Origin of the sequence: Kitasatospora sp. NPDC048239, from assembly GCF_043202015.1 — a bacterium.
Lineage (GTDB): Bacteria > Actinomycetota > Actinomycetes > Streptomycetales > Streptomycetaceae > Kitasatospora.
In genome coordinates this window covers 1-55596 of the sequence record NZ_JBICZP010000016.1, presented here as the reverse complement: position 1 = coordinate 55596, position 55596 = coordinate 1, and the positions used below count along the sequence as shown (strand labels likewise).

At 73.7% G+C, this 55596-nt stretch carries 48 protein-coding genes and 2 pseudogenes; 25 read left to right on the top strand and 25 right to left on the bottom strand.

Annotated features, from left to right (window positions below; all coding sequences use genetic code 11):
- Positions 1–70 precede the first annotated feature (70 nt).
- The 3 genes from ACGFZP_RS32170 to deoC are packed head-to-tail and all read right to left on the bottom strand — an operon-like array spanning position 71 to position 3466.
- Positions 71–997, bottom strand: a complete 927-nt coding sequence (locus ACGFZP_RS32170) for an aldehyde dehydrogenase family protein (protein ID WP_392939708.1) — start codon at positions 995–997, stop codon at positions 71–73.
- Positions 990–2474 carry an aldehyde dehydrogenase family protein gene (locus ACGFZP_RS32165; protein WP_392939707.1) on the bottom strand — a complete coding sequence of 495 codons (1485 nt, stop codon included), beginning with the start codon at positions 2472–2474 and terminating at the stop codon, positions 990–992. Before ACGFZP_RS32165 ends, ACGFZP_RS32170 begins: the two co-directional genes overlap by 8 nt.
- Before the next feature lie 5 nt (positions 2475–2479).
- A complete protein-coding gene (gene deoC, locus ACGFZP_RS32160) occupies positions 2480–3466 on the bottom strand; it encodes a deoxyribose-phosphate aldolase (protein WP_392939705.1) in 987 nt (328 codons plus the stop codon).
- A 140-nt stretch (positions 3467–3606) separates the two neighbouring features.
- On the opposite strand from deoC, the gene ACGFZP_RS32155 reads away from it, so the two are divergent.
- Positions 3607–4284 (top strand): PH domain-containing protein, encoded by a 678-nt coding sequence (locus tag ACGFZP_RS32155; RefSeq protein WP_392939703.1) that lies wholly within the window; start codon positions 3607–3609, stop codon positions 4282–4284.
- A gap of 143 nt (positions 4285–4427) precedes the next feature.
- Here the strand turns inward: ACGFZP_RS32155 and ACGFZP_RS32150 are convergent, their stop codons facing one another.
- The 6 genes from ACGFZP_RS32150 to ACGFZP_RS32125 form a co-directional block, all read right to left on the bottom strand.
- The gene (locus tag ACGFZP_RS32150) at positions 4428–6149 is read right to left on the bottom strand and encodes a phospho-sugar mutase (protein ID WP_392939702.1); all 1722 of its coding nucleotides are present in this window, start codon (positions 6147–6149) and stop codon (positions 4428–4430) included.
- A gap of 205 nt (positions 6150–6354) precedes the next feature.
- Complete coding sequence (locus tag ACGFZP_RS32145) at positions 6355–7176, bottom strand: purine-nucleoside phosphorylase (protein WP_392939700.1); 822 nt, start codon at positions 7174–7176, stop codon at positions 6355–6357.
- A 172-nt stretch (positions 7177–7348) separates the two neighbouring features.
- Positions 7349–8446, bottom strand: a complete 1098-nt coding sequence (locus tag ACGFZP_RS32140; protein WP_392939698.1) for an NlpC/P60 family protein — start codon at positions 8444–8446, stop codon at positions 7349–7351.
- A 57-nt stretch (positions 8447–8503) separates the two neighbouring features.
- Positions 8504–8986: a poly-gamma-glutamate biosynthesis protein PgsC/CapC gene (locus ACGFZP_RS32135; protein ID WP_392939696.1), complete on the bottom strand. Its 483-nt coding sequence runs from the start codon at positions 8984–8986 to the stop codon at positions 8504–8506.
- Positions 8983–10410 (bottom strand): poly-gamma-glutamate synthase PgsB, encoded by a 1428-nt coding sequence (pgsB, locus tag ACGFZP_RS32130; RefSeq protein WP_392939694.1) that lies wholly within the window; start codon positions 10408–10410, stop codon positions 8983–8985. Before pgsB ends, ACGFZP_RS32135 begins: the two co-directional genes overlap by 4 nt.
- Before the next feature lie 17 nt (positions 10411–10427).
- Positions 10428–12641 (bottom strand): HAMP domain-containing protein, encoded by a 2214-nt coding sequence (locus ACGFZP_RS32125; RefSeq protein WP_392939693.1) that lies wholly within the window; start codon positions 12639–12641, stop codon positions 10428–10430.
- Between the two features lie 196 nt (positions 12642–12837).
- Here ACGFZP_RS32125 and ACGFZP_RS32120 point away from each other — a divergent pair, with 196 nt between their 5' ends.
- Entirely contained in the window at positions 12838–13830 is a 993-nt protein-coding gene (locus ACGFZP_RS32120; protein ID WP_392939691.1) for a hypothetical protein, read from the top strand.
- Positions 13831–13837: 7 nt separating this feature from the next.
- Here the strand turns inward: ACGFZP_RS32120 and ACGFZP_RS32115 are convergent, their stop codons facing one another.
- On the bottom strand, positions 13838–14275 hold the full coding sequence (locus ACGFZP_RS32115; protein WP_329487974.1) for a gamma-glutamylcyclotransferase: 438 nt from the start codon (positions 14273–14275) through the stop codon (positions 13838–13840).
- A 99-nt stretch (positions 14276–14374) separates the two neighbouring features.
- Here ACGFZP_RS32115 and ACGFZP_RS32110 point away from each other — a divergent pair, with 99 nt between their 5' ends.
- Together ACGFZP_RS32110 and ACGFZP_RS32105 are read left to right on the top strand one after the other, a co-directional pair.
- Positions 14375–15829 (top strand): NAD(P)H-quinone dehydrogenase, encoded by a 1455-nt coding sequence (locus ACGFZP_RS32110; protein ID WP_392939689.1) that lies wholly within the window; start codon positions 14375–14377, stop codon positions 15827–15829.
- 236 nt (positions 15830–16065) lie between these two features.
- On the top strand, positions 16066–17016 hold the full coding sequence (locus tag ACGFZP_RS32105) for a DeoR/GlpR family DNA-binding transcription regulator (protein WP_392939877.1): 951 nt from the start codon (positions 16066–16068) through the stop codon (positions 17014–17016).
- Positions 17017–17126: 110 nt separating this feature from the next.
- Here the strand turns inward: ACGFZP_RS32105 and ACGFZP_RS32100 are convergent, their stop codons facing one another.
- The 6 genes from ACGFZP_RS32100 to ACGFZP_RS32075 all read right to left on the bottom strand — a co-directional run bounded on the left by ACGFZP_RS32100 (position 17127) and on the right by ACGFZP_RS32075 (position 22800).
- Positions 17127–18902: an acetyl/propionyl/methylcrotonyl-CoA carboxylase subunit alpha gene (locus ACGFZP_RS32100; RefSeq protein WP_392939688.1), complete on the bottom strand. Its 1776-nt coding sequence runs from the start codon at positions 18900–18902 to the stop codon at positions 17127–17129.
- Positions 18903–19129: 227 nt separating this feature from the next.
- Positions 19130–19888 (bottom strand): hypothetical protein, encoded by a 759-nt coding sequence (locus ACGFZP_RS32095; protein ID WP_392939686.1) that lies wholly within the window; start codon positions 19886–19888, stop codon positions 19130–19132.
- Positions 19889–20030: 142 nt separating this feature from the next.
- Positions 20031–20630, bottom strand: a complete 600-nt coding sequence (locus ACGFZP_RS32090; RefSeq protein ID WP_392939684.1) for a nucleoside triphosphate pyrophosphatase — start codon at positions 20628–20630, stop codon at positions 20031–20033.
- Positions 20631–20664: 34 nt separating this feature from the next.
- A complete protein-coding gene (gene mmpB / locus ACGFZP_RS32085; protein WP_387948499.1) occupies positions 20665–20790 on the bottom strand; it encodes a morphogenic membrane protein MmpB in 126 nt (41 codons plus the stop codon).
- Between the two features lie 151 nt (positions 20791–20941).
- Positions 20942–21163 (bottom strand): acyl-CoA carboxylase epsilon subunit, encoded by a 222-nt coding sequence (locus tag ACGFZP_RS32080; protein ID WP_392939682.1) that lies wholly within the window; start codon positions 21161–21163, stop codon positions 20942–20944.
- A 44-nt stretch (positions 21164–21207) separates the two neighbouring features.
- A complete protein-coding gene (locus ACGFZP_RS32075) occupies positions 21208–22800 on the bottom strand; it encodes an acyl-CoA carboxylase subunit beta (RefSeq protein WP_392939681.1) in 1593 nt (530 codons plus the stop codon).
- Positions 22801–23092: 292 nt separating this feature from the next.
- On the opposite strand from ACGFZP_RS32075, the gene ACGFZP_RS32070 reads away from it, so the two are divergent.
- The 4 genes and pseudogenes from ACGFZP_RS32070 (at position 23093) to ACGFZP_RS32055 (ending at position 27971) form a co-directional block, all read left to right on the top strand.
- On the top strand, positions 23093–24007 hold the full coding sequence (locus ACGFZP_RS32070) for a biotin--[acetyl-CoA-carboxylase] ligase (protein ID WP_392939679.1): 915 nt from the start codon (positions 23093–23095) through the stop codon (positions 24005–24007).
- Positions 24008–24176: 169 nt separating this feature from the next.
- Complete coding sequence (locus tag ACGFZP_RS32065; protein WP_392939677.1) at positions 24177–25301, top strand: adenylate/guanylate cyclase domain-containing protein; 1125 nt, start codon at positions 24177–24179, stop codon at positions 25299–25301.
- 386 nt (positions 25302–25687) lie between these two features.
- Positions 25688–26821: pseudogene (locus tag ACGFZP_RS32060) on the top strand (diguanylate cyclase domain-containing protein); the annotation flags it as partial.
- A gap of 781 nt (positions 26822–27602) precedes the next feature.
- Positions 27603–27971, top strand: a complete 369-nt coding sequence (locus ACGFZP_RS32055; protein WP_392939675.1) for a hypothetical protein — start codon at positions 27603–27605, stop codon at positions 27969–27971.
- Positions 27972–28009: 38 nt separating this feature from the next.
- Here ACGFZP_RS32055 and ACGFZP_RS32050 read toward each other — a convergent pair whose 3' ends face one another.
- Complete coding sequence (locus ACGFZP_RS32050) at positions 28010–28618, bottom strand: TetR/AcrR family transcriptional regulator (RefSeq protein ID WP_392939674.1); 609 nt, start codon at positions 28616–28618, stop codon at positions 28010–28012.
- Between the two features lie 156 nt (positions 28619–28774).
- Between ACGFZP_RS32050 and ACGFZP_RS32045 the strand changes: the two genes are divergently transcribed.
- A complete protein-coding gene (locus ACGFZP_RS32045; RefSeq protein ID WP_392939672.1) occupies positions 28775–29971 on the top strand; it encodes a macrolide family glycosyltransferase in 1197 nt (398 codons plus the stop codon).
- Here ACGFZP_RS32045 and ACGFZP_RS32040 read toward each other — a convergent pair.
- Positions 29959–30804, bottom strand: a complete 846-nt coding sequence (locus tag ACGFZP_RS32040; protein ID WP_392939670.1) for an alpha/beta fold hydrolase — start codon at positions 30802–30804, stop codon at positions 29959–29961. The two genes, ACGFZP_RS32045 and ACGFZP_RS32040, sit on opposite strands and share 13 nt — an antisense overlap.
- Before the next feature lie 122 nt (positions 30805–30926).
- Between ACGFZP_RS32040 and ACGFZP_RS32035 the strand changes: the two genes are divergently transcribed.
- On the top strand, positions 30927–31427 hold the full coding sequence (locus tag ACGFZP_RS32035; RefSeq protein ID WP_392939668.1) for a MarR family winged helix-turn-helix transcriptional regulator: 501 nt from the start codon (positions 30927–30929) through the stop codon (positions 31425–31427).
- A 19-nt stretch (positions 31428–31446) separates the two neighbouring features.
- On the opposite strand, the gene fdhD is transcribed toward ACGFZP_RS32035, so the two are convergent.
- The gene (gene fdhD, locus ACGFZP_RS32030; RefSeq protein WP_392939667.1) at positions 31447–32271 is read right to left on the bottom strand and encodes a formate dehydrogenase accessory sulfurtransferase FdhD; all 825 of its coding nucleotides are present in this window, start codon (positions 32269–32271) and stop codon (positions 31447–31449) included.
- A gap of 143 nt (positions 32272–32414) precedes the next feature.
- Here fdhD and hutH point away from each other — a divergent pair, with 143 nt between their 5' ends.
- On the top strand, positions 32415–33998 hold the full coding sequence (gene hutH, locus ACGFZP_RS32025) for a histidine ammonia-lyase (protein ID WP_392939665.1): 1584 nt from the start codon (positions 32415–32417) through the stop codon (positions 33996–33998).
- A gap of 27 nt (positions 33999–34025) precedes the next feature.
- Here the strand turns inward: hutH and ACGFZP_RS32020 are convergent, their stop codons facing one another.
- On the bottom strand, positions 34026–34436 hold the full coding sequence (locus tag ACGFZP_RS32020) for a hypothetical protein (protein WP_392939664.1): 411 nt from the start codon (positions 34434–34436) through the stop codon (positions 34026–34028).
- 200 nt (positions 34437–34636) lie between these two features.
- On the opposite strand from ACGFZP_RS32020, the gene ACGFZP_RS32015 reads away from it, so the two are divergent.
- Positions 34637–35521, top strand: coding sequence for a MurR/RpiR family transcriptional regulator (locus tag ACGFZP_RS32015; protein WP_392939663.1), 885 nt, complete (start codon positions 34637–34639; stop codon positions 35519–35521).
- Between the two features lie 50 nt (positions 35522–35571).
- Here ACGFZP_RS32015 and ACGFZP_RS32010 read toward each other — a convergent pair whose 3' ends face one another.
- Positions 35572–36051 carry an SRPBCC family protein gene (locus ACGFZP_RS32010; RefSeq protein WP_392939661.1) on the bottom strand — a complete coding sequence of 160 codons (480 nt, stop codon included), beginning with the start codon at positions 36049–36051 and terminating at the stop codon, positions 35572–35574.
- A gap of 124 nt (positions 36052–36175) precedes the next feature.
- Between ACGFZP_RS32010 and ACGFZP_RS32005 the strand changes: the two genes are divergently transcribed.
- The 5 genes from ACGFZP_RS32005 (at position 36176) to hutI (ending at position 42181) form a co-directional block, all read left to right on the top strand.
- Positions 36176–36505: a hypothetical protein gene (locus ACGFZP_RS32005; protein WP_392939659.1), complete on the top strand. Its 330-nt coding sequence runs from the start codon at positions 36176–36178 to the stop codon at positions 36503–36505.
- Between the two features lie 191 nt (positions 36506–36696).
- Positions 36697–38367, top strand: coding sequence for a urocanate hydratase (hutU, locus tag ACGFZP_RS32000; protein WP_392939657.1), 1671 nt, complete (start codon positions 36697–36699; stop codon positions 38365–38367).
- 11 nt (positions 38368–38378) lie between these two features.
- Positions 38379–39563 (top strand): allantoate amidohydrolase, encoded by a 1185-nt coding sequence (locus ACGFZP_RS31995; RefSeq protein WP_392939875.1) that lies wholly within the window; start codon positions 38379–38381, stop codon positions 39561–39563.
- Positions 39554–40903: a formimidoylglutamate deiminase gene (locus ACGFZP_RS31990; RefSeq protein WP_392939655.1), complete on the top strand. Its 1350-nt coding sequence runs from the start codon at positions 39554–39556 to the stop codon at positions 40901–40903. Before ACGFZP_RS31995 ends, ACGFZP_RS31990 begins: the two co-directional genes overlap by 10 nt.
- 108 nt (positions 40904–41011) lie before the next feature.
- Entirely contained in the window at positions 41012–42181 is a 1170-nt protein-coding gene (hutI, locus tag ACGFZP_RS31985; RefSeq protein ID WP_392939874.1) for an imidazolonepropionase, read from the top strand.
- A gap of 26 nt (positions 42182–42207) precedes the next feature.
- Here hutI and ACGFZP_RS31980 read toward each other — a convergent pair whose 3' ends face one another.
- Positions 42208–44292 (bottom strand): prolyl oligopeptidase family serine peptidase, encoded by a 2085-nt coding sequence (locus ACGFZP_RS31980; RefSeq protein WP_392939653.1) that lies wholly within the window; start codon positions 44290–44292, stop codon positions 42208–42210.
- A 144-nt stretch (positions 44293–44436) separates the two neighbouring features.
- Positions 44437–45945: a peptide MFS transporter gene (locus ACGFZP_RS31975; RefSeq protein WP_392939652.1), complete on the bottom strand. Its 1509-nt coding sequence runs from the start codon at positions 45943–45945 to the stop codon at positions 44437–44439.
- A gap of 329 nt (positions 45946–46274) precedes the next feature.
- On the opposite strand from ACGFZP_RS31975, the gene ACGFZP_RS31970 reads away from it, so the two are divergent.
- Entirely contained in the window at positions 46275–46949 is a 675-nt protein-coding gene (locus ACGFZP_RS31970) for a response regulator transcription factor (RefSeq protein WP_030290974.1), read from the top strand.
- 91 nt (positions 46950–47040) lie between these two features.
- The gene (locus ACGFZP_RS31965) at positions 47041–48288 is read left to right on the top strand and encodes an ATP-binding protein (protein WP_392939650.1); all 1248 of its coding nucleotides are present in this window, start codon (positions 47041–47043) and stop codon (positions 48286–48288) included.
- A gap of 52 nt (positions 48289–48340) precedes the next feature.
- Here ACGFZP_RS31965 and ACGFZP_RS31960 read toward each other — a convergent pair whose 3' ends face one another.
- On the bottom strand, positions 48341–48868 hold the full coding sequence (locus tag ACGFZP_RS31960; RefSeq protein ID WP_392939648.1) for a GtrA family protein: 528 nt from the start codon (positions 48866–48868) through the stop codon (positions 48341–48343).
- A 266-nt stretch (positions 48869–49134) separates the two neighbouring features.
- Between ACGFZP_RS31960 and ACGFZP_RS31955 the strand changes: the two genes are divergently transcribed.
- From ACGFZP_RS31955 to ACGFZP_RS31940, 4 genes are all read left to right on the top strand, one after another.
- Entirely contained in the window at positions 49135–50253 is a 1119-nt protein-coding gene (locus ACGFZP_RS31955; protein ID WP_392939647.1) for a 5-(carboxyamino)imidazole ribonucleotide synthase, read from the top strand.
- On the top strand, positions 50250–50783 hold the full coding sequence (gene purE / locus ACGFZP_RS31950; protein WP_387948521.1) for a 5-(carboxyamino)imidazole ribonucleotide mutase: 534 nt from the start codon (positions 50250–50252) through the stop codon (positions 50781–50783). Before ACGFZP_RS31955 ends, purE begins: the two co-directional genes overlap by 4 nt.
- Positions 50784–50806: 23 nt before the next feature.
- On the top strand, positions 50807–52021 hold the full coding sequence (locus ACGFZP_RS31945; RefSeq protein ID WP_392939645.1) for a dipeptidase: 1215 nt from the start codon (positions 50807–50809) through the stop codon (positions 52019–52021).
- Between the two features lie 106 nt (positions 52022–52127).
- Positions 52128–52535, top strand: a complete 408-nt coding sequence (locus tag ACGFZP_RS31940; RefSeq protein ID WP_392939644.1) for a CoA-binding protein — start codon at positions 52128–52130, stop codon at positions 52533–52535.
- 81 nt (positions 52536–52616) lie between these two features.
- On the opposite strand, the gene ACGFZP_RS31935 is transcribed toward ACGFZP_RS31940, so the two are convergent.
- Entirely contained in the window at positions 52617–53954 is a 1338-nt protein-coding gene (locus tag ACGFZP_RS31935) for a UDP-glucose dehydrogenase family protein (protein WP_392939642.1), read from the bottom strand.
- A 206-nt stretch (positions 53955–54160) separates the two neighbouring features.
- Here ACGFZP_RS31935 and ACGFZP_RS31930 point away from each other — a divergent pair, with 206 nt between their 5' ends.
- Both ACGFZP_RS31930 and ACGFZP_RS31925 read left to right on the top strand, forming a co-directional pair.
- Positions 54161–55369 (top strand): LCP family protein, encoded by a 1209-nt coding sequence (locus ACGFZP_RS31930; protein ID WP_392939641.1) that lies wholly within the window; start codon positions 54161–54163, stop codon positions 55367–55369.
- A gap of 109 nt (positions 55370–55478) precedes the next feature.
- A pseudogene (locus ACGFZP_RS31925) lies at positions 55479–55596 on the top strand (acyl-CoA dehydrogenase); the annotation flags it as partial.

The following is a 55596-nucleotide window of genomic DNA, read 5'->3' as shown; positions in this document are numbered from 1 at the left end:
GGGAGAGGGCACTGGGGACGGCCAGTCTGTGGAGTTGTAACGCGGTCACGCGGTACTGCGGAGGGGACGGTCAGATCCCCATCGGGTGCCAGACCGTCTTCGTCTCCAGGAACGAGAGTAGCCGGTCCGTACCGGGCGCATTGGTCCAGTCCTGGGCGAACGGGTCCAGCTCCGGACGGACCACCCTCTTCAGGGTATCCGCGGCAGCGGCTTCCAGCGCAGCCGCCGCGCCGGGACCGTCGGCCGCAATGGCGCCGGTGAGGTCCACCGCGTTGACGTCCTGGTGGGAGGCCAGGGTCGGGGCGATGTCCGCGGTGCGGCCGGAGATGATGTTGACGACGCCGCCGGGGACGTCCGAGGTGGCCAGCACCTCGCCCAGCGACAGGGCCGGCAGCGGGGCGTCGGCGGCCGCCGCGACCACCACGGTGTTGCCGGTGGCGATGGCGGGCGCGATCACCGAGACCAGGCCGAGCAGCGAGTGCCCGTACCCGGCCTGCGGGGCGACGATCCCGACCACGCCGGTCGGCTCCGGGGTGGAGAGGTTGAAGAACGGCCCGGCGACGGGGTTGGCGCCGCCCGCGATCTGGGCGACCTTGTCCGTCCAGCCCGCGTACCAGACCCAGCGGTCGATCGCGGCGTCCACCAGGGCGGCGGCCTTCTTCGGGCCGATGCCCTCGGAGACGGCCACCTCGGCGGTGAACTGCTCGCGCCGGCCCTGCAGCATCTCGGCGACCCGGTACAGCACCTGGCCGCGGTTGTATGCGGTGGTGCCGGCCCAGCCCTTGACGGCCGCGCGGGCGGCCAGCACGGCGTCGCGGGTGTCCTTGCGGGTGCCGAGCGGGGCGTTGGCGAGCCACTCGCGCTTGCCCGCCGCGTCAGCGGCTGATGTCGCCTTGGTCACCTCGTACACCCGCCCGCTCTCGGAGCGGGGGAACTTCCCGCCGACGTACAGCTTGTAGGTCTTGAAGACGTCAAGACGCGTGGTGGTGTCAGACATCGAGGTAGGCCTCCAGACCGTGGCGGCCACCCTCGCGGCCGTAACCCGACTCCTTGTAGCCGCCGAACGGCGAGGTCGGGTCGAACTTGTTGAAGGTGTTGGCCCAGACCACGCCCGCCTTGAGCCGGTTCGCGGTCCACAGGATCCGCGAGCCCTTCTCCGTCCAGATGCCGGCGGAGAGGCCGTACGGGGTGTTGTTGGCCTTGTCGACCGCCTCGGCGGGGGTGCGGAAGGTCAGCACCGACAGGACCGGGCCGAAGATCTCCTCCTGGGCGATCCGGTGGGCCTGGCTGACGCCGGTGAAGATGGTCGGCTTGAACCAGAAGCCGGTGCCGGGCAGCTCGCAGGAGGGCGACCAGCGCTCGGCGCCCTCGGCCTCGCCGGCGTCGGTCAGCGCGGTGATCCGGGCCAGCTGGGCGGCCGAGTTGATGGCGCCGATGTCGGTGTTCTTGTCCAGCGGGTCGCCGACCCGCAGGGTGCCCATCCGGCGCTTGAGGGCGTCCAGCAGCTCGTCCTGGATCGACTCCTGGACCAGCAGGCGGGAGCCCGCGCAGCAGACGTGGCCCTGGTTGAAGAAGATGCCGTTGACGATGCCCTCGACCGCCTGGTCGATCGGCGCGTCGTCGAAGACGATGTTCGCGGCCTTGCCGCCGAGCTCCAGCGAGAGCTTCTTGCGAGTGCCGGCGATCTGCTTGGCGATCGCCCGGCCGACCGGGGTGGAGCCGGTGAAGGCGACCTTGTTGACGTCCGGGTGCGCGGTGAGCGCGGCGCCGGTGCGGCCGTCACCGGTGACGATGTTGACGACGCCCTTCGGCAGACCCGCCTGGCGGCAGATCTCGGCGAAGCGCAGCGCGGTCAGCGGGGTGGTCTCGGCCGGCTTCAGCACCACGGTGTTGCCGGTGGCCAGCGCCGGGGCGATCTTCCACGCCAGCATCAGCAGCGGGAAGTTCCACGGGATGACCTGGCCGGCCACGCCCAGCGGGCGGGGGTTCGCGCCGTAGCCGGCGAAGTCCAGCTTGTCGGCCCAGCCCGCGTAGTAGAAGAAGTGCGCGGCGACCAGCGGCAGGTCGACGTCGCGGGTCTCGCGGATCGGCTTGCCGTTGTCGATCGACTCCAGCACGGCCAGCTCGCGGCTGCGCTCCTGGATGATCCGGGCGATCCGGAACAGGTACTTGGCGCGCTCGCTGCCCGGCAGCGCCGACCAGTCGGTGAAGGCCTTGCGGGCGGCGGCGACGGCGCGGTCGACGTCCTCCTCGGTGCCCTGGGCGAACTCGGCGAGCACCTGCTCGGTGGCCGGGTTGACCGTCTTCAGGGCCTCGCTGCCGGAGGAGTCGACGAACTCGCCGCCGATGAAGTGGCCGTAGGAGGTGGCGATGTCGCCCGCGGCGGCGGGGGACTCGGGGGCGGGGGCGTAGCTGAACAGGCCGCCGCCGGGCTGCACGGGCTCTTCGGTCTTCGCGTTCTTGTTCTTGGCCATGATTCTCAGTCCACCGTCACGTAGTCGGGACCGGAGTACCGTCCGGTGGTCAGCTTCTGACGCTGCATCAGCAGGTCGTTGAGCAGGCTGGAGGCGCCGAAGCGGAACCAGTGCGGGGTCAGCCAGTCGTCGCCGAGGGTCTCGTTGACCATCACCAGGTACTTCATGGCGTCCTTGGTGGTCTTGATGCCACCGGCGGGCTTCACGCCGACCTGGACGCCGGTCTGCGCCTTGAAGTCGCGGACGGCCTCCAGCATCAGCAGGGTGACCGGCGGGGTCGCGTTGACGGCGACCTTGCCGGTGGAGGTCTTGATGAAGTCGGCGCCGGCCAGCATCGCCAGCCAGGAGGCGCGGCGCACGTTGTCGTACGTCTGCAGCTCGCCGGTCTCGAAGATCACCTTGAGGTGGGCGGCGGTGCCGTCGGGGCGCCTGCACGCCTCCTTGACCGCGACGATCTCCTGGAAGACGTCGAGGTAGCGGCCGGAGAGGAAGGCGCCCCGGTCGATCACCATGTCGATCTCGTCGGCGCCCGCGGCGACCGCGTCGGCGGTGTCGGCGAGCTTCACCGGGAGCGCGGCGCGCCCGGCGGGGAAGGCGGTGGCGACGGACGCGACCTGGATGTCGGTGCCCCGCAGTGCCTCCTTGGCGGTGGCGACCATGTCCGGGTAGACACAGATGGCGGCCACCCGCGGAGTGGTCGGGTCGGTCGGGTCGGGGGTCCTGCCCTTGGTGCACAGGCCGCGCACCTTGCCGACCGTGTCCGCGCCCTCCAGCGTGGTCAGGTCGATCATCGAGATGGCCAGGTCGATGGCGTACGCCTTGGCCGCGGTCTTGATCGAGCGGGTGCCGAGAGTGGCGGCGCGAGCCTCCAGGCCGACCTGGTCGACGCCGGGCAGGCCGTGCAGGAAGCGGCGGAGCGAGGCCTCGGACGCCGCAACGTCCTGGAGACCGCTGCCCGCAACGCCGGGGGCATTGGCTGCAAGAGTGGACATAGTCACCAGACCAGCATATCTACGCGCGTAGTCGACCGCTAGGCCCACGGCCTTTCGATGCCGGACCGATATCTCGGCCTCCCACCCGCCCCGCTCGTCACCTCTGTAGATCGTGGGGGGCATGGGGCAGAATCGTCGGCATGACCGAATCCGACGGCAAGCCCCACCAGGGCCCGGCCGCCCCCGATGGTGAGCCCGTGTACGCGGACCGCGTGTACCGCTCCATTCCCGGCGTCATCTCCGGTGTGCTGTTGTTGGCCGTGGCCGGGTGGCTGATCGGGGACGCCGTGCTGAACGGGACGGGCAAGACGCCCTACGTCTCGCTCGCGGCCGTCCCGGTGTTCGCCTTCCCGGTGATCGCCTACACGCTGCGGCCGGCCGTGCTGGCCAACAGCCGGCGGCTGGTGGTGCGCAACCCGCTGCGGACCATCACGGCGCCCTGGGCGGCCGTGGACGCGCTGCGGGCCGGGTACTCGGTCGAGCTGCTGGCGGAGGGCCGGAAGTTCCAGGTGTGGGCGGTGCCGGTGTCGCTGCGCCAGCGCAAGCGGGCCGCCCGGGTCGAGCGGCGCGGCGGCGTCGAGCGGCACGCGTCCCGGCTGGGGACGGCCTTCGCCCGGCCGACGCCGACGGTGGTGGAGGGGGCGCCGGATCCGAACCGGGCCTGGTCCGACCAGGTGGTCGGGGTGCTGCAGGAGCTGGCCGAGCGCAACGCCGCGCGGCCGGACGCGGCCGGGCCGGTGGTCGTGCGGTGGTGCTGGTGGATCATCGCGCCGACGCTGCTCGGGCTGGTCGCGCTGATCGTCGCGATCGCGGTCTGAGCACGGTGGCCAGCGGCTGACCTTCCGGCGGACTGACCGGCGTTCCGCCGGTGCAGAGCCGGCACAGGTACGGAAGCAGAGCAGCGAAGGGGCCCGCCGAGACGGCGGGCCCCTTCGTCGTGCGGGTTGTCGTGGACCGCGGGTCAGGCGTCGATGCCCGCGGCCACGGCCAGGTCGCGCTTGATCGCGGCGAGCAGCTCGGCCGCCCGGGTGCGGGCGTCGGCCAGGTCGGCGGCGGTGGCGACCGGGAGGACGACCTCCAGGTAGCACTTCAGCTTGGGCTCGGTGCCGGACGGGCGGACCACGATCCGGGCCGAGCGGACGGCCTCGCCGGCCAGGTAGTAGCGCAGGCCGTCGGTGGGCGGCAGGTCGGCCGAGCCGGCCGTCAGGTCGTCCGCCTGGGTGACCCGCAGTCCGGCCAGCACGGTCGGCGGCTGGTCGCGCAGGCGCTGCATGGCGTCGGCGATCAGCGAGAGGTCCTGGACCCGGACGGAGAGCTGGTCGGTGGCGTGCAGGCCGTGCTCCAGCGCCAGGTCGTCCAGCAGGTCGGCGAGGGTGCGGCCGGACCGCTTGAGGGTGGCGGCCAGCTCGGCGACCAGCAGGGCGGCGGTGATGCCGTCCTTGTCGCGCACGCCCTGCGGGTCGACGCAGTAGCCGAGCGCCTCCTCGTAGCCGTAGCGCAGGCCGTCGGCGCGGGCGATCCACTTGAAGCCGGTCAGCGTCTCGGCGTAGCCGAGGCCGGCGGCCTCGGCGATCCGGCCCAGCAGGGTGGAGGAGACGATGGTGGTCGCGAAGGTCCCGGAGGCCTTCTTGGCGACCAGCGCCGCGCCGAGCAGCGCGCCCACGTCGTCGCCGCGCAGCATCCGCCAGCCGGTGCCGTCGCCGGAGCCGACCGCGTTGCCGTTGGCCGGGACGGCCACCGCGCAGCGGTCGGCGTCCGGGTCGTTGGCGATGACGATGTCCGGGCCGACCGAGGCGGCGGTGCGGAAGGCGAGGTCCATCGCCCCCGGCTCCTCCGGGTTGGGGAAGGCCACGGTCGGGAAGTCCGGGTCCGGCTCGGCCTGCTCGGCGACCACGGTGGGCGCCGGGAAGCCGGCCCGGCGGAAGGCGGCGACCAGGGTGTCGCGGCCGACGCCGTGCATCGGGGTGTAGACGACGTCCAGGTCGCGCGGGCTGTGCTCGTCCACGATCGAGACGGCGCGGTCGAGGTAGGCCTCGATCACGTCCTCGCCGAGCACCTCCCAGCCGTCGGCGGCGAGCGGGACCTCGGCGAGCGCGCCGACGGCGTCGATCTCGGCGGCGATCCCGGCGTCGGCCGGCGGCACGATCTGCGAGCCGTCGCCCAGGTAGACCTTGTAGCCGTTGTCCTGCGGCGGGTTGTGGCTGGCGGTGACGGTGACGCCGGCGGCCGCGCCGAGGTGGCGGACGGCGAAGGCCAGCACCGGGGTCGGCAGCGGGCGGGGCAGCAGCGCGGCGCGCAGGCCGGCGCCGACCACCACGGCGGCGGTGTCGCGGGCGAAGTCGAACGACTTGTGGCGGGCGTCGTAGCCGATCACCACGAGGTCGCCGAGGTTCTCCTTCTTGACGTACGCGACCAGGCCGGCGGCGGCCCGGATCACCACGGCGCGGTTCATCCGCATCGGGCCCGCGCCCAGCTCGCCGCGCAGGCCGGCGGTGCCGAACTGGAGCCGGTCGGAGAACCGCTCGGCCAGTCGGGACCAGGCGATCTTGCTGTCCGACTCGGGCTCGGGGCCCTCGGCCTCGGCCAGCAGCGCCGCCAGCTCCTCGCGGGTCTGCGGGTCGGGGTCCTCGGCGAGCCAGGCCCGGGCCCGGGCCAGGAGGTCGGTGGTGGTTGCCTGCGTCATGGCTGCAGCTCCATCGGGAAGTGCGTCGGTTGGGTGGCCGGAGGGTTCCGCAAGAAGGGGTGCCCATGCGGACGGGGCCCGCAGGCGCTGTGATCAGCGGATCACAGCAGCCCGCGGACCCCGTCGCTCACGATCGTGCGCCGGGCGGGTCCGACGATTACCGTCGCACGCGCGGGGCGGAAATCGTCGGACACGCCCCGGGTGGTCAGATCCGCTCGAGGACCTTCGCCAGCAGCGCGCCCATGCGCTCGGCGGAGGCCTTGCCGGCCTCCAGCACCTCGGCGTGGTTGAGCGGCTCGCCGGTGATGCCGGCGGCCAGGTTGGTGACCAGCGAGATGCCGAGCACCTCGGAGCCGGCCTCACGGGCGGCGATGGCCTCCAGGGTGGTGGACATGCCGACCAGCTCGCCGCCGATCACCCGGGCCATGTGGACCTCGGCCGGGGTCTCGTAGTGCGGGCCGCGGAACTGCACGTAGACGGCCTCGTCGAGGGTGGAGTCCACCTCGCGGCAGAGGTCGCGCAGGCGCTTGGAGTAGAGGTCCGTCAGGTCGACGAAGTTGGCGCCGACGATCGGGGAGTCCGCGGTCAGGTTGATGTGGTCGCTGATCAGGACCGGCTGGCCGGGGACCCAGCCCTCGCGCAGACCGCCGCAGCCGTTGGTCAGCACGATGATCCCGCAGCCCGCGGCGGCGGCCGTGCGCACGCCGTGGACGACGGTGGCCACGCCGTGGCCCTCGTAGTAGTGGTTGCGGCCCAGGAAGATCAGGGCGCGCTTCTCGCCGATCTTCACCGAGCGGATCGTGCCGGCGTGGCCGGCGACGGCGGGGGCGGGGAAGCCCGGCAGGTCGGTGACGGGGAACTCCGCCACGGTCTCGCCCAGGGCGTCGGCGGCCGGCACCCAGCCGGAGCCCATCACCAGGGCGACGTCGTGGCGCTCGGCACCGGTCAGCTCGCGCAGGCGCGCGGCGGCGGCCTGGGCGGCGGCGTAGGGGTCGGCGGAGACGACCGACTGAGGAGATGCGTTCACACGTCCGAGGATAGACGGGAATCGACTACGCGCGTAGAAAATCCCGGTACGACGTGCCGGATCGTTACCCGGATGGCGTGAATGTACAGCTCCGGGGCCCCTTTCGGGCCGGGTGGCCCGTAGCTGTCTACAGGCCGTACCCGGTTCGGCGGCAGCCCGGCCGCACCCGGCTCTAGAGCCGCTTCGCGCTGCGCAGTCCCTTGGCGTACAGACCGTTGTCGTCCAGCCGGGCGGTGCCGCCCTTGTCGCCGAAGGTCGGGCCGTCCGCCTCCTCGCGGCTGGAGATGTACCGGGGGTGGCCGTCGGTGTCCAGGCCCAGGTAGATGCCGGTGTGGTCCAGCCGGGTGCCGGTGCGGGCGTCGATCTCGAAGAAGACCAGGTCACCGGGTTGCAGCGGATCGATCGAGGCCGGCCGCAGGGTGGTGTCCGAGCCCGGCGCGGTGGTCAGCGGCAGCACCGGGACACCGGGGGCGAGCCGGGCCAGGCCGTTGGCGGTGCGCGGCAGGCCGGGGCCGGCCACGTCCCTGCTGAGCATCGGGTAGCCGGACCGGTAGCCGTAGACCATGCGGACGAAGCCGGAGCAGTCGAAGGCGCCGTAGCGGGTCCGGTCGGGCTGCCTGGTGACCTTGTCGGCGAAGGTGTACGCGGTGCCGAGGTAGTCGACGAAGTCGGTCTGCTCCAGGCGGAGGTCCTGGCCGACGGCGCCGTTGGGGTTGAGCGGGCCGAAGGAGGCGTCGCCCCGGACCCGGACGCCCTTGGCGTCCTGGCCGGCCGGTGCCCCCGCGAGGTACTGCAGGGCGATCGCGAGCACGTCGTCCGCGGTGCTGCCGAGCGACTGCTGGAACCAGCCGCGGAACCAGGCCTCGTTCTCGGCGCCGGCCCTCCAGGGCTGCGGCATCAACCGCACCCAGCTGTCGTTGACCAGCGTGGCCGTGGTGGTGCCCGGCTCGGCGAAGGTGCGGCTCGGGCCGGCCAGGACGGCGGTGCGGGCTCCGTCGGTCAGGGTGGCCAGCACGCCGCCGCGGGCGTCGCGGACCACCGTGCGGTCCGGGCCGGCCAGCCGCTCGTAGCGGTAGCCCGCGGCGGCCCTGTCGACGGCGACCGACGGGGCGGCCGGGCCCGGGACGGCGGCGGCCGCGATCAGCGGGGCGGTGGAGCCCGTGGCGGCCGGCTGGTCGCGGTCCCGCAGCCGGACGGTGAGATAGCCGCTGGTGGCCAGCAGGGCGACGGCGAGGCCGCCGCTGAGCAGGGACTTCCGGGTGACGGGCATGGGGGCTTCCTGCGGGCTCGGGTACGGGTGCGCGAAGGGGCGGGGGCCGCGGGGCGATCAGGTGCCGGGCAGGGCCCCGAGCAGGACGCCCGCGGTGAGCACCACGTAGTTGGCGAGGGTGACGGTGCTGGTGGCCATCAGGGTGGCCGCGCGGGGCTGGCGGACCAGCTGGTAGGCGATCAGGCCGGGCACGATGAAGCCGAGGGTCTGGTTGGCGTACAGGGTCGGCAGCTCGTGCTGGAGCACCAGCATCACGGTGGCCTGGAGCAGCACGCCGATCAGCACCACGGCCGCGAACAGCCGCTTGCCGTAGAGGATCACCAGCTTCTGGACGACCCGGGTGGCGAGGTAGGTCAGCACGGTGACGCCGACCACGATGGCCACCCGCTGGAGGTCCTCGACCAGGGTGAGGGCCAGCCAGCCGGGGGTGATCATGCCGCCGGGGGAGAGGTTGGTGGTCAGGTAGCAGACGAGTGAGAAGACCAGGCCGAGCGCGATGCCGATGGCGGCGATCTCGGGGGTGAGCTCGGTGGGGATCACTGCTGCTCTCCGTACGGGAAGGGGGCGTGCGGGCGGGCGGGGGCCGGGTCGAACCAGGAGCCGGGCAGCGGCTGGGGGACGTAGACGCGCTCGGGGGCGTACGAGAGCTCGGCGTGGCCGGGGTGGTGCCGGCCGGGGTCGGCGTAGCCGGGCCACTCGTACGGGGGCTCGGGGTACGGGAGCCCGGTGAAGGCCTCGTCGGCTGCGGGGACCGGCTCCCCGTCCGGGTCCTCGACCGGCTCCTCGTCCGGGGCCAGCCGGGCCAGCTCCTCCAGGAGGAGTTCGCCCTGCCCGTGGATGTTGCCGATCGCGATCAGCGAGGAGTCCGGGCCGAGCCCGGCCAGCAGCTCCGCGGTCAGCGCGGCCGGGTCGCGCCGGTCGCCGCCGAGGTCGACCACGCGGCCCGCCCAGTCGGCCGGGATGCCGTCCCGGGCGCTCCTGGTCGGGTGGCCGATCAGGAAGACCGTGTCCGGGTCCAGCTCCGGCACGATCTGGCCCATCTGGCCGTTGCGCTCCACCCGGTCCGGCCGGCAGTTGACCACCACGTTGAGCGGGCGGTGGATCGCGCCGAGGCCCTCCAGCTGGCGGACGTTCATCAGGGTGGACTCGGGGTCGTTGGCGGCGAAGACGTTGGCGAAGCGCAGCCGCCCGCCGGCCGGGGTGCGGTAGCGCTCGACGGAGAGCACGCCCGGATCCGGCGGCGCCTGCCACATGCCGCGCAGCGCCGTCTGCCGGTCCACGCCGAGGAGTGCGGCGACGGCCAGGGCGATGGCCACGTTCTCCTTGAAGGTGAACCAGCCGAAGCCGCGCAGCTCCTCGTCGCTGACCGACTCGGGGTCGACCACGATCAGCTCGCAGTCCCGCCTGGCCGCCTCCTCGCGCAGGATGTGCACCCGGTCCTGCTCGGCGGTCACGCAGACGCCGCCGACCGGCATCGAGCGGCAGAGCGAGCGGGCCACGTCGTCCAGGGTCGGGCCCATCTCGGCGAGGTGGTCCTCGCGGACGTTGCAGAGCACGCCGATGGTGGAGCGGATCAGCTTGGTCTGGTTGACCTCCTGCAGCGCCGGCATCACCGCCATGCACTCGATCACCAGGGCGTCCGGGCGGTAGGTGGCGGCCCGGCGGACGATGCCGATCTGCTCCACCACGTTGGCGATGCCGAACTTGCGGTAGACCGGCTCCTCGGTGGCGTCGGGGTGGATGAAGCGGGCCGCGGTACCGGTGGTCTTGGCGACGGTGACCAGGTCGCCGCCGCGCAGCGCGCCCGCACAGAGCCGGGTGATCGAGCTCTTGCCGCGGATGCCGTTGACCAGGACCCGGGTGGGGATCTGCTCCAGGGCGGCGAAGTGCCGGCGCTGCTCGACGACGCCCGCGACCAGCAGGACGGCGCAGCACACCAGCAGCACGACGTAGAGGAAGAGCACGGGGATCCTTCTCGGTCTCAGTGGGTGGCGGTGGCGGTGGGGGCGCGGCGGGCGGCGCGTTCCAGGTCCTGGCGGATCAGCTCCAGGCTGCGGGCGACGGCGCCGACCTCGTCGTGGTGGACGGGGTAGAGCACGGTGCGGCGGTCCCCGGCGGCCAGCGCCTCGGCGCTCGCGGCCAGCCGGCGCAGCGGCAGGCCGACGGCGATGAACAGCCAGCCGAGGCAGAGCACGGCGGCGGCCAGGCCGAGCATGCCCGCCAGCACGGCGCGCCGGTCGGCCCGGTTCTGGTCGAGGTGCAGCCAGGACACCGGCTGGTCGGTGACCACCGACCAGCCCAGCCGGGCGACGGCGCCGTTGCCGCCGAGCGGGGCGGCCGCCAGTACGGCCGGGTCGCCGCCGGCGCGGACCACGTCGGCGGCGGGCTCCTTCCCGGCCTTGGCCAGGACGGCCGAGGCCCGGCCGTCGGGGAGTTCGCCGAAGGAGCTGTAGCCCTCGTTGGCGGCGAGGACGCGGTGCCGGTCGTCCAGCAGCCAGACCCGGCCGAGGCCGGGCCGGGTGAGCAGGGCGGGGAGGAAGTCCGTCCGGAGCTCGCCGACCACCACCGGCCCCGCGGCCTCCGGTGCGCCGCCCTCGGCCGGCTCGGCGGGGGCCGCGGTGAGGGCCGCGCGGGCGGCGATCCGGGGCTCCTTGCCGGAGGTGTTGAGCAGCAGGACGCCGCTCGGGCCGAGCGCCGGCCGGCCGGTGCGGTGCGGCGGCTCACCGGCCCGGGCGAGCACCTCGCCGTCGGCGCCGAGCACGTAGAGCGCGCGGTAGCGGTCGTGTTCGGCGAGGGTGGCGCGCAGCACGGTCTCGGCCTGGCCGACGGAGGCCCGGGCGAGGGCCGGCGCGATCGACCGCAGATCGGCGTAGCCCTCGTTGAGCGCCTGGCGGACCCGGTCGGCGGCGGTGTCGGTGCGGTCCCGCTGGGCGGCGACCACCTGGTTCGGGACGAGGACCTCGCCGTCGGTGCCGCCCAGGAACAGCAGCGGGCCCGACCAGCCGAGGACGACGGCGGCGCTCAGCGCCAGCGGCAGCGCGGTGCCGGGGCGCCGGCGGCGCGGGGCGGGCGCGGTGGCCGGCCGGGCCGGGTCGAGCAGTTGGCGGCGCAGCTCCTCCAGGGCGCGGGTGATCCGCCCGGCCTCGCCGCGCCGGGGCCCGGCGACCGGCTCGTCGAGGCGCTCGCCGCGGGTGAGCCGGCGGGACTCCAGGAACAGCCGCAGCAACGGGCGCTGCAGTGTCCGGGTCAGCAGCCAGGCCAGCAGCAGGGCGACCGCCAGCAGGGCCCCGGCGGAGGCCAGCCCGAGCATGGGGTGGCGCAGGCTGCCCGTCCGGCCGTCGACGGTGCTGGTGGAGACGACGGTCAGGCCGAGCGGGGCGGCGAGGTCGCGGCCGTCGGGGGAGGCCACCGCCGCATAGCCGGCGACCCGCCGGACGCCCTTGTCGTCAGGGCTGCCGGCCAGGCTCCCGGAGGCCGTCTCGCCGGGGGCCGGGCGCTGGTGGGCGGCGTGCTCCCGGGCGGAGTCGACCAGCCGCCGGTCGGGATCGGCGGCCAGCTGGGCGCCGGCGGTGTCCAGGACGGCGCCGGCGGCGTCGAGCACCTGGACGGTCTGCTCCCTGCGGGTGGCGATGCCGGGCAGCCGAAGGTTGTCGGAGGCGACCAGCAGGGCCCGGCCGTCGGTCCTGGTGGAGACGAGGGCGAAGGTGAGCAGCCGGGTGCCGGCGGTGGAGGGCGCCAGCAGCGGCGCGGGCGCGGTGTCGGTGACCTTGCCGAGGTCGAGGCCGGCCAGCGGGACGGTCTCGCCGCGGGCGGCCAGCAGCCGGCCGGTGTCGGGGCGGACGATCACCGTGCCGCGCCACTTCCGGTAGGCCTGGCCGAGCGTGCTCAGCACGGCGGCCGGGTCGGCGGGCGCGCCGTCGTAGTGGGCGGCGGCCCGGCGCAGGTCGGTGGCGCTCTCGTGCAGTCCGGCGCGCAGCGAGGCGGCGGTGTCCTCGGCGGCGTACTGGTGGGACTCGCGCAGGGCCTGCGGGGTGTCGTCGACCCGCAGGCCGCCGACGGCCAGGGCGGTGATCGCGGCGACGGCCAGCAGCAGGATCAGCAGCAGGACGATGGGCGGGCGGATGCCCCCGAGCAGCGGCATGTCGGCCCGGCGGCGATAGCGGTGCTGTCGCGGCGGGGTGGTTGCCGTGCTCACGGGGGGCCTCGTCATCGGATCGGGGGTGGGTGACGTGCCCACCCCCCGCGGGGCCCGCCGTGACCGGCGGTCAAGCCTTGGTCAAACGTGAGAAGCGTACGAAGCGGTTCACTGGAAACCGTCTCGTTCCGGTCTCCAATCGATGACATTTCGATTCCATTGGGTTTGTATCGGGCGCACGGTAGGTTTTCGGGCCATGGAGATACGGGGTTCGCGGCGTGCGGTGGTGCTGCCGGTTGCGGTGCTGCTGGTGCTGGCGGCGCTGGCCGTCGTGCTGACGGTGGCGGCGCGCGGCTCCGCCGGGCCGCCCCGGGCGGCGGGCGGCCCGACCGGCGCCGCGGCGGGCACCCCGACGGGGCCGACCGGCCCCGCGCCGGTGGACCTGGCGGCCCGGGTGGACGGGTACACGGCGGGCTTCGGCCCCGCGACCGGGTACACCGCGCCGGACGCCGTCCAGCGGAGGGCCGTCGCGGACGGTGTGCTGCGGACGGTCGAGGGGCGGCCGCAGGAGGCGGGCCAGGCGCTGGCGCAGGCCGGCTACCGGCTGACCGAGTTCACCGAGGCGGGCAGCGGCCGCCGGGTCGCGGAGATCGCCGACGACCCGGCGGCGGCGCAGGGGCGCGGCTGGGGCCGGGTCTACCTGGACCTCTCGGCGCCGGCCGGCTGGACGGTGCAGGTGCCGCACCCGGTCTCGGACAGCCGGACGGAGCACCTCGGCGTCGAGCTGTTCCGGGCCGCGCCGGGCGGGGTGCTGGTACTCGCCGGGGCGCACCGCAAGGCGGGCGAGGGCGGCTCCTCGGACCCTGCGCACCGCGCCGACACGGTGTTCGCCGCCGTGGTCGAGGCGCTCACCGCGCGCGGGCTGCCCGGGATCCAGGTGCACGGCTTCGACGAGGGCAGCCTGCCGGGCCAGGACGCGGTGGTCTCCAGCGGGACGGGACCGGCCGGGGCGGCCGCCGAGCTGACCGCGGGCGGGCTCGGGCAGGCCGGGTTCGCGGTCTGCCGGGCCTGGCGGGAGAAGTGCGGGCAGCTGGAGGGCACCACCAACGTGGAGGGCCGGTTCGCGGCCGGCCTCGGGGTGCCGTGGCTGCACGTCGAGCTGGGCAACGGGCTGCGCACCGAGCCGGGCCGGCGGGCCGCGGTGGCGGAGGTCCTGGCCGCCACCGCGCGCTCCTGGAGCAGGTCCTAGAAGCGGGTCAGCAGGGCCGGCGGCGCAGGTCCAGCACGTAGTCGTGGGGCGCGCCCGCGCTCTCCGCGGCGTCGGCGACCAGACCGAGGTAGCGGGCGGCGGGCAGACCGCCCTCGTAGTCGTTGAGCACGTACGTCCACACCGGGATGTCGCCGTCCAGGGTGTGCGCGCGCAGCTTGATCTTGCGGTAGATGCCCAGCTGGACGCCCTCCCAGCGGTCCAGGCCCTCCTCGTCCATCGGCGCGACGTCGTAGAGCGAGACGAAGACCTGCTCCTTCTCGTCCTCGACCACGGTGGCCAGCGAGCCCTCCCAGCCCAGCTGCTCCCCGCCGAAGGTGAGCCGCCAGCCGTCCAGCCACCCGGTACCGCGCAGTGGGGAGTGCGGGGCTCGGCGGGTCATCTGCCGTGCATCGAGGTTGGTGGCATACGCGGCGTAAAGGGGCATGGGGTGCAGCCTAGACCGTCCGGCGGACGGCCCAGGGCGGCCGGGGGATTGCACCGGAGCCCCGACCCCGGCGTGGCGGCGCGCTCGGCGTACGGGACAATGGTGCGTGTGACTCGGATCGTGATCATCGGTGGCGGACCCGGCGGCTACGAGGCGGCGCTCGTCGCCGCCCAGCTCGGCGCGGAGGTGACCGTCGTCGACCGCGACGGTCTGGGCGGATCGGCGGTGCTCACGGACTGCGTGCCGTCGAAGACCCTGATCGCGACCGCGGAGGTGATGACCACCTTCGACAGCTCCTACGAGGAGCTCGGCATCATCGTCGCGGACGACACCCCTCCGCTGGAGCAGCAGGCCAGAGTGGTCGGCGTCGACCTCGGCAAGGTCAACCGCCGGGTGAAGCGCCTGGCCATCGCGCAGTCCCACGACATCACCCAGTCGGTCACCCGGGCGGGCGTCACCGTGCTGCGCGGCCGGGGCCGGCTCGGCGCCGACGGCCAGGGCGCGGACGGCTCCCGCGAGGTGCTGGTGGACGCGCCCGACGGCACCGTCCACGCGCTGCGCGCCGACGCGGTGCTGATCGCCACCGGCGCGCACCCGCGCGAGCTGCCGGACGCCCAGCCGGACGGCGAGCGGATCCTGACCTGGACCCAGGTGTACGACCTGGAGGAGCTGCCGCGCGAGCTGATCGTGGTCGGCTCCGGCGTCACCGGTGCGGAGTTCGCCGGCGCCTACCAGGCGCTGGGCTCCAAGGTCACCCTGGTCTCCTCCCGTGACCGGGTGCTCCCGGGCGAGGACCCGGACGCCGCCGAGGTGCTGGAGGAGGTCTTCCGCCGCCGCGGCATGAACGTGATGAGCCGCAGCCGGGCGGAGGGCGCCAAGCGGGTCGGCGACCACGTCGAGGTGACCCTCTCCGACGGCACGGTGATCAAGGGCACGCACTGTCTGATGGCGGTCGGCTCGATCCCGAACACGGCCGGGATGGGACTGGAGGACGCCGGGGTCAAGCTCAACGACTGGGGCCAGATCCAGGTCGACCGGGTGTCCCGCACCAGCGCCCCCGGCGTGTACGCGGCCGGCGACTGCACCGGCGTCTTCATGCTCGCCTCGGTGGCGGCCATGCAGGGCCGGATCGCGATGTACCACGCGCTCGGCGACGCGGTGCAGCCGCTCAACCTGAAGACCGTCGCCTCCAACGTCTTCACCGACCCGGAGATCGCCACCGTCGGCTACACGGCCGCCGACGTGAAGTGCGGCAAGATGGACGCGATCGAGATCAAGCTCCCGCTGCGCGGCAACCCGCGGGCCAAGATGCAGGGCATCAGGGACGGTTTCGTGAAGCTGTTCTGCCGCCCGGGCACCGGCATCGTGGTCGGCGGTGTGGTGGTCGCCCCGCGCGCCAGCGAGCTGATCCACCCGATCGCGCTCGCGGTGGACGCCAATCTGACGGTCGAACAGGTGGCCAGCGCGTTCACCGTCTACCCGTCCGTCTCCGGCTCGACCGCCGAGGCCGCCCGCCAGCTGCACATCCGCAAGCGGGCCGACGGCGAATCCTGAGCATCCGGCGCGAAGTTGAGGGCGGCCGCCGTTCGGTGGCCGCCCTTCGCGCAGGCGGGGGCATCACTCGGACGGCGGGCGCAGTCCCGGGTTGCTGACGGCGCGTATTGTACGGTCACGCGCCGCTCCCGGGTGAGCAATTCCCGCTACTAGCAGCAAACGCCTGAAAGCAGACGGTCACGCGGGTTACCGTCGGTTCTGTGTTTGCTGCAGAACGTCGCCAGTTGATCCTCGAAATGGTGCGCGCCAACGGAGCCGTCTCGCTCCGTGAACTGGCCCGCGTCGTCCAGACCTCCGAAGTGACCGTGCGTCGTGACGTACGGGCGCTGGAGGCAGAAGGGCTCCTCGACCGCCGGCACGGCGGTGCGGTGCTCCCCGGCGGCTTCAGCCGCGAACCCGGCTACCCGCAGAAGACCCACCTCTCCGCGGCCGAGAAGAGCGCCATCGCCGATCTCGCCGCGGGCCTGGTGGAGGAGGGGGATGCCGTGGTGGTCGGTGCCGGCACCACCACCCAGGAGCTGGCCCGCCGGCTGGCCCGGGTGCCCGGGCTGACGGTGGTCACCAACTCGCTGCTGGTCGCCCAGGCGCTGGCGCACGCCAACCGGGTGGAGGTGGTGATGACCGGCGGCACCCTGCGGGGCTCCAACTACGCCCTGGTCGGCAGCGGTGCAGAGCAGTCGCTGCACGGGCTGCGGGTCTCCAAGGCGTTCATCTCCGGCAGTGGGCTGACCGCCGAACGCGGGCTGTCGACCACGAACATGCTCTCCGCGAGCGTGGACCGGGCTCTGGTGCAGTCGGCCGCCGAGGTCATCGTCCTCGCCGACCACACCAAGCTCGGCGCGGACACCATGTTCCAGACCGTCCCGACCGAGACCATCACCCGGCTGGTCACCGACGAGCAGGCCACCGCCGACGATGTGACGGCCCGCGAGCTGGACGCGCTCGCCGACTGCGGGGTGCAGATCGACCTGGCCCCGCTCGGCGCCCCGCCCGGGGACGCCCCGGTGCACGGCACCGGCAGCGGGCCCGTCCACCAGACCCAGCCCGGCCCGCTGGCGCGCCGGGCCGCCCCGCCCCCCGGCGGCGCCCCGCTGCCCGGCCAGCGCCGCCCCGGCACGCACGGCGGCCCGGGCCTCCCGCTGCCGGTCCGGTTGGCGGCGGAGCTGGGCGTCCCGCGCGGGCGCTGAGCGGCGCCGGAAACGGAACCGGTCCGCACACCCGGAGGTGTACGGACCGGTCACGGAGCCCAGCCCCGGAGCACAGCCGCCGAGGCGGCCTCAGGGGCGGTCGGGCGGGGTCAGTCCTTGATCTCGCACAGCGCGGCGCCGCTGCTGACGCTGCCGCCGACCTCGGCCTTCAGGCCGACGATGGTGCCCGCCTTGTGCGCGTTCAGCGGCTGCTCCATCTTCATCGCCTCCAGGACGACGATCAGCTCGCCCTCCGCGACGACCTGGCCCTCCTCGACGGCGACCTTGACGATGGTGCCCTGCATCGGCGAGGCCAGCGTGTCACCGCCGACGGCCGAGCCGGCCTTCTTGGCGCCGACCCGGCGCTTGGCCTTGGCCGCACCGCCGGTGGACGCCGCCGGAGCGGAGGAGACGCCCAGCGAGGACGGCAGCGAGACCTCGATCCGCTTGCCGCCGACCTCGACCACGACGGTCTCCCGGCCCTCGGCCTCCTCGCCCTCGCCGGCCGCACCGGCGAACGCGGGGATGGTGTTCTCGAAGTCGGTCTCGATCCACCGGGTGTAGACCGTGAACGGCTCGTCGCTGCCGTGCACCTCGGGCGCGAACGCCGGGTCGGTGACGACCGCCTGGTGGAACGGGATGGCGGTGGCCATGCCCTCCACCTTGAACTCGGCCAGCGCGCGACGGGCCCGCTGCAGGGCCTGCTTGCGGGTGGTGCCGGTGACGATCAGCTTGGCCAGCAGGGAGTCCCAGGCCGGGCCGATGACCGAGCCGGTCTCCACCCCGGAGTCCAGCCGGACACCCGGGCCGGACGGCGGCGCGAACAGCGTGACGGTGCCGGGCGCGGGCAGGAAGCCGCGGCCCGGGTCCTCGCCGTTGATGCGGAACTCGAAGGAGTGACCGCGCACCTCCGGGTCGCCGTAGCCCAGCTCCTCGCCGTCGGCGATCCGGAACATCTCGCGGACCAGGTCGAGGCCGGTGACCTCCTCGGTGACCGGGTGCTCGACCTGCAGACGGGTGTTGACCTCCAGGAAGGAGATCGTGCCGTCGACGGCCACCAGGAACTCGCAGGTCCCGGCGCCGACGTAGCCGGCCTCCTTCAGGATGGCCTTGGACGCCCGGTACAGCTCGGCGTTCTGCTCGGGGGTGAGGAACGGCGCGGGCGCCTCCTCGACGAGCTTCTGGTGGCGGCGCTGCAGCGAGCAGTCACGGGTGGAGACGACCACCACGTTGCCGTGCTGGTCCGCCAGGCACTGGGTCTCGACGTGCCGCGGGTTGTCCAGGTAGCGCTCGACGAAGCACTCGCCGCGCCCGAAGGCGGCGACCGCCTCGCGCACCGCGGACTCGTACAGCTCCGGGATCTCCTCCAGCGTGCGGGCGACCTTCAGGCCGCGGCCGCCACCGCCGAAGGCCGCCTTGATGGCGACCGGCAGGCCGTGCTCCCGGGCGAAGACGACGACCTCGTCGGCACCCGTGACCGGGTCCGGCGTACCGGCCACCAGCGGGGCGCCGGCGCGCTGCGCCACGTGCCGGGCGGTGACCTTGTCACCGAGGTCGCGGATGGCCTGCGGCGGCGGGCCGATCCAGGTCAGGCCCGCGTCGAGGACTGCCTGGGCGAACTCGGCGTTCTCCGACAGGAAGCCGTAGCCGGGGTGGACGGCGTCGGCACCCGAGTCGGCGGCGGCCTTGAGCACCTTGGCGATGTCCAGGTAACTGGTGCCGGGGGTGTCGCCGCCCAGCGCGTAAGCCTCGTCGGCCGCGCGGACGTGCAGCGCATCCCGGTCCGGCTCGGCATAGACGGCGACGCTGGCGATACCGGCGTCCGAGCAGGCCCGGGCGACGCGGACGGCGATTTCTCCGCGGTTGGCGATGAGCACCTTGCGCACTGTGGCTCCCTTCTTGAACCTCGTCGAGTCTAGGGATTACGGGGTGGTACCGGCGAGTAGCCCCAGTTGGTGAGCTATCCCACACGGTGGATGAAGCGAAAACGCGATCACTTGGGTGTGGAGCGGGACGCTCCACAGGTAGGGACGCTACGCGCCCCTCGTCGAAGCCCGCTTGAGCCGCCCGGACCGCGTGGTGGCCTTCGCCACACGCCGGGCGCCGGAACGGCTCACGCGGCGGCCTCCGCGGGTCGCACGCTCGCCTTGGCGGTGACGTCCGACGCGAGTTCGACCACGTCGGGCCCGTACGCGCCGGGGTTGACGACGCGCAGCATCAGCGCGAAGGTCCGGTCGACGCCGTACCGGCGGGCCAGCCTCCGGTGGTTGGCGACCAGGTAGCGCACGGCGGCGTGGTTGGAGATCGCGCTCTGACCGGAGATCAGGAACACCGGCCGGCCGCCGGGCTCCGCGTGCAGCCTGGCCAGCAGGACGAACGCCTGGCCGGTCCGCGTGTCGCCCCCGTACACGTACCGGAACGTCTCGTCGCCCACGGATATCGCGGCGTCGTCGGGGTCGAAGTCCTCGACGACGCGATCCGGGGTGAAGGACACCCCGGGCAGCCAGGAGGCCAGGTGAGCCGCCGTCCGGTCGTTGCTGACCGGGCCGCCGAGGCAGAACTCCGCCTTGTGGCCCAGCCCCTGGAGCACCTTGTCATGGGGGACCAGCTCGGCCCGCCCGCGGCACTCCCTGACCAGCCCGGAAAGCTCCATCAGCGCGTAGACGTCGTTGCGCTGCACGCTGCTCGGATGGCTGGACGAGGCATGCCGGTTGACGACCAGCAGGCAGTCGCCGCCGTCGGGCAGGCCGAAGAACGCCTGGAGCCGGCCGAGCCGTCGGCGGCGGCGCAGCGTCTGGGCGAGCCAGCCCAGCCCGGCGGCGATGGCGCTCGCGACCAGGCCGAGCAGCACGTTGAGCACGCTGTCGGTCATCGACGTCCCCCCTCCCTGATCGGCGGCGCGGCCAGCCTATGGCGTCCCGCGGCCGTACGGGCTGGACCGGAGAGACAGATGTGGGGCCGAGGATCTGTGGGATCCCTCAGGGTGCGGGCCGCCGGGGTGTGACACGGGCCGGTCAGGCCCAGAGGTCGGTGATGCGCACGCCCAGATCGGCGAGGAGCGAGCGCAGCAGCGGCAGGGAGAGGCCGATGACGTTGCCCGGGTCGCCGTCGACGCCGTCGACGAAGGGCGCCGAGCGGCCGTCCAGGGTGAACGCGCCGGCCACGTGCAGCGGCTCGCCGGTGGCGATGTAGGCGGCGATCTCGGCGTCGTCGGGGGTGCCGAAGCGGACCGTGGTGGAGGCGGTGGCGGAGGCCTGCTCGCCGGTGGCGGTGTCGATCACGCAGTGGCCGGTGCGCAGCACGCCGGACCGCCCGCGCATCGACCGCCAGCGGGCCAGCGCCTCGACGGCGTCGGCGGGCTTGCCGAGCGCGAGCCCGTCCAGCTCCAGGACGGAGTCGCAGCCGATCACCAGCTCGCCGCCGGTCAGGTCGGCGGCGACCGCCTTGGCCTTGGCCTCGGCCAGCACCAGGGCCAGCTCGGCGGGGGTGGCGGCGCTGAGTGCGTCCTCGTCGACGCCGCTGACCACCACGCGCGGGTCGAGGCCCGCCTGGCGCAGCAGCCCGAGGCGGGCGGGGGAGGCGGAAGCGAGGACGAGGGCGCGCTGGTCGGTCATGCCCACCAGGGTAGGGGGTGGCGCGGGGCGGCCGTCAGAGCATCAGCAGGACGGCGATCACCAGGGCGAGGACGGCGAGGACGCGCCCGGCGCGGTGCAGCTTCTGCTGCATCCGGCGGGCCTCGGGGGAGGGCTCGTCGCGAGGGTCTGACCAGAGCACCGTTCCAGGGTGCGCCGCGGACCGGGCGGACGCCTGAGTATCCGTACTCAGCTTTCGGGCAATCCGGGCCATCCCGGCCACCGGGCCCCGGCGCGGGGATGCGCCGGGGCGGGGCGTCGGACCGGCCGACCCCCCGCCCCGGCGCGGCCGGTCAGCCCGCCCAGCCGGAGGTGCGCCAGACGTTGGCGCCCGGGCGCGGCGCGGGGCGCATCCGGCGGGCGCGGTCGTTCCAGGGGGAGTCCGGGCCGGCGCCCGCGCGGCGGGCCGCCTCGGCGGCGGCCTGCGCGGCGGCGGCCCGGGACTGGACCACCGCCAGAACGGTGGCCAGCTCCTCGGGGGTCGGCTGCCCGTGCAGCACGTGGATCGGGGCCATGCTCAATCCTCTCGCGACGGCCGCTGTCTGAAAAGCGTTCCTGCCTACAGGGGGATGTTGCCGTGCTTCTTCGGCGGCAGCACCTCGCGCTTGCCGCGCAGCGCCCGCAGGCCGCGCACGATGTGCCGACGGGTCTCGCTGGGCGCGATGACGGCGTCGACGTACCCGCGCTCGGCGGCCAGGTACGGGTTGAGCAGGGTGTCCTCGTACTCGGCGACCAGCTCGGCCCGGCGGGCGTCGACGTCCTCGCCGGCCGCGGCGGCCTCCGCCAGCTCGCGGCGGTAGACGATGTTGGCCGCGCCCTGCGCGCCCATCACTGCGATCTGCGCGGTCGGCCAGGCCAGGTTGAGGTCGGCGCCCAGGTGCTTGGAGCCCATCACGTCGTACGCGCCGCCGAAGGCCTTGCGGGTGATCACGGTGATCAGCGGGACGGTGGCCTCGGCGTAGGCGTAGATCAGCTTGGCGCCGCGGCGGATGATGCCGTCCCACTCCTGCTCGGTGCCGGGCAGGAAGCCGGGCACGTCGACGAAGGTCAGCACCGGGATGTTGAAGGAGTCGCAGGTCCGGATGAACCGGGCGGCCTTCTCGCTCGCGGCGATGTCCAGGCAGCCGGCCAGATCCATCGGCTGGTTGCCGACGATGCCGACCGGGTGGCCCTCGACCCGGCCGAAGCCGGTGATGATGTTGCCCGCGTACAGCGGCTGGGTCTCCAGGAACTCGCCGTCGTCCAGGACGTGCTCGATCACCTTGTGCATGTCGTACGGCTGGTTCGCCGAGTCGGGCACCAGGGTGTCGAGTTCGAGGTCCTCGTCGGTGACGGTGAGGTCCGCCTCCTCGGGGAAGGACGGCGGGTCGGACAGGTTGTTGGAGGGCAGGTACGAGAGCAGGCTCTTGACGTACTCGACCGCCTCCTTCTCGTCCGTGGCCAGGTAGTGCGCGTTGCCGGACTTGGTGTTGTGGGTCCGGGCGCCGCCCAGCTCCTCCATGCCGACGTCCTCGCCGGTGACGGTCTTGATCACGTCGGGGCCGGTGATGAACATGTGCGAGGTCTGGTCGGCCATCACCACGAAGTCGGTGATCGCCGGGGAGTACACCGCGCCGCCGGCGCAGGGGCCCATGATCAGCGAGATCTGCGGGATCACCCCGGAGGCGTGGACGTTGCGGCGGAAGATCTCGCCGTAGAGGCCGAGCGAGACCACACCCTCCTGGATGCGGGCGCCGCCGGAGTCGTTGATGCCGATGACCGGGCAGCCGGTCTTCAGCGCGAAGTCCATCACCTTGACGATCTTCTCGCCGAAGACCTCGCCGAGGGAGCCGCCGAAGACGGTGAAGTCCTGGGCGAAGACGGCCACCTGGCGGCCGTCGACGGTGCCGTAGCCGGTCACCACGCCGTCGCCGTACGGGCGGTTCTTCTCCTGGCCGAAGTTGATCGAGCGGTGGCGGGCGAACTCGTCGAACTCCACGAAGGAGTCCTCGTCCAGCAGCTCGGCGACGCGCTCGCGGGCCGTCAGCTTGCCCTTGGCGTGCTGCTTCTCCACCGCCTTGGCGGAGCCGGAGTGGACCGCCTCGTCGATCCTGCGCCGCAGGTCGGCGAGCTTTCCGGCGGTGGTGTGGGGGTCGTACGACGCCTCGGTCATCCGGGGGCTCTCCCTGATCCATGGGCCGCGACCTGGGGGTGGCGCACGGGCCGGGAGGGGACCGGGCGCGTGAGGGCAGGGCGGCGCAACGAACTACCGCCAAGTAGCGTAGCCAGCGCGCGGGGCTTCCTGTTATGGCCAGCGACACAGTGTGTTAACGCGCGTTCTGCGGGACGATGGGGCGGCGTAGGCCGTGTCCTGGTGCTTTTCGGACGGGCCGGCGGGCTTCGGGGCTTCGTTCGGGTGATTCCCGCCGGGCGCGGACGGCCTGACAGACCCTAGGGTTTCCCGCATGACCGACTCGAACGATCCGGTGCGTGAGCCCGCCACCCCCCGCCGCAGTGGACTGCGCGGCTTCGGCCAGGACGGGCCGTCGCCGTGGACCGACCTGGACCGGCCGCCGCTGGACACCGAGGCGCTGCGCCGCGACCTGGTGCTGCCGGGCGGGCTGTGGACCGCACTGGACGTCGTCGCCGAGACCGGCTCGACCAACAGCGACCTCGCCGCACGGGCCCGGCAGGGCGCGCCGCAGGGCGCGGTACTCGTCGCCGAGGCGCAGAGCGCCGGGCGCGGGCGGCTGGAGCGGCAGTGGACGGCGCCGCCGCGTTCGGGGCTCTTCCTCTCCATCCTGCTTCGCCCGGACGAGGTACCCGTCGAGCGGTACGGCTGGTTGCCGATCCTGGTCGGCGTGGCGGCGGCCAGCACGCTGAGCCGGGTCGCCGGGGTGGAGGTCGACCTGAAGTGGCCCAACGACCTCCAGGTCGGGATCGACGGCGCGGAGCGCAAGCTCGGCGGCATCCTGACCGAGCTGAGCGGCGGCGCGGTGGTCGCCGGCCTCGGGATCAACGTCTCGCTGCGGGAGGCCGAGCTGCCCGTCCCCGCCGCCGCCTCGCTGGCGCTGGCCGGCGCCGCCGTCACCGACCGGACCACCCTGCTGCGCGCCCTGCTGCGCGAGTTCGCCGTGCTGTACGCGGAGTGGACGGCCGCCTCCGGCGACCCGCACGCCAGCGGCCTGCTGCCCGCGTACGCGGACCGCTGCAGCACGCTCGGGCGGCCGGTGAAGGTCCTGCTGCCGGGCGACCGCGAGCTGCTCGGCGAGGCGGTGGCGATCGACGGCGACGGCCGGCTGGTGGTCCGCACGTCCGACGGGAGCCGCACGGCGGTGGGCGCCGGGGACGTCGTCCACGTCCGGCCCGAGCCGCGCTGAACGGCACTCTTCACCTCCCCTTGACTCTGGCGGATGCCCCGGATCGCGCGATTCCGTGCGAATATTCCACCTGGCAGCGGTGTGAGGCGCGCCACTGCCCGCCGGGTGGCGGGCGCGCCCGGACAGGCAGGACACGAGGCAAGTGCGGCGACCGCACGGGGACGGACCGGTGGCAGAGGACGGCAGCAGCGGCGGCACGGCGGACTCCGAGGACCCGACGGTCGCGCTCGACCTGGAACGCCTGATCCTGGACGCGCCGCGCCGCTACACCCCGTACCAGGCCGCGCGCGCGGCCGACGTGCCGATGGAGCTGGCCACCCGCTTCTGGCGGGCGATGGGCTTCCCCGACATCGGACAGTCCCGGGCGCTGACCGACGGCGACGTGATCGCGCTGCGCCGCCTCGCCGGACTGGTGGAGTCGGGCCTGCTCAGCGAGCCGATGGCGATCCAGGTGGCGCGCTCCACCGGGCAGACCACCGCCCGGCTGGCCGGCTGGCAGATGGACACCTTCCTGGAGAACCTCACCCAGGCCGTCGAGCCGGGCCTGACCCGCGCCGACGTCGCGTACCCGCTGGTCGAGCTGCTGCTGCCGGAGCTGGAGCAGTTCCTGGTGTACGTCTGGCGCCGGCAGCTGGCGGCCGTCACCGGCCGGGTGGTGCAGGCCGCCGAGGACACCGAGATCACCAGCGGCCGCCTCGCGGTGGGCTTCGCCGACCTGGTCGGCTTCACCCGGCTGTCGCGCCGACTGGAGGAGGAGGAGCTCGGCGAGCTGGTCGAGACCTTCGAGAACACCTGCTCCGACCTGATCGCCGGCCTCGGCGGCCGGGTGGTCAAGACCCTCGGCGACGAGATCCTCTACGTCTCGGAGGACCCGGTGACGGCCGCCGAGATCGCGCTCGGCCTGATCGAGGCGCTGGCGGAGGACGACACCATCCCCGCGCTGCGGGTCGGCATGGCCTTCGGCACCGTCACCTCGCGGATGGGCGACGTCTTCGGCACCACCGTCAACCTGGCCAGCCGGCTCACCTCGATCGCCCCGAAGGACGCGGTGCTGATCGACGGCGAGTTCGCGGCCGCGCTGGAGCAGAACGGCAGCGTGGCACCCGCGGACGCGGACGGGGCGGGCCTCGCCGAGGCGCTGTCGGCCGCCGCCGGCCTGCACTCCGCCGGCCTGTCGGTGATGGGCCCGGAGGCCGGGCACCGCTTCCACCTCCAGCCGATGTGGCGCCGCCCGGTGCGCGGGCTCGGACTGGTGGAGCCGTGGCTGCTGTCGCGGCGGCCGCGCACCGGCTGACGTCCGGAGCCCTGTGGTCCCCCGGGTGTGGCCCACGTGCGCCTGACCGTCTCCGCACGGCGGGCGGTTGCCGGGCCCCGACGGGGGTACGCGGACCGGGTGACGTAGGCGCAACGAATGAAACCCGGACGGCCGGGGCGGATCGATCCGGGCAAACGCGGCATAAGCGGTGCAAACCGCCATAGTCTTGGTGCAAGCGGCCGGATGGGTGCGGTTCCCGGCGCGGTGCGCCAGGGGAGCCGAGCATGACCGGGCACAGGGAACGAGGCGAGCCGGTGAGCAGCGAGACGATCATGGCGGACCGCGGCTGCGACTGCGATGGTGCGCAGCGGCCGCCCGCCGCCCCGGACCCGCGGCTGACGTCCGTGGTCGAGCTCGCCCAGGACATGGCGGGGGCGCTCACCCCGCTGGAGGCGGTCCGGGCGGCCGCCGTCCGCGCCACCGCGGCGCTCGGCGCCACCATGGCGGCGGTCTCGGTCTGGGACCGCGAGTCCGGGCGGCTGCGGGTGCTGGTCAACCACGGGGAGCTGGCGCCGGGGGAGGAGGAGCTGCCGGAGGACGAGTCCTACCCGGTGGCCGACTTTCCCGAGATCGTCACCTATCTGGAGGAGCGCTGGACCACCGGCCGGTTGCCGCGCGCCTGGCTGCAGAGCGCCGAGAACTCCAGCCCGCACCCCGGGCACGCGCACCCGACCGCGGGCGCGTACTGCCAGGAGCGCGCCGCGGCGCTGCGCCGGCGGGGGCGGGCCTGCTGCGTGGTCGCGCCGATCGTGCTGCACGGACAGGCCTGGGGCGAGCTCTACCTGGCCCGCACCACCGGGATGGCGGAGTTCACCGAGGCGGACGCCGACTACGCCACCCTGCTGGCCGCCCAGATCTCGGCCGGTCTGGCCCAGACCGAGCGCCTGGCCGACCTGCGCAAGCTCGCCTTCTCCGATCCGCTGACCGGCCTGGCCAACCGGCGCGCCGTGGACGCCCGGCTGGAGAGCGCGCTGGAGGCGCACAACCGGGACAACACCGTGGTCTCGCTGGTGGTCTGCGACGTCAACGGGCTGAAGCGGGTGAACGACCAGCTCGGCCACGAGATGGGCGACCGGCTGCTGGAGCGCTTCGCCCACCAGTTGTCGCTGGCCGCCGCCAAACTGCCCGGCAGCCTCGCCGCCCGGCTCGGCGGCGACGAGTTCTGCCTGCTGGTGGAGGGGCAGAAGGCGGACGAGGTGGTCGCCGCGGCCGAGGAGCTGTGTGCGCGGGCGCTCGCGCTGGCCGAGGGCGAGGGGGTGGCCTGCGGGGTCGCCTCCACCGGGGACTCGATCGGGCCGGTCACCACGCCCGACCGGCTGTTCCGGCTCGCCGACGCCGCCCAGTACCGGGCCAAGGCCGCCCGCGCGGCCCACCCGGTGGTGGCCGGGCGCAGCCACGGACCGGGCTTCTCGCCGGACCCGACGGTGCTGCTCGCGGACGCCGCCGACCCGCACCACCGGGCCGACGGGCGCGGGCGGGGCTCCGGCCGGGCGGGCTCCGGCGACCGGCGGCGGTTCCGCGGCGCGGCGCACAGCGCGGACCCGGGGCAGCTGCTCGCCGCGGTGCTCACGGCGCTGGACCAGCAGGGCTCGACCCGCTCGATCCACCCGGCCGACACCATCGGCAAGCTGGCGCTCGTCGCGGAGACCTCGGCGCGGCTGCTGGACGCGGTCGGCTGGTGGGTCTCCTACGTGCCGCCCGGCTCGCATCTGATGCGCACCGCGCAGCACGCCGTCTACCGGATGACCAGCGGGCCGAGCAGCAGCCGGGCGGAGACCCAGCGGGCCCAGATCGAGGCCCCGGACGCGGTGTTCGACCTGCGGCACTACCCGATGACCCGGGGGGCGGTGCACGGCGGCGCGTTCGCGCTGCGCGCGGGCGCGGCGGGGAACGACCCGTCGGAGGAGGCCGTGCTGGTGGTCAGCGGCTACCGGGGGATGGTCGCGGCGGGCGGGCAGAACGCGGCGGGCGGCTGGTTGGTGGAGCTGTTCGCGGACGATGCCACGCTGCCGCTCGGGCAGGCGGCCACCGCGATGCGGGCGCTGGTGGCGGTGGCCCTGGCGGGCCCGGCCTCGCCGCCGTCGGGCTGAGGCGCCACCCGGGGGTGCGGGGCGGGGCGCGGCGGCGGGAGCCGGTTGTGCCGGTTCGGTGACCGGGGTGTTTCGAGCGGGTCGCGGTCCGGTGCAGGGGCGGTCGGAGGGCTGGGCGGGGTGTCGCGGCCGTGGGATGGTGTCCGCGGTCGGCGGCCATGGTGGCCGGGCCGGATCGGGGGTTGAATCCATGCGTACTCGTATGACAAGCCTGGTGGTGTCCGCGGTGCTGGCCCTCGGCGGCGCCGCACTCGCGGCCGCGCCGGCCGCCCAGGCCGCGCCCCGCGCCGCCGCGGTGGGCACCGTCGCGGCCGGTACGGGTGCGGCGGCCGGACCGGCCGTCGCGGGCGGTGCCCTCCAGGCCGCCCCGGCCGTCGCGGTGACCGCCGACCGGCACGGCGCCGCCCAGCTGGCCGCGTCCAAGGACAAGGCCAAGAAAAAGAAGAAGAAGGGCTTCAGCAAGATCATCGGTGCGGTGATCGGCATCGTGGTCGTGCTGGTGGTCATCGCCGTGATCATCGCGGTGGTCGTGATGCTCCGCCGCCGCAATCGGGGCTAGGGCTGGTCGGACAAGCCCTAGGCCCCGGCTGACGCGGCTCAGGCCGACGGGGCGCCGAGCGTGCGCAGGACCGCCTCCACCTGGCGGTCCGCGTACGCGTGGTCGAGCGGGCCGAGGCCGTGCAGCCAGCGGTAGTACACCGGGCCGTAGAGCAGTTCGACGGCGAGGTCGAGGTCGGCGTCCTCGTCGAGGTGGCCGGCCGCGCGGGCGCTGCGCAGGCGGTCGCGGGTGACCTCCAGCAGCGGGTCCAGCAGCCGCTCGCGGTACTCGCGGAGCAGGGCGGGGTCGTTGAGGACCTCGGCGGTGAGGCCGCGGCCGGTGCGGTCGAAGGCCGGGTCGGCCAGCTCGTCGACGGTGGGGCGCAGGACGGCCCGCAGGTCCGCGGCGAGGTCGCCGGTGTCCGGGAGGGCGAGGCTGCCGCCGGAGGCCTTCTCGTTGGCGGCCAGGAAGGCGTCGAAGACCACCGCGCCCTTGGAGGGCCACCAGCGGTAGATGGTCTGCTTGCCGACCCCGGCCCGGGCGGCGATCCTCTCGATGGTGAGCTTGGCGAAGCCGAGCTCGGCGACCAGCTCGGCGGCGGCCGTGAGGATCGCGGCGCGGCTCTGCTCGCTGCGGCGGCTGGGGTCGGGTGCGGTGTGGCGCGGCATGGCCTCATCGTACCGGAATGACGAGACGGTTCGTATCGTCTTGACCGGGGATGGCGGATGGGTCATGCTGAGTGGGCGCCAACGAGACGAACCGTCTCGCCTTGACGGTGGATCAGCCCGTTCCACCCGTCCGGCCCGTCGACCCTGGAGGTCTTGATGACCCGCACGACCCGCCCCGCGCACATCGCCATGGTCTCGATCCCCGCCCACGGCCACGTCAACCCGAGCCTCGCGGTGATCGCCGAGCTCGTCGCCCGCGGCCACCGGGTGAGCTACGTCAACGACGCCTCGTTCGCCGCGACCGTCGAGAAGGCCGGCGCGAAGGCCGTCCCGTACACCTCGGTGCTGCCGCTGGCCGACGACCCGGGCGGCTGGCCGGACGACCCGGTGGCGATCCAGGACGTCTTCCTGGACGACGCCCTCGCGATGACCCCGGCGGTGCAGGGGCTCTTCGCCGAGGACCGGCCCGACCTCGTCCTCTACGACATCGGCGGCTTCGCCGGCCGGGCCGTCGCCGAGGCGCACGGGGTGCCCGCCGTCCAGCTCTCACCGACCTTCGTCGCCTGGGAGGGGTTCGAGGCGGAGATGGCCGGGATGTACGAGGCGCTCCGCAACGGACCGGGCGGGCCGGAGCACTACCGGCGGTTCGGTGAGTGGCTGGCCGGGACCGGTGCCGTCGTCCGCGACGTGGAGGCGTTCAAGGGCGTCCCGGACCGGTCGGTCGTCCTCGTCCCGCGGGCCCTGCAGCCCCACGCCGACCGGGTCGACCCGCAGCGGTACACCTTCGTCGGGCCGTGCGCCGGGGACCGCTCGCACCAGGGCTCCTGGGAGCGTCCGGCCGGGGCCGAACGGGTCCTGCTGGTCTCGCTCGGCTCGGCGTTCACCCGGCAGCCGGCGTTCTACCGGGAGTGCGTGCGGGCCTTCGCCGGCCTGCCCGGCTGGCACGTCGTGCTGCAGATCGGCCGGCACACCGACCCGGCCGAGCTGGGCGAGGTGCCCGCCGGCGTCGAGGTGCACCCGTGGGTGCCGCAGGCCTCGGTGCTGGCGCAGGCGGACGCCTTCGTCACCCACGCCGGCATGGGCGGGGCGAGCGAGGGGCTCCAGGCCGGCCTGCCGATGATCGCGGTACCGCAGGCCGCCGACCAGTTCGCCAACGCCGACCGGCTGGTGGAGCTGGGTGTCGCCCGTCGCCTGGACACCGGGGAGGCCACCGCGGCCGCGCTGCGTGCCGCACTGCTGGAGCTGGTCGGCGACCCGGAGGTGGCCCGGCGGCTCGACGTGCTCCGGGCCGAGGCGCTGGCGGAGGGCGGTACGGCCCGCGCGGCCGACCTGATCGAGGCTCAGCTGGTCTGAAGCGTCTCGGCGAGTGCCTCGTCGAGCCGGGCCGCGAACGCCCGGGGGTGGGTCAGATTGCCGTTGTGGCCGCCGGGGAGGCGCAGGAGCCCCGTGCCGAGCCGCTCGGCCAGCACCTCGGCGCAGCGGTAGCTGTAGACCGTCGGGTCGGTGGCCAGGCCGATGGCGGGGACCACCCTGGTCGGCCCGGCGGCGAGCGCCCCGGCCTCGGCGAGGCCGAAGGTGCTGCGGCGCAGGGTGGTCAGGTCGTGGGCGAGGAAGGAGGCGAAGTTCGCCTCGCGCTCCGGGCCGAACGGCGCCGGGCGGACCTCGGGCTCGCGCTCCTGGCGGGCCGGGTCGATCCCGGTGGCCGCCATCACCCCGCGCAGCGCCGCCTGCCAGCCGTCCCGGTGGAACACCTCCTGGATCCCGGCCAGCGCGGTCAGCGTCCCGGTGCACTCCCCGGCCGGCAGCAGCCGCGGCGCGGCGGGCTCGTGGGCGATCAGGGTGCCCAGTTGGCCGGGGTGGTCGTGGGCGAGCTGGAGGCCGATCAGCGCGCCGAGGCTGCAGCCGAGCATCAGGGCGGGCCGGTCGGTGAGGGCGGCGAGCAGCCGGTGGGCGTCGTCGGCGTGCTCCTCGACGGTCGGGGTGGTGCCCGGCCGGTCGAGCGGGCTGCGGGAGAGGCCGCGCCGGTCGTACGTCACCACGGTGTACCGGTCGACGAGCCGGGCCACCAGGTCGGCGCTGCGGTCGGCGTCGCCCTCGCCGCTCTGGGCGATCAGCAGGACCGGGCCGCTGCCCTGGACCTGGTGGTGGATGCGGGCGCCGGCGGTGTCGAGCAGTGCGGTGGTCATGGTGTGGTCCCCTCCCGGAGCGGCCGGGCGGCCGCCGTTGACTCCACGTTAGAGCATCTTTTTAGATGCATCAAGATAGATGCATTATTTTCGATGCATCTCTTCTGATGTAGCTTGGGTCCATGAACGGAGTCGAACTGCTGCTGCTCGGCCGGACCTTGGCGAAGATCGGCGAGGAGGCCGTCCCCGCGGCGGGCATCGGCGGGCGGGCCACCGGCGTCAAGGCGGTCGTCGTCGTGATGAGCGACATCTACGAGCACCCGGACAGCGCGGTCGGCGAGATCGCCGCGCGGACCGGCCTGCCGCAGAGTCAGGTGTCCGCGGCCGTAGCGCGGTTGCGGGAGGCCGGGTCGATCGTCACCGGGGCCGACCCCCGGGACCGCCGCCGGATGCTCGCCCGGCAGGCGCCCGAGATCTCCGCCCGCCGGGCCGAGGTGGCCGCCGCGCCCATCGACGGGGCGCTGGCCCGCGCGCTGGGCACCGACGACCCGGCGGAGCTCGCCGAGGTGCTGGCCGCGCTGGAGGTGCTCGGCCGACGGCTCACCCCCGCCTCGCTGCGCCGGCTGAAGGCGGAGTCGGCGGAGGGGCTGAGCCGGCTGAAGGCTGAGCCGGCGGAGGGCTGAGCGGCCGGGCCGGGGTGGCTCAGCCCTCGATGCGGTCCGGGCGGGTGTAGACGTTCGCGCCCTCGCCGCGCAGGAAGCCGACCAGGGTCAGGCCCAGCTCCTCGGCGAGGTCCACCGCCAGGGAGGACGGCGCCGAGACGGCCGCCAGCAGCGGCACGCCCGCCAGCGCGGCCTTCTGGGTGAGCTCGAAGGACGCCCGGCCGCTGACCAGCAGGACGTGCCCGGCCAGCGGCAGCCGGCCCTCGCGCAGGGCCCAGCCGACCACCTTGTCCACCGCGTTGTGGCGGCCGACGTCCTCGCGGGCGCAGAGCAGCTCGCCGCTCGCCGCGTCGAACAGCCCGGCCGCGTGCAGGCCGCCGGTGGACTCGAAGGTCCGCTGCACCTCGCGCAGCCGGTCCGGCAGCCCGTACAGCAGCCGCGGCGGCACGGTCAGCGGGTCCGCCGCGACCGGCCAGCGGACGTGGGTGCGCACGGCGTCCACGGTGTCCCGGCCGCAGAGGCCGCAGGCGCTGGTGGTGAGCAGGTTGCGGTGCGCCGAGAGCGGCAGTGCGCCGGGGCCGCGCAGCGTCGCGTCCACCACGTTGTAGGTGTTGGCGCCGTCCTCGTCCGTGCCCGCGCAGTAGCGCAGGGCCGCCAGGTCGTCGGCCGCGTGCACCAGCCCCTCGCCGACCAGGAACCCCGCCACCAGGTCGAAGTCCTGCCCGGGGGTGCGCATGGTGACGGTCAGCGGCTCGCCGCCGACCCGGATCTCCAGCGGCTCCTCGGCCGCCAGGGCGTCCGGGCGCGCACTTCGCGCATCCCCCCGCAGCCGCACCACCCGCCGCCGCGCCGTCGCCCGCGTCATCGGTCCTCCACCGTCGATCCGTCCGTTCGGCCTCCAGCCTGCGGCATCGGGAGGGGCTCGCGAAATCCGTCCGGCTGACCTTGTGCCTCCCAAAGGCGCACTGGCGGTTGTCATATCTCCATTCACCTGATGTGATGGTGTATATGGATATGCACAGTGCTGTGGCCCCCGACGCGCCGCTCGTCCAGGTCGGCAAGGCCGACGTCAGTGCCGAGGACGTGCTGGCCGTCGCCCGGGGCAATGCCCGGGTCGAGATCGGTCCCGACGCGCTCGCCGAGATGGCGACCGCCCGCGCCCGGATCGACGCCCTCGCGGCCGAGCCGCGCCCCGTCTACGGCGTCTCCACCGGCTTCGGTGCGCTCGCCGTGCGGCACATCAGCCCCGAGCTGCGCGCCCAGCTGCAGCGCTCGCTGGTGCGCTCGCACGCCGCCGGGATGGGTCCGGCGGTCGAGCGCGAGGTGGTTCGCGCGCTGGTCTTCCTGCGGATGAAGACGCTGGCCTCCGGCCGGACGGGCGTGCGCCCGCTGGTCGCGCAGACCATGGCCGCGATCCTCAACGCGAACATCACCCCGGTGGTCCGCGAGTTCGGCTCGCTCGGCTGCTCCGGCGACCTCGCGCCGCTGTCGCACTGCGCCCTGGTGCTGATGGGCGAGGGCGTGGCGACCGGCGCCGACGGCGTCGAGAAGCCGGCCGGCGAGCTGCTCGCCGCGGCCGGCATCGAGCCGGTCGAGCTGCTGGAGAAGGAGGGCCTGGCCCTCATCAACGGCACCGACGGCATGCTCGGCATGCTGGTGATGGCCATCGCCGACCTGCAGCGCCTGTTCACCACCGCCGACATCACCGCCGCGATGACCCTGGAGGCGCTGCTCGGCACCGACAAGGTGCTCGCCCCCGAGCTGCACGCCCCGATCCGCCCGCACCCGGGCCAGGCGCTGTCCGCCGCCAACATGCTGGCCGTCCTCAAGGGCTCCGGCCTGACCGGCCACCACCAGGACGACGCCCCGCGCGTCCAGGACGCCTACTCGATCCGCTGCGCCCCGCAGGTGGCCGGCGCCGGCCGCGACACCGTCGAGCACGCCCGGCTGGTCGCCTCCCGCGAGCTGGCCGCCTCGGTCGACAACCCGGTGGTGCTGCCGGACGGCCGGGTGGAGTCCAACGGCAACTTCCACGGCGCCCCGGTCGCGTACGTGCTGGACTTCCTCGCCATCGCCACCGCCGACCTCGGCTCGATCTCCGAGCGCCGCACCGACCGGCTGCTGGACAAGGCCCGCTCGCACGGCCTGCCGGCCTTCCTGGCCGACGACCCGGGCGTGGACTCCGGCCTGATGATCGCCCAGTACACCCAGGCGGCGCTGGTCAGCGAGAACAAGCGGCTCGCGGTGCCGGCCTCGGTCGACTCGATCCCGTCCTCCGCGATGCAGGAGGACCACGTCTCGATGGGCTGGTCCGCCGCCCGCAAGCTGCGCCAGGCGGTCGACAACCTCGGCCGGATCCTCGCCGTCGAGCTGACCGCCGCCGCCCGCGCGCTGGAGATCCGTCAGCAGGCCGACGCCAGCGGCACGGTCGCGCCGGCCACCGCCGCGGCGATGGCCGCCGCCCGCGAGGCCGGGGTCGGCGGCGCCGGCCGCGACCGCTTCCTCTCGCCGGACCTGGAGGCCGCCGCCGCGCTGGTCGCCTCCGGCGATCTGGTGCGGGCCGTCGAGAAGGTCACCGGGCCGCTCGCCTGAGCCCCGTCGTCCCGGGGCGGGGCGGGCTCAGTCCCACTCGCCCCGGGACCGCTCGGTGCGCCGCTCGTCACGGCGGTCGCCCAGCGCGGCCGCCACGTTGACGCCGACGATGCCGGCCCAGCAGACCATCAGGCCGAGAATCCCGTTGGACGAGGACTCGGACGCGATGGCGGTCAGCGGGATGCCGAGGACCAGCGAGACCATCGGCAGCCGCGCGTTGGGGCGGCCGCCCCGGCGCCGGTGCGGGTACCCGGCGGGCCCCTGCCCCGGTCCGTCGAGCCGCTCGGCGACCCGGCGCTCCACCCGGGCGTCGAGGCGGGCGTCCAGTCGGGCCAGGAACGAGTCGACGATCTCCGACTCGTACTCCTTGCCGAGCTCCTTGCGGGTCTGCACCGCCGCTTCGAGATCGCGGCGCAGGTCGTCCTGGCGAGTGTCCATGGCGACCAGCGTGCCCCCTCCGGCGGCGGCCGGTCCACCGGTCGGCGGTCGGCTCAGGGGAAAGTCAGGGTCACCCCGAGGGCCCGTCCCACCGATCGGGACGTCTCACCGGGCGTCCCGGCGTACGAGACGTCTTTGCCAGCGCCACCGGACTGCTGCACAGTCGTCGTCCGAACAGCTCGCACCCGGAGGTACCGCTGATGACCGCCACCGACGAATCCGGCACCGACGAGTCCGGCACCGTCGGACCCTCCGCCCGGCTGCTGCAGCTCTTCGAAGGCCACCGGCTGACGCCGACCCAGCGGCGGATCGCCCACTCGCTGGTGCGGCACGCCACCGAGGCGCCGTTCCTCTCCAGCGTGGAGGTCGCCGAACTCGCGGGCGTCAGCCAGCCGTCCGTCACCCGCTTCGCGGTGGCCCTCGGCTACGACGGCTACCCGGCGCTGCGCAAGCAGCTGCGGGAGCTCGGCGCCGGGGAGCCGGCCGCGCCGGAGACCCCGGACGACGCGGTGCGCAACGAGCACCAGCAGGCCGTGCTCGCCGAGATTGCGCACCTGCGCCTCCTCGCCGACCTGCTCGCCGACCCGGAGCCGATCCTCCGGGCCGCCCGGCTGCTGGCCGCCTCCCGCCCGCTGCCGGTGCTCGGCCTGCGCGCCGCCTCCGCGCAGGCCCGCGGCTTCGCGTACTTCGCGGCCAAGGTGCACCCGGACATCCGGCTGCTCGACGAGGGCGGCAGCATGCTCGCCGACCGCCTGGAGCAGGCCGCCGCCGCGGGGGCCAGTGCGCTGCTCTGCTTCGCGCTGCCGCGCTACCCGCGTGAGCTGATGGAGGCCCTGACGGTGGCCCGGGAGTGCGGGCTGACCGTCCTGACGGTCGCCGACAGCGCCTTCGCCCCGGTGGCCAAGCTCTCCGACCTGCTGCTGCCGGCCGCGGTCGGCACCGGGCTGGTCTTCGACACCGCCTGTGCGCCGATGATGCTCGGCCGGGTGCTGCTGCAGACCATGTGCGACGAACTGCCCGGCGCGGAGGCCAGGTTGGAGTCCATCGAGCAGTCGGCGACGGCCCGCGGGCTGTTCCTGGAGTAGCCGCCGCCGGCGTGCGGGGCCGGGTTGCCGGGTCGGCGCGGCCGGGCGGCTCAGGCCGCCAGGGCCGCCTGGATCCGGGCCAGGGTGGCCCGCATGCCGGCCCGGTTGACCTTGACCCGCAGCTCGGGGTTGGTCCCGGCGAAGACCGTCCCGAGCACCTCGGTCAGCCCGGAGGCGCGCCCGGTCCGCAAGTCCCGCCAGTACTCGGTGACGGTCGTGCCGCCGCCCTCGGCCGGCTCGAATCGGTAGCCCCACTGCGCCACCGGCAGCCCGAACGTCTCGACCCGGAAGGCGAACTCGCGCCCCGGGTCGGCGGCCGTCACCCGGCAGGTGGTGAACCAGAAGAACAGCCCCCGGCGGTTGAACCCCACGAACCGGGCGCCCACCCCGAGCGGCCCGCGGCGCGCCCACACGGCCCGGCACTCCGGACTCCACTCGCCCATCCGGCGGACCTCGGCGACGGCGCGGTACGCGGCCGCCGGCTCGGCCGACACCGAGACGCTCTCCTCGACGCTCCACTCGCGGCTCATCCGGGCCCCTCCCCGTTCGACGGCGTCGGTACTGACGCAGGTTCTCACAGCCTGCAGTGACCGTACCGTCACGTTGGCGATCCGCCCAGAGGGGGAATCCTCCTTGTACTAGGGGGTGGCCGCCATGCGCGTGATCCACGAGATGAAGTTCGTCGGCCGGCTCGCCTCCGGAGCCGACGAGTGGTCCTGCCCGACCTGCGGACGCCGCGTCACCCTGCGCCGTCTGCCCGATCCCGAGCTGATCGTCCTCGACCCGGGCGACGAGAGCGCCGTCCACGTCGGGGTCATCGAACCCGACGTCCACGCCGCCTCGACCGCCGAGCGCTACGGGCTCGGCCCCGTCCAGGAGATCCCCCGCCCGCCCCGGCCCGCGGCCCCGGCCGGTCCCGACGCCGACGACCGCCGCTGGCTCGCCGAGATCGGCATCGACTGGGACGGCGGCGCGGCCGCCTGAGGGCCGCCCCTGCCCCCGGCGCTTCCCGGCGCTGGGCCGAGTGGCTGGTGTTCGCCGGGTTCGCGGTTGCGGTCGGAGGCCGGCCGGCCGGGCGCTGATCGGATGGGCCAAGGTCTGGCCGACGGCTGAATGATTGGATATATTCAGTCTAGGTAAGTCTGAATGAATTCATCCGCAGGAAGGCCGGGAACATGGTGCAGCAGCAGACGAGCGGGCCGCGCGAGGTGCGTGCGGCGCGTGGCACGGCGCTGACGACGCAGGGCTGGCAGCAGGAGGCCGCCCTGCGGATGCTGATGAACAACCTCGATCCGGAGGTCGCCGAGCACCCGTCGAAGCTCGTCGTCTACGGCGGCACCGGCAAGGCGGCCCGGGACTGGCGCTCGTTCGACGCCATGGTGCGGACGCTGGAGACGCTCAAGCGCGACGAGACCATGCTGGTCCAGTCCGGCCGGCCGGTCGGCGTCATGCAGACCCACGAGTGGGCGCCGCGGGTGCTGATCGCCAACTCCAACCTGGTCGGCGACTGGGCCAACTGGGAGGAGTTCCGCCGGCTGGAGAGCCTCGGGCTCACCATGTACGGGCAGATGACCGCCGGCTCCTGGATCTACATCGGCACCCAGGGCATCCTCCAGGGCACCTACGAGACCTTCGCGGCCGTCGCCAACAAGCGCTTCGAGGGCACCCTGGCCGGGACGATCACGCTCACCGCCGGGCTCGGCGGCATGGGCGGCGCCCAGCCGCTGGCCGTCACCATGAACGGCGGCGTGGCGATCTGCATCGACTGCGACCCGTCCCGGATCTCCCGCCGGATCGAGCACCGCTACCTGGACGTCGAGGCCAAGAACCTCGCCCACGCGCTGGAGCTGGCCACCGCCGCCCGCGACAAGAAGCAGCCGCTCTCCATCGGCCTGCTGGGCAACGCCGCCGAGCTGTTCCCGCAGCTGCTCGCGATGGACGCCCCGATCGACATCGTCACCGACCAGACCAGCGCCCACGACCCGCTGAGCTACCTGCCGATCGGCGTCTCCTTCGACGACATGGCCACCTACGCGGCCGAGAAGCCCGCCGAGTTCACCGAGCGCTCACGCGAGTCGATGGCCCGGCACGTCGAGGCCATGGTCGGCTTCATGGACGCCGGCGCCGAGGTGTTCGACTACGGCAACTCGATCCGCGGCGAGGCCCAGCTGGCCGGCTACGACCGCGCCTTCGCCTTCCCCGGGTTCGTCCCTGCCTACATCCGGCCGCTGTTCTGCGAGGGCAAGGGCCCGTTCCGCTGGGCGGCGCTCTCCGGCGACCCGCAGGACATCGCCAAGACCGACAAGGCCGTGCTCGACCTCTTCCCGGAGAACGAGTCGCTGCACCGCTGGATCAAGATGGCCCAGGAGAAGGTGCACTTCCAGGGCCTGCCCGCCCGGATCTGCTGGCTCGGCTACGGCGAGCGCGACAAGGCCGGCGAGCGCTTCAACGACATGGTCGCCTCCGGCGAGCTGTCCGCGCCGATCGTCATCGGCCGCGACCACCTGGACTGCGGCTCGGTCGCCTCCCCCTACCGGGAGACCGAGGCGATGCTGGACGGCTCCGACGCGATCGCCGACTGGCCGCTCATCAACGCCATGGTCAACGTCGCCTCCGGCGCCTCCTGGGTCTCCATCCACCACGGCGGCGGCGTCGGCATCGGCCGCTCGATCCACGCCGGCCAGGTCACCGTCGCCGACGGCACGCCGCTGGCGGGCGAGAAGATCCGCCGGGTGCTCACCAACGACCCGGGCATGGGCGTGATCCGGCACGTGGACGCCGGCTACGACCGGGCCGACGAGGTCGCCGCCGAGCGCGGTGTGCGCATCCCGATGGGTGAGCTGTGACCTTCCATGAGATGTGGGCGGAGCTGCTCCCGGTGGGCCGCTCCGCCTCCTCCGGCGGCTACCGCCGGTTCGCCTGGAACTCCGCCGACGCCGAGTGCCGTGCCTGGTTCGAGGAGCAGGCCGTCGGGCGCGGCCTGACCTACGAGCTCGACCGCAACGGCAACCAGTGGGCCTGGCTGGGCGACCCGCGGGGCGAAGGCGCGATCGTCACCGGCTCGCACCTGGACTCCGTACCCGACGGCGGCGCCTTCGACGGCCCGCTCGGCGTGGTCTCCTCCTTCGCGGCGCTCGACGAGCTCCGCGAGCGGGGGGCCGCGTTCGAGCGGCCGCTGGCCATCGTCAACTTCGGCGACGAGGAGGGCGCCCGGTTCGGGGTGGCCTGCATCGGATCCCGGCTCTCCGCCGGGGTCCTGGGCCGCGAACAGGCCTACGAGCTGCGCGACGCGGACGGCGTCCGGCTGCCCGACGCGATGGAGAAGGCCGGCTACGACCCGGCCGCCATCGGCGCGGACGGCGACCGGCTGGCCCGGATCGGCGCCTTCGTCGAACTCCACGTCGAGCAGGGCCGCTACCTCGGCGAGGACCAGCCGGTCGGCGTGGCCAGCGCGATCTGGCCGCACGGCCGCTGGCGGTTCGACTTCCACGGCGAGGCCAACCACGCCGGCACCACCCGGATCGAGGACCGCCGCGACCCGATGCTCACCTACGCCAACACCGTGCTCGCCGCACGGAAGAAGGCGAGGCTCGCGGGCGCCCTGGCCACCTTCGGCAAGGTCGCGGTCGAGCCCAACGGCACCAACGCGATCGCCTCGCTGGTCCGCGGCTGGCTGGACTCCCGGGCCGCCGACGAGCGCACGCTCACCGCGCTGGTCGAGGAGATCGAGCACGCCGCCGCCGAACGCGGCGAACGCGACGGCGTCCGGGTCGAGCTGACCCGCGAGTCCTACACCCCGGTGGTGGACTTCGACGGGCCGCTGCGCGACCGCCTCGCCAAGACGCTCGGCGGAGTCCCGGTCCTGCCGACCGGCGCGGGACACGACGCCGGAATCCTGGCATCTGCCATTCCGACCGCCATGCTGTTCGTGCGCAACCCGAGCGGCGTCTCGCACTCCCCGACGGAGCACGCCGAGGAGGCCGACTGCCTCGCCGGGGTCGCCGCCCTGGCCGACGTACTGGAGGACCTGGCGTGTCAGTGACCTACTGGGCGCAGTACGCCTGGCTCCCGCACGTCAACGGGCCGGTGGTGGAGCAGGACGTCCTGATCGCCACCGGGGCCGGCGGCCGGATCACCAGGGTGACGCCCGACAGCGGGCCCTGCCCGCCCGGCGCCGTCCGGCTGGAGGGGCTGCTGCTGCCCGGGCAGGCGAACGCCCACTCGCACGCCTTCCACCGGGCGCTGCGCGGCAGCGTCCAGGTCGGCTCCGGGACCTTCTGGACCTGGCGGGACACCATGTACCGCTTCGCCGGAGCGCTCGACCCGGACGGCTACCTGGCGCTCGCCACCGCCGTCTACGCCGAGATGGCGCTCGCCGGGATCACCGCGGTGGGGGAGTTCCACTACCTGCACCACGCACCCGGCGGGGGCCGCTACGACGACCCCAACGCGATGGGCGAGGCGCTGATCGAGGCCGCCGCCCGGGCCGGCATCCGGATCACCCTGCTGGACACCTGCTACCTGTCCTCGGGCTTCGGCGCCGAACCGACCAAGCCGCAGCTGCGGTTCGGCGACGGCGACGCCGACGCCTGGGCCGAGCGGGCGAGCGCGCTGAAGGCCCGCGACCACGCCCGGATCGGCGCCGCCGTCCACTCGGTGCGGGCCGTCCCGGCCGAGCAGATCGGCACCGTCGCGCAGTGGGCGGCGGAGCGCGAGGCACCGCTGCACGTCCACCTCTCCGAGCAGACCGCCGAGAACGACGCCTGCCTCGCCGCGCACGGCGTCACCCCGACCCGGCTGCTCGCCGACCACGGCGCGCTCGGCCCGCGCACCTCCGCCGTGCACGCCACCCACCTCACCGAGGAGGACGTCAAGCTCCTGACCGACTCCTCGACCACCATCTGCATGTGCCCCACCACCGAGCGGGACCTCGCGGACGGCATCGGCCCGGCCCGCCAGCTGGCCTCGGCCGGCTGCCCGGTCACCCTCGGCAGCGACAGCCACGCGGTCATCGACCCGTTCGAGGAGGCCCGGGCGCTGGAGCTGAACGAGCGGCTGCGCACCCGCACCCGCGGCCACTGGACGGCCAACTCGCTGCTGCGGGCGGGCACCGAGGACGGGCACGCCTCGCTCGGCTGGCCGGAGGCCGGGCGGATCGAGGCCGGCTCGCTGGCCGACTTCACCGTGATCGCGCTGGACTCGGTGCGCACCGCCGGGCCGCCCGCCCGGCTCGGTGCCGAGATCGCGGTGTACGCCGCCTCGGCCGCCGACGTCCGGCACCTGGTGGTCGGCGGCCGGCACGTCGTCCGGGACGGTGTGCACCAGCTGGTGCCGGACGTCCCCGGCGCGCTGCGCGCCTCGATCGACGCACTCAGCTGCTGAGACACCCCCCAACCCCCGGGGGCGGGGGGGGGGCCCACCCCGCCCCGCCCCCGGGCCAAGTGTGAAAGGCCCGACGTGAGCACCCCGAGCACCTCGAAGAACCAGGGCATGCCGAGCACCCTGATCACCGGCATCGGCAGCCTGGTCACCAACGACCCCACGCACGGGACCGGGCCGCTCGGCCTGCTCACCGACGCGGCCGTGGTGGTGGACGGCGGCACCGTCGCCTGGGTCGGCCCGGCCGCCGAGGCGCCCGCCGCCGACGAGCGGTTCGACGCCGCCGGGCGGGCGCTGCTGCCCGGCTTCGTCGACTCGCACGCCCACCTGGTGTTCGCGGGCGACCGCACCGCCGAGTTCAACGCCCGGATGTCCGGCCAGGCCTACACCGCCGGCGGCATCCGCACCACGGTGGCCGCCACCCGCGCCGCCACCGACGCCGAACTGGACGCCAACCTGGCCCGGTTCGTCCGCGAGGCGCTGCGCCAGGGCACCACCACCATCGAGTGCAAGTCCGGCTACGGCCTGACCGTGGTGGACGAGGCCCGGGCCCTGCGGATCGCCTCCTCGTACACCCCCGAGACCACCTACCTCGGCGCCCACGTGGTCGCCCCCGAGTACGCCGAGGACCCGGCCGGGTACGTCGACCTGGTCACCGGCGACATGCTGGACGCCTGCGCGCCCTACGCCCGCTGGGTGGACGTGTTCTGCGAGAACGGCGCCTTCGACGGCGACCAGGCCCGGGCGATCCTCACCGCCGGCGTCGAGCGCGGCCTGACCCCCCGGGTGCACGCCAACCAGCTCTCCTACGGCCCGGGCGTGCAGCTCGCCGTGGAGCTGGGCGCCGCCTCCGCCGACCACTGCACCCACCTCACCGACGAGGACGTGGCCGCACTGGCCGGCTCGGCCACCGTGGCGACCCTGCTGCCCGGCGCCGAGTTCTCCACTCGCGCCCCCTACCCGGACGCGCGCCGGCTGCTCGACGCGGGCGCCGTCGTCGCGCTGTCCACCGACTGCAACCCGGGCTCCAGCTTCACCAGCTCGATGGCGTTCTGCATCGCGGTCGCCGTCCGGGAGATGGGCATGACCCCGGACGAGGCCGTGCACGCCGCCACCGCCGGCGGCGCCCACGCGCTGCGCCGCGGCGACGTCGGCACCGTCGCGGTGGGCGCCCGGGCGGACCTGCTGCTGCTGGACGCCCCCTCGCACGTCCACCTGGCCTACCGCCCGGGCGTCCCGCTGACCGCCGCCGTCTGGCGGGCGGGGGTCAGGGAGGTCTGAGCCCGCCCGCCCGCGCCGCCTAGGCCCTAGCCGCCGAGGCTGCGCCGCAGGAAGTCCAGCTGGTGCAGCAGCAGGTTCTCCGCCACCGTCTCGTCGCTCGGGGAGTGGGTGACCCCGCTGAGCGGGAGCAGCTCGTGCGGCCGCCCGGCGGCGAGCAGCGCGGCGGAGAGCCGCAGCGCGTGCGCGGGCAGCACGTTGTCGTCGGCCATGCCGTGGACCAGCAGCAGCGGGCGGCGCAGGCCGGCGGCGTCGGGGATCAGCGAGCAGGCGTCGTAGTCCTCAGGGTGCTCGTCGGGGTGGCCGAGGAAGCGCTCCTTCCAGTGGGTGTCGTACAGCCGGTGGTCGGTGGGCGCGGCCCCGGCGACGGCGGCGTGGAAGACGTCCGGGCGGCGCAGCACGGCCAGCGCGGCGAGGTAGCCGCCGAAGGACCAGCCGCGGATGCCGACCCGGTCGAGGTCGAGCAGGCCCGGCCGGATGCGGGCGGTCTCCTGCAGCGCCTCGACCTGGTCCTCCAGGACCGGTGTGGCGATGTCGCCGAAGACGGCCTTCTCCCAGCGCGGGCCGCGGCCGGGGGTGCCGCGTCCGTCCACCACCAGGACGGCGAAGCCCTGGTCGGCGAACCACTGGGAGACCAGGTCCGGCCAGCCGCCGGCCGCGGTGGCCTTCTGCATCGCGGGCCCGCCGTACGGGTCGAGCAGGACGGGCAGCGGGCCGTCGCCGGGCCGGTGGCCGGCCGGGAGGAAGAGCGTGCCGCGCAGCTCGCGCGGGCCCAGCCGGAGCAGCTCGGGGCGGGCGGTGAGGACGGGCGGCCGCGTGTGCGAGCGCAGCTCGACGGCGGGGCGCCCACCTCGCTGGACGGTGGTGCGGCCGCCGGGTGCGCCGGGCGTCCGGGCGGTGTGGACGAGCGTGCCGGCGCGCTGCACGCCGGTGTGCACGCCGGGCGCGGAGCTCAGCCGTACGGCGCCCTCGGCGGGGTCGTACCGCCACAGGTGGGTCTCGGTCGGCTCGTCGGAGGCGGTGAAGAGCAGCTGCCCGCCGTCGGTCCCGAGCACCGCGCGCAGCTGGAGGCCGGGCGGTGTGACCGGCGTGCCGTCGAGGGTCAGGAACCGCGTGCCGTCGAGGTCGGCGGAGTCGACCAGGGCCCCGGCGGCGGTCCGGACGGGCAGGCCGGGGAGGAGCTCCACCCAGTGCTCGTCGCGCCGTTCGGCGAGCAGCCGGGTGGCGCCGTCGGCCGGGTCGACGGCCAGGGTGCGGACGGTCCGCTGGTCGCGGCTCTGCACGGCGGCGAACGGGCCGTGGGCGTCCCAGCCGGCGGCGGTCAGGTACTCGTAGCCGGCGCGGTCCCAGCGGACCTCGGTACGGCCGCCGTCGAGGTCGAGCAGCCAGAGGCCGACGTCGGCGTTGGCGGTGCCGGCCAGCGGGTAGCGCAGCACGCGCGGCGGGCGGGCCGGATCGGCCGGGTCGGCCAGGTGGAGGCGGCTGAGCGGGCTGTTGTCCACCCGGGCGGCGAGCAGCCGGGTGCCGTCCGGCGACCACCAGTACGCCCGGGTGCGGTACATGGACTCCGCGGCGACGTGGTCGGGGACGCCGTACGCGACCTCGGCGTGCTCGGGCTCGGCCAGGGCGCGGTCGCCGCCGCCGTCGGCGCCGACCACGCGCAGCGCGCCGTCGCCCACGTAGGCGATCCGGCGCCCGGTCGGGTCGGGGCGCGGGTCGTAGACCGTGGTGGCGGTCGCTATCCGGCGGACGGCGCCGTCCGCCGGGTCGGCCGTCCAGAGCGCCCCGCCCAGGGCGAAGGCGACCGTGCGGCCCGCGGCGTCGGCGGCGAAGGCGGTGATGCCGGCGGCGTGGACACGGGCCCGCTCGCGGCGGATCCGCTCGGCCTCCGGGAGGTCCTCGGCGGCGCCGGCCAGCGCCGCCGGGTCGGCCAGCAGCCGCTCCTCGCCGGTGTCGGCGTCCAGCGCCCAGAGGCAGGTGACCGGGTCGTCCCCGGTGCGGCTGCGCAGGAACAGCACCGTCCGGCCGTCGGCGCAGACGACGGGCTGGGCGGGCGCGCCCAGCGAGAAGCGGCGGGTGCGGGCGAGTTGGCGGGGGAGGGATTCGGTCGGCATGACCGACACCCTGACATGCCGGGGTACGGCGCCGCAGCGGAAAAAGGACCGGTACGGATCGTGTGATCCGTACCGGTCCCGTCCCGAGGCGCAGCACCCCGGCGGTGCCCCGGCGGTGTGGCCCGGGGCGGCGTCAGCGGCGCGTCAGTGGACGTCGCCCATCAGCTTCACGACCTTCCTGCGGTACATCCACAGCGCCACACCGGCGAGGATCGCCAGCAGGCCCTGGACCGCGAAGTAGCCGGTGGAGCCGACCACCTTGTCGCCGAGGACCAGCTGCGAGATGGCCGCGACGCAGTCACCGGCGGTGACGGCGAGGAACCAGACACCCATCATCTGGCTGGCGTACTTCGTGGGGGCCAGCTTGGTGGTGACGGAGAGGCCGACCGGCGAGAGGGTGAGCTCGCCGACGGTCTGGACCAGGTAGACCAGGGCCAGCCAGAGCGGGGTGACCTTGGTGCCGCCCGAGGCGGCGGCCATCGCCAGCATCATGACGAGGAAGGACGCGCCGATCATCAGCAGGCCGAAGGCGAACTTCACGGTGGTGCTGGGGTTCTTGGCCTTGCGGGACAGGGCCACCCAGAGCCAGGCGAAGACCGGGGCCAGCGCCATGATGTACAGCGGGTTCAGCGACTGGAACCAGGTCGACGGGAAGTTGAGGCCGAACAGCTTCGACGCGGTGTTCTCGTCCGCGAAGATGCTCAGCGTCGAGCCCGACTGGTCGTAGATCATCCAGAAGACGGCGGCGGCGACGAAGAACCAGATGTAGCCGCTCATCCGGGACTTCTCGGCCTCGTCGAGGTCCTTGTCGCGCTTCACCTTGGCGAAGACGAAGACCGGGATCGCGATGCCCGCGATGGACAGCGGCCAGATCGCCCAGTCGATGGTGAAGTGGCCGGTCAGGGCCACGACCGCGTAGAAGACGGCGGCGACGGCCAGCCAGAGGCCGGCCTTCTTGAAGATCGCGCTCTTCTCGGCGGGCGAGATCGGCGAGGTCACCACGTCGCTCTTGGCGCTGAGGTGGCGGGTGCCGAGGAGGAACTGGGTCAGGCCGAGTGCCATGCCGATACCGGCCAGGGCGAAGCCGAGGTGCCAGTTCACGCTCTGGCCGACGGTGCCGATGACCAGCGGGGCGGCGAAGGCACCGAGGTTGATGCCCATGTAGAAGATGGTGAAGCCACCGTCACGGCGCGGGTCGTTCGGCCCGTCGTAGAGGTGCCCGACCATCGTCGAGATGTTGGCCTTGAGGAGACCCGAGCCGACCGCGATGAACGCGAGGCCGACGAAGAACGACACGCTCGCCGGCACCGCCAGCAGGAAGTGGCCGATCATGATGATCGAGCCGCCGAGGGCGACGGTCTTGCGTGCGCCGAGGAAGCGGTCCGCGATCCAGCCGCCCGGCAGGGCGAGCAGGTAGACCATGGCCGTGTACACGCTGTACACGGCGGCGGCGACAGCCGCCTTCATGCCGAGCCCGCCCTCCGCGATGGAGGCCGTCATGTAGAGCACCAGCAGGGCACGCATGCCGTAGTAGCTGAAGCGCTCCCACATCTCGCTCATGAAGAGGGTGGCGAGTCCGCGGGGGTGCCCGAGGAAGGTCTTGCCGCTGGGAGAGGCCGACGAAACGTCGGCGTCCAGGGTCGTAGACGCCATGAATAGGGGTTCCTTGCCTGACAGCGTCCGCCAAGGGGGGTGGCGGCGGACGTGGACGGAACCACTCTACGTGGCGATATTTGGCGTCATCAGCTGACAAAAGAGGCCAATCAGGTCTCGTAATGGCAAAATCTGCCACCGATTTCCCATGTCGATCCATGGTAGGGCCGGACATATTCCTTCGGTTTCAAGATCGAAAAGCAGATTCTTCGCCGAACGAGCGGTCCGGGCATGTCCGTTGAGCGGTGATCACCCTCCGCATAACGATCACGCGCTGTGAACTACTTCACAGCGCCGACCGCCATACCCCGGCCGACTACCATCACCACATGACCTGTGTGCTGCTCGCCGAGGACGATCCGGCGATCTCCGAACCGCTCGCCCGGGCCCTGCGACGCGAGGGCTATGAGGTGCTCGTCCGCGAGGACGGTCCGACCGCACTGGCCGCCGGACTCACCGAGGAGGTCGACCTCGTCGTCCTCGACCTCGGACTGCCCGAGATGGACGGCCTGGAGGTCTGCCGCCGGCTGCGCGCCGACGGCAAGAGCTGCCCCGTCCTGGTGCTCACCGCCCGCGCCGACGAGGTGGACACCGTGGTCGGCCTGGACGCCGGCGCCGACGACTACGTCACCAAGCCCTTCCGCCTGGCCGAACTGCTCGCCCGCGTCCGCGCCCTGCTCCGGCGCGGCAACGTCGACCAGCTCACCACCGGCGCGCACGGCGTGAAGATCGACATCGAGTCGCACCGCGCCTGGCTCGGCGAGGAGGAGCTCACCCTCTCCGCCAAGGAGTTCGAGCTGCTGCGGGTGCTGGTGCGCGACGCCGGCCGGGTGGTCACCCGCGAGGAGATCATGCGGCAGGTCTGGGACACCACCTGGTGGACCTCCACCAAGACCCTGGACATGCACATCTCCTGGCTGCGCAAGAAGCTCGGCGACGACGCCGCCAACCCCCGTTACATCGCCACCGTGCGCGGGGTGGGCTTCCGCTTCGAGAAGAACTAGGGCGTGTCTGCAAGGTCCCGCCGGGTCCGAGGCGGCTCGGCGGACACGCCTGGGACCGTCAGCAGGTAGCGACACCAATGGGAGCGGCAGCGTGAAACGCCGGATGATCAACTCGCTGCTGGGCGTCGTCCTGGTGGTGGTCGCGGTGTTCTGCGTCCCGCTCGCCCTGGTCGAGAAGCGCACCATCGTCAACGCCGCCCAGGACCGGGTGGACGCGGCCGCCGTCCGGGTGCTCGGCCTGGTGGAGAACCGCCTCGCGGCGGGCGAGCCGGTCACCGGGGACAAGTTCGCCAACCAGGTCACCGACGGCAGCTACGTCGAGGTGGACATCCCCGGCCAGCCGATCGTCTCCAGCGGCTCCCGGCCGGCCGGGAGCCACCTGCTGAAGGCCGTCGAGAAGGGCAACAGCGGCGAGACCGTCACCGTCGAGCAGTCCCGGGCGGCCGTCGACCACGAGATCGCCAACATGCTCCTGCTGCTCGGGGTGGTCGCCCTGCTGGCCGTCCAGGCCGCCGTCGCCCTCGCCGTCTGGCAGGCCAAGCGGCTCGCCCGCCCGCTCACCGACCTCGCCGAGACCGCCGAGCGGCTCGGCTCGGGCGACCCCCGTCCGCGCGACCGCCGCTACGGCGTACCGGAGCTCGACCGGGTCGCCGAGGTGCTGGACGTCAGCGCCGAACGGATCGCCCGGATGCTCACCGCCGAGCGCCGGCTCGCCGCCGACGCCTCCCACCAGCTGCGCACCCCGCTCACCGCGCTCTCCATGCGGCTGGAGGAGATCACCGCGCTGGCCGAGGACCCGGAGACGGTCAAGGAGGAGGCGACCATCGCCCTCCAGCAGGTCGAGCGGCTCACCGACGTCGTCCAGCGGCTGCTCACCAACCAGCGGGACCCGCGCAGCCCCACCGCCGTCGCCTTCGACCTGGACGACGTGATCAAGCAGCAGGTGGAGGAGTGGGGACCGTCGCTGCGCGACACCCGCCGGGTGCTCCAGGTGGAGGGCCTGCGCGGGGTCGCCACCGTCGGCACCCCCGGCACGGTCGCCCAGGTGCTGGCCACCCTGATCGAGAACTCGCTGATGCACGGCGCCGGGACGATCACCCTGCGGGTGCGGCCCTCGGGGACGTCGGTGGTGGTCGAGGTGCAGGACCAGGGGGCGGGCGTGCCGCCGGAGCTGGGCAACCGGGTCTTCGAACGCGCGGTCAGCGGGCGCAACTCGACCGGTATCGGGCTGGCCGTCGCCCGCGACCTCGCGGAGGCGGACGGCGGGCGGCTGGAACTGCTGTCGCTGCGGCCGCCGGTGTTCGCGCTGTTCCTCGGCCGGAGCCAGAAGGGCGGCTGAGGCGCGTCCCGCGCCCGCGCCGCAGCGGGGCCAAGCGGCCCGGAAGCCGGGCCTACTCGGCCTTGGCGAGCCGGCTCTCCTCGGCGGCCAGCATCAGCTCGGCCTGCGCGGCGAGCCCGGTGTCCTCGGGCAGCTCGGGAATCGCCTTGAACACCCAGGTCCGGTACGAGACGAAGCGGAACACCGTGCCCACGGCCAGGCCCGCGACCTTGGCGGCCAGCTGCTCGAAGTGCGAGGTCAGGCCGAGCACGTAGACGGAGAAGCCCAGCACGCCGGTCTCGATCAGCATCCCGGCGCCGCTGAACAGCAGGAACAGGGTGATCTCCCGCTTGCGCGAGGCCGCGTCCCGGTCCCGGTACAGCCAGTAGCGGTAGCCGAGGTAGTTGGTGGCGATGGCGACCAGCGTGGCCACCACGTTGGAGCGCAGCGAGGCCAGGCCCAGGCCGTTGATGCAGGCCCAGAAGACCAGGAAGTTGATCGCCACACCGCTCAGGCCGACGATGCCGAACTTCACGACCTCGCTTGAGAGGCCGCGCAGTCGGCTGGCCAGCGAGAGGTTCGAAGCTGCGGTCGTCGTCATACCGGGCTGCCTCCATGCGCCTGCGGACAAAAGGGCCGGTGCGGGTGCGCGGTTGCCCTTCAGCCCTGCGTGCACGCACATCATCGGACCGCGCGTACCAGGACCTAGCGGACCAGGCTACCCGGTTCGGCCGATCGGCTCAGCCCCCAGGGCGTTCCCCTTCTTCATCACGCTCCCTGCCACCCGGTGGTTCCACGGCCGCTCACCGGCCCGGATATCCTGGCGGGGTGACTTCCCCGGGCAATGCGAATTTTCCAGTGGTGGGCATGATCGGCGGCGGGCAGCTGGCCCGGATGGCACACCAGGCGGGCATCCCGCTCGGGGTCAGCTTCAAACTCCTCGCCGACACGCCCCAGGACTCCGCCGCACAGGTGGTGTCCGATGTGGTCCTCGGCGACTACCGCGACCTCGACACCCTGCGCCGCTTCGCGGCCGGCTGTGACGTGGTGACCTTCGACCACGAGCACGTGCCGACCGAGCACCTGCGCGCCCTGCAGGCCGACGGCATCGCCGTCCGCCCCGGGCCGGACGCGCTGGTCAACGCCCAGGACAAGGGTGTGATGCGGACCCGGCTGGACTCCATCGGCGTCCCCTGCCCGCGCCACCGGATCGTCGCCGACCCGGCCGACGTCACCGCCTTCGCGAACGAGGGCACGGGCTACCCCGTCGTCCTGAAGACCGTCCGCGGCGGCTACGACGGCAAGGGCGTCTGGGTCGTCGGCAGCGAGCAGGAGGCGAACGCGCCGTTCCTGGCGGGCGTGGCCGTGCTGGCCGAGGAGAAGGTCGACTTCGTCCGCGAGCTGGCCGCCAACGTGGTCCGCTCGCCCAGCGGCCAGGCCGTCGCCTACCCGGTGGTGGAGAGCGTCCAGGAGAACGGCGTCTGCGCCGAGGTGACCGCCCCCGCGCCGGACCTCGACCCCGCGCTCTCCGACGAGGCCCAGCAGCTGGCCCTGCGGATCGCGGGCGAGCTGGACATCACCGGCCACCTCGCGGTGGAGCTGTTCCAGACCAGGGACGGCCGGATCCTGGTGAACGAGCTGGCCATGCGGCCGCACAACTCCGGGCACTGGACCCAGGACGGCGCCGTCACCTCGCAGTTCGAGAACCACCTGCGGGCCGTGCTCGACCTGCCGCTCGGCGACCCCCGGCCGCGCGCGAAGTGGACCGTGATGGTCAACGTCCTCGGCGGCGACTACCCGGACATGTACCACGCCTTCCTGCACTGCATGGCCCGCGACCCCGGCCTGCGGATCCACATGTACGGGAAGGACGTGAAGCCCGGCCGCAAGGTCGGCCACGTCAACGTCTTCGGGGACGACCTCGACGACGTCCGCGAGCGCGCCCGCCACGCGGCCGCCTACCTGCGAGGAACGATCACCGAATGAGCAACCCCACGGCTCCCGTCGTCGGCATCGTCATGGGCTCGGACTCCGACTGGCCCGTGATGGAGGCGGCCGCCCAGGCCCTCGACGAGTTCGAGATCCCCTACGAGGTGGACGTGGTCTCCGCGCACCGGATGCCGCGCGAGATGGTCGCGTACGGGGAGAACGCCCACCGGCGCGGGCTGAAGGCGATCATCGCGGGCGCCGGCGGCGCCGCCCACCTGCCGGGCATGCTCGCCTCCGTCACCCCGCTGCCGGTCATCGGTGTGCCGGTGCCGCTGCGCTACCTGGACGGCATGGACAGCCTGCTGTCGATCGTCCAGATGCCGGCCGGCGTGCCGGTGGCGACCGTCTCGGTGGCCGGTGCGCGCAACGCGGGCCTGCTGGCGGTGCGGATGCTGGCGGCGTTCGACCAGGAGCTGGCCGAGAAGATGACCGACTTCCAGGCCGAGCTGAACAGCCAGGCCACCGAGAAGGGCAAGAAGCTGCGGGCCAAGGTGGCGGGTTCCTCCGCCTTCGGCTTTGGAAAGTAGTCAAAACGGATAGAACAGCTCGTATGACATTTGAGCTGTTGGATTCATCCGCCCTGCTGGAGCAGGCCCGGGCCGTCCTGCGCGACACCCCCGTGGTGGACGGGCACAACGACCTCCCCTGGGCGATGCGCGAGCAGGCCGGCTACGACCTCGACGCGCTCGACCTCGCGGCCGACCAGCGCGACCGGCTGCACACCGACCTCGCCCGCCTCGCCGCGGGCGGGGTCGGCGCCCAGTTCTGGTCCGTCTACGTCCCCGCCCGGCTGGCCGGCGACCACGCGGTCAGCGCCACCCTGGAGCAGATCGACTTCGTCCGCGCCCTGGTCGCGCGCTACCCCGACCGGTTCCGGCTCGCGCTGACCGCGGACGACATGGCGGCCGCCCGCGCCGAGGGCCGGATCGCCTCGCTGATGGGGGCCGAGGGCGGCCACTCCATCGACTGCTCGCTCGCCACCCTGCGGGCCCTCCACGCGCTCGGTGTCCGGTACCTGACGCTCACCCACAACGACAACCTGCCGTGGGCCGACTCCGCGACCGACAAGCCGGCGGCCGGCGGCCTCACCCGGTTCGGCGAGGAGGTCGTCCGGGAGATGAACCGGCTCGGCATGCTGGTCGACCTCTCGCACGTCTCCGCCGACACCATGCGCGACGCGCTGCGGGTCACCGAGGCGCCGGTGCTCTTCTCGCACTCCTCCGCCCGCGCCGTCTGCGACCACCCGCGCAACATCCCGGACGACGTGCTCGCCCAACTGCCCGGCAACGGCGGCGTGGCGATGGCCACCTTCGTCCCCAAGTTCATCCTGCCCGCCGCCATCGAGTGGACGGCCGCGGCGGACGAGAACATGCGCGCCCACGGCTTCGACCACCTGGACACCACCCCGGCCGGGATGGCCTGTCAGCGCGCCTTCGAGGAGGCCTCCCCGCGCCCGGTCGCCACCCCGGGCACCGTCGCCGACCACCTGGACCACATGCGCGAGGTGGCCGGCATCGACCACATCGGCATCGGCGGGGACTTCGACGGCACCGCCTTCCTCCCCGCCGGCCTGGACGACGTGGCCGGCTACCCCAACCTGATCGCCGAACTGCTGCGCCGGGGCTGGTCGCAGGACGATCTCGGGAAGCTCACCTGGCACAACGCGGTACGCGTGCTGCGCGACGCCGAGGCGGTCGCCCGGGACCTCCAGACGACCCGCCGCCCGTCCATCGCCACCATCGCCCAGCTGGACGGCCGGACCTGAGCCGGGCCGGGCGCCCGGCACCCGGCGCCCGCCCCGGCGGGTGGGAATGGCCGGGCGGCCACCGGCGCTGCAGCTCACGAGTTCCCGGACACGAGGAGGCAAGGGCATGTACGGCGATCCGGACACCGTCCGCAGGATCCTGACCGAGCTGGGCGACACCTGGGCCGTCGTCGGGCTCTCGTCCAACGAGCGGCGCGCGGCCTACGGCGTGGCCGAGGTGCTGCAGCGCTTCGGCAAGCGGATCGTGCCGGTGCACCCGAAGGCGGAGACCGTCCACGGCGAGCGGGGCTACGCCTCCCTCGCCGAAATCCCCTTCGCGGTCGACGTGGTGGACGTGTTCGTCAACAGCGAGCTGGCCGGCCAGGTGGCCGACGAGGCCGCCGCCATCGGCGCCAAGGGTGTCTGGTTCCAGCTCGGCGTGGTCGACCAGGCCGCCTACGAGCGGACCAGGGCCGCGGGGCTGGCGATGGTGATGGACAGGTGCCCCGCCATCGAGATCCCCCGCCTCGGCTGAGTCCGGCCCGTCCCCCGACCCCGGCCCACAGCATGAGGCCGCCCCCGGTGTCCTACCGGGGGCGGCCTCAAGCTCTGGGTCCTAGCTCGGGCGCCCGAGCGCCCGGTACGTCCAGCCGGCCGCGCGCCAGGCGTCGGCGTCCAGGACGTTGCGGCCGTCCAGCAGACGGCGCTCGGCGACCACCGCGCCCAGCTCGGCCGGGTCGAGGGAGCGGAACTCCTGCCACTCGGTGAGGTGCAGCACGACGTGTGCGCCCTCGGCGGCCTCCAGCGGGGAGTCCGCGTAGGCCAGGCCCGGGAACATCTTGCGGGCGTTGTCCATCGCCTTCGGGTCGTACACCGTGACCTGGGCGCCCTGGAGCTGGATCTGGGCGGCCACGTTGAGCGCGGGCGAGTCCCGGATGTCGTCCGAGTTCGGCTTGAAGGCCGCGCCGAGGACGGCGACCCGGCGGCCGAGGAAGCCGCCGACGCACTGCTCGCGGGCCAGCTCGACCATCCGGGAGCGGCGGCGCATGTTGATCGAGTCCACCTCGCGCAGGAAGGTCAGCGCCTGGTCGGCGCCCAGCTCCCCGGCCCGGGCCATGAACGCGCGGATGTCCTTGGGCAGGCAGCCGCCGCCGAAGCCGAGGCCCGAGTTGAGGAACTTGCCGCCGATCCGCTCGTCGTAGGAGAGCGCGGTGCTCAGCTGGGTGACGTCGGCGCCGGCCGCCTCGCAGACCTCGGCCATCGCGTTGATGAAGGAGATCTTCGTGGCCAGGAAGGAGTTGGCGGCCGCCTTCACCAGCTCGGCGGTCGCGTAGTCGGTGGCCATGAAGGGCACCCCGGCCGCGATCGGGTCCGCGTACACCTCGCGCAGCAGCTGCTCGGCCCGCTCGCTGCGGGTGCCGACCACGATGCGGTCCGGGCGCAGGGTGTCCTGGACGGCGAAGCCCTCGCGCAGGAACTCCGGGTTCCAGGCGAGTTCGGCGCCCTCGCCGACCGGTGCGAGCGCCGCCAGCCGCTCGGCCAGCCGGCTCGCCGAGCCGACCGGGACGGTGGACTTGCCGACCACCAGCACCGGGCGGGTCAGGTGCGGGGCCACCGCGTCGATGGCGGCGTCGACATAGGACATGTCGGCGGCGAACTCGCCCTTGCGCTGAGGGGTGTTGACGCAGACGAAGTGCACGTCGCCGAACTCGGCGGCCTCCTGGGCGGAGGTGGTGAAGCGCAGCCGCCCGGTCGAACCCTCGTGCCCGGCCACGTGCTTGAGCAGCAGCTCGGACAGGCCCGGCTCGTACATCGGCACTCTGCCGGCGGTCAGTGTGGCGATCTTTTCCGGGTCGATGTCGAGACCGAGCACCTCGAAGCCGAACTCCGCCATGGCGGCGGCGTGGGTGGCGCCGAGATAGCCGGTGCCGATCACGGAGATGCGGAGGGTCACGGGTTCCCCTTTGCGGAGCTCGACCTGGAGTGGCATGACGTGCGAGCACCGATGCTATCCGCCCGGTCGGGTGCCGCCCAGGCCGTCCTACCAGCACCGATGTTTCGGCCGTGATGAGCGCGGTTTCCGGGCAGGTGAGGGGCGGGAGGTGCACGAAATCACCACAGTCCCCACGAGCGGGCTGTGACCGACGGCACAATGCGCGCATGGATCCGAAGCCCGAGAGCACGGACGAACCCGCGGAGCCCGCCCAGAGGGAAGAGCCCGCCGAGCCGGAAGAGCCCGCCGAGCCGGAGGAGCCGGCCCGGTCCGCGGCCGGGCTGAGTATCTTCGGGCCGCGCGGCGACGAGACCGGCCACGACCCGGCGCCGGCTCCCGAACCGCCGCGTCGGCGCCGCCGGACCCGCCGGGTCCTGCTCTGGACGCTCTCCGTCCTGCTGGTGCTGGTGGTCGGTACGGCCGGCGCGCTCTACTGGACGGCCGAGCACTACGCCTCCTCCGTCACCCGGATCCCGGACGCCTTCCCGACCGTGCCGGACTCCGCCCAGCCGAGGCCCGTCCCCGCCGGCGGCCTCAACCTGCTGCTGGTCGGCCTCGACCCCCGCTCGGACGCCGCCACCACCGGGAGCAGGGCCGCCGCCCCGGCCTGGCAGGCCGGCGCGGCCCGCAGCGACACCATGATGCTGCTGCACCTCTCCGACGACCGCCGCAGCGCCTCGCTGGTCTCGCTGGCGCGCGACACCTGGGTGGACATCCCCGGACACGGCCGGGCCAAGCTGAACGCCGCGTACTCCTGGGGCGGCCCGGCGCTGATGACCGAGACCGTGCAGAACCTCACCGGCATCCGGATCGACCATCTCGCGGTGGTCGACTGGAACGGCTTCCGGGCCCTCACCGACGCCGTCGGCGGGGTCGACATCACCGTCCCGCGGACCATCGAGGGCGTTGGCGAAGCCCGCCGCTGGGAGGCCGGCACCCACCACATGGACGGTGAACAGGCCCTGCTGTACGTCCGCGAGCGCTACGGGCTGCCCGGCGGGGACCTCGACCGCACCAAGCGGCAGCAGAACTTCCTCCGCGCGCTGATGCTGCGGGTGATGGACTCGGGCACGCTGACCAGCCCGTCCCGGCTCGGCGGGCTGCTGCAGTCGGTGGGCGAGGTGGTCAGCGTGGACGACCGGCTCTCCAACACCGACCTGTTCCAGCTCGCCTGGGGCCTGCGCTCGCTGCGCGCCGACGACGTGCGGTTCATGAACGCGCCGTTCGGCGGCTTCGACACCCGGGACGGGCAGAGCGTCGTCCTGTTGGACGAGCGCCCGGCCGCGCAGCTCTGGGAGGCGATGCGCAACGACCGGATGGCGCAGTACTTCCAGGATCACCGGGCCGGCGACACCCTGGGGTCGGATGTGGACTGACGGATCTAGGCAGTCGCAGGCCAGCGCCCTAGGATCTCTACTTAACGGTAGCTAACTGAATACGATCCTTCACCACGCATTCCTTCATCACGTGAACGAGGCAGGCATCATGGCGGGCAGCGCAGGCGCGGCGGACTTCGATCTCTTCCGGATCTCCGAGGAGCACGGGATGCTCCGTGAGGCGGTGCGTTCGCTGGCCGAGGCGAAGATCGCTCCGTTCGCGGCGG

What these genes read in the sequence shown, in the direction of transcription:
- ACGFZP_RS32170 (WP_392939708.1), bottom strand. Translation starts at nt 997, where the DNA reads ATGTCTGACACCACCACGCGTCTTGACGTCTTCAAGACCTACAAGCTG.
- ACGFZP_RS32165 (WP_392939707.1), bottom strand. Translation starts at nt 2,474, where the DNA reads ATGGCCAAGAACAAGAACGCGAAGACCGAAGAGCCCGTGCAGCCCGGC.
- deoC (WP_392939705.1), bottom strand. Translation starts at nt 3,466, where the DNA reads ATGTCCACTCTTGCAGCCAATGCCCCCGGCGTTGCGGGCAGCGGTCTC.
- ACGFZP_RS32155 (WP_392939703.1), top strand. Translation starts at nt 3,607, where the DNA reads ATGACCGAATCCGACGGCAAGCCCCACCAGGGCCCGGCCGCCCCCGAT.
- ACGFZP_RS32150 (WP_392939702.1), bottom strand. Translation starts at nt 6,149, where the DNA reads ATGACGCAGGCAACCACCACCGACCTCCTGGCCCGGGCCCGGGCCTGG.
- ACGFZP_RS32140 (WP_392939698.1), bottom strand. Translation starts at nt 8,446, where the DNA reads ATGCCCGTCACCCGGAAGTCCCTGCTCAGCGGCGGCCTCGCCGTCGCC.
- ACGFZP_RS32120 (WP_392939691.1), top strand. Translation starts at nt 12,838, where the DNA reads ATGGAGATACGGGGTTCGCGGCGTGCGGTGGTGCTGCCGGTTGCGGTG.
- ACGFZP_RS32115 (WP_329487974.1), bottom strand. Translation starts at nt 14,275, where the DNA reads ATGCCCCTTTACGCCGCGTATGCCACCAACCTCGATGCACGGCAGATG.
- ACGFZP_RS32110 (WP_392939689.1), top strand. Translation starts at nt 14,375, where the DNA reads ATGGTGCGTGTGACTCGGATCGTGATCATCGGTGGCGGACCCGGCGGC.
- ACGFZP_RS32105 (WP_392939877.1), top strand. Translation starts at nt 16,066, where the DNA reads ATGGTGCGCGCCAACGGAGCCGTCTCGCTCCGTGAACTGGCCCGCGTC.
- ACGFZP_RS32095 (WP_392939686.1), bottom strand. Translation starts at nt 19,888, where the DNA reads ATGACCGACAGCGTGCTCAACGTGCTGCTCGGCCTGGTCGCGAGCGCC.
- ACGFZP_RS32090 (WP_392939684.1), bottom strand. Translation starts at nt 20,630, where the DNA reads ATGACCGACCAGCGCGCCCTCGTCCTCGCTTCCGCCTCCCCCGCCCGC.
- ACGFZP_RS32080 (WP_392939682.1), bottom strand. Translation starts at nt 21,163, where the DNA reads ATGGCCCCGATCCACGTGCTGCACGGGCAGCCGACCCCCGAGGAGCTG.
- ACGFZP_RS32075 (WP_392939681.1), bottom strand. Translation starts at nt 22,800, where the DNA reads ATGACCGAGGCGTCGTACGACCCCCACACCACCGCCGGAAAGCTCGCC.
- ACGFZP_RS32070 (WP_392939679.1), top strand. Translation starts at nt 23,093, where the DNA reads ATGACCGACTCGAACGATCCGGTGCGTGAGCCCGCCACCCCCCGCCGC.
- ACGFZP_RS32055 (WP_392939675.1), top strand. Translation starts at nt 27,603, where the DNA reads ATGCGTACTCGTATGACAAGCCTGGTGGTGTCCGCGGTGCTGGCCCTC.
- ACGFZP_RS32050 (WP_392939674.1), bottom strand. Translation starts at nt 28,618, where the DNA reads ATGCCGCGCCACACCGCACCCGACCCCAGCCGCCGCAGCGAGCAGAGC.
- ACGFZP_RS32045 (WP_392939672.1), top strand. Translation starts at nt 28,775, where the DNA reads ATGACCCGCACGACCCGCCCCGCGCACATCGCCATGGTCTCGATCCCC.
- ACGFZP_RS32040 (WP_392939670.1), bottom strand. Translation starts at nt 30,804, where the DNA reads ATGACCACCGCACTGCTCGACACCGCCGGCGCCCGCATCCACCACCAG.
- ACGFZP_RS32035 (WP_392939668.1), top strand. Translation starts at nt 30,927, where the DNA reads ATGAACGGAGTCGAACTGCTGCTGCTCGGCCGGACCTTGGCGAAGATC.
- fdhD (WP_392939667.1), bottom strand. Translation starts at nt 32,271, where the DNA reads ATGACGCGGGCGACGGCGCGGCGGCGGGTGGTGCGGCTGCGGGGGGAT.
- hutH (WP_392939665.1), top strand. Translation starts at nt 32,415, where the DNA reads ATGGATATGCACAGTGCTGTGGCCCCCGACGCGCCGCTCGTCCAGGTC.
- ACGFZP_RS32020 (WP_392939664.1), bottom strand. Translation starts at nt 34,436, where the DNA reads ATGGACACTCGCCAGGACGACCTGCGCCGCGATCTCGAAGCGGCGGTG.
- ACGFZP_RS32015 (WP_392939663.1), top strand. Translation starts at nt 34,637, where the DNA reads ATGACCGCCACCGACGAATCCGGCACCGACGAGTCCGGCACCGTCGGA.
- ACGFZP_RS32010 (WP_392939661.1), bottom strand. Translation starts at nt 36,051, where the DNA reads ATGAGCCGCGAGTGGAGCGTCGAGGAGAGCGTCTCGGTGTCGGCCGAG.
- ACGFZP_RS32005 (WP_392939659.1), top strand. Translation starts at nt 36,176, where the DNA reads ATGCGCGTGATCCACGAGATGAAGTTCGTCGGCCGGCTCGCCTCCGGA.
- hutU (WP_392939657.1), top strand. Translation starts at nt 36,697, where the DNA reads ATGGTGCAGCAGCAGACGAGCGGGCCGCGCGAGGTGCGTGCGGCGCGT.
- ACGFZP_RS31995 (WP_392939875.1), top strand. Translation starts at nt 38,379, where the DNA reads ATGTGGGCGGAGCTGCTCCCGGTGGGCCGCTCCGCCTCCTCCGGCGGC.
- hutI (WP_392939874.1), top strand. Translation starts at nt 41,012, where the DNA reads ATGCCGAGCACCCTGATCACCGGCATCGGCAGCCTGGTCACCAACGAC.
- ACGFZP_RS31980 (WP_392939653.1), bottom strand. Translation starts at nt 44,292, where the DNA reads ATGCCGACCGAATCCCTCCCCCGCCAACTCGCCCGCACCCGCCGCTTC.
- ACGFZP_RS31975 (WP_392939652.1), bottom strand. Translation starts at nt 45,945, where the DNA reads ATGGCGTCTACGACCCTGGACGCCGACGTTTCGTCGGCCTCTCCCAGC.
- ACGFZP_RS31970 (WP_030290974.1), top strand. Translation starts at nt 46,275, where the DNA reads ATGACCTGTGTGCTGCTCGCCGAGGACGATCCGGCGATCTCCGAACCG.
- ACGFZP_RS31960 (WP_392939648.1), bottom strand. Translation starts at nt 48,868, where the DNA reads ATGACGACGACCGCAGCTTCGAACCTCTCGCTGGCCAGCCGACTGCGC.
- ACGFZP_RS31955 (WP_392939647.1), top strand. Translation starts at nt 49,135, where the DNA reads ATGATCGGCGGCGGGCAGCTGGCCCGGATGGCACACCAGGCGGGCATC.
- purE (WP_387948521.1), top strand. Translation starts at nt 50,250, where the DNA reads ATGAGCAACCCCACGGCTCCCGTCGTCGGCATCGTCATGGGCTCGGAC.
- ACGFZP_RS31945 (WP_392939645.1), top strand. Translation starts at nt 50,807, where the DNA reads ATGACATTTGAGCTGTTGGATTCATCCGCCCTGCTGGAGCAGGCCCGG.
- ACGFZP_RS31940 (WP_392939644.1), top strand. Translation starts at nt 52,128, where the DNA reads ATGTACGGCGATCCGGACACCGTCCGCAGGATCCTGACCGAGCTGGGC.
- ACGFZP_RS31930 (WP_392939641.1), top strand. Translation starts at nt 54,161, where the DNA reads ATGGATCCGAAGCCCGAGAGCACGGACGAACCCGCGGAGCCCGCCCAG.